The sequence below is a fragment of the Clostridium sp. AM27-31LB genome, from assembly GCF_003480745.1.
Taxonomy (GTDB): Bacteria; Bacillota; Clostridia; order Lachnospirales; family Lachnospiraceae; genus Butyribacter; species Butyribacter intestini.
This window is the reverse complement of record NZ_QUJS01000004.1, coordinates 230,687-288,357: the sequence shown is the minus strand read 5'-3', so window position 1 is coordinate 288,357 and position 57,671 is coordinate 230,687. Positions and strand designations below refer to the sequence as shown.

The following is a 57,671-nucleotide window of genomic DNA, read 5'->3' as shown; positions in this document are numbered from 1 at the left end:
AATATCTCTCGGTCTTAACTCATCGCAGAAACGCTTTTTATTTTTGTCAAGAAGTATTGCACCCTCTCCTCTGACCGACTCTGATATAAGAAATCTTCTTCCCGGTTTTTCAGAATATAATGTAGTCGGATGAATCTGTATATAATCTATATGCTCCATCTCAATACCATGTTTAAGTGCTATTGCGAGTGCGTCACCTGTTATATGCCTAAAGTTTGTCGAATGTTTGTAAAGACCGCCAAGACCACCACAGGCAAATACCGTATATTTTGCTTTGATAACATCAATATCACCATCCGCATTTTTCACTATAAGACCATAACATTCATTTGTCTTTTCATCACATATAATATCCATCATCTTTATATGTTCTTTTATCGTAATATTTTTTCTTTTTAATGCATTGTCTAAAAGAGTGCTTGTTATCTCTTTTCCCGTCACATCTTTATGGTAAAGTATCCTCGGTCTTCTATGTCCACCCTCTCTTGTAAATGCAAGCTTATCACCGTCATGTTCAAATTCAACACCATAACCGATAAGTTCCTTTGCAATCTTTTGCGATGAACGTATCATGACCTCAACAGAAGCCTTGTTATTCTCATAATGACCTGCTTTCATAGTATCTTCAAAAAATCCGTCAAAATCACCATCATCCCTGAGCATACACATACCGCCCTGTGCAAGAAATGAGTCGCTCTTATCTGCCTCATCCTTTGTAATAACCAGCACATTTGTATCCTCCGGAAAATGAAGTGCACAAAACAATCCTGCTGCTCCTGTTCCTACTACGACAACATCTGTCTCTTTTACCATTTTATCACCTGACATCTTTTTATAATGTCTATAACAGCATACGCTGCCATCCTTTCCTTATATAAATGAAAATTTTCTTTACATTGTATCGAGTATAGCATACAAGCCTGTTTTAAGCAAGTTTACAGCATAAAAACTGCTATTTTTTGATAACAGTTCAGGCTCTCATTTTTTACATTTATAAACCTGCCGGCAAGCTGTCAGTCGCCGCAATGCAGCTTTTGTTTATTTACGCGAAAGCAACGCTCAGATGGAACAAATAAATTTGTTTCATCTGAGCGTGCTCGTGAGGGCTTTGCCCTCATATCAGAAATGAAATGCCGGACTGTTACTATTTGCTTATAAATGACATATTTATAATTGATTTTTTATTCATTTTGTTATATAATATGTATAAATTTATTTATATTTTTGTTTTTTAATGTTATTTTTGTTCATTTTCTTTTGGATGATTTTAAAATACAGTTTATAAATACTATTATGAAAAAAATTTATAGATATGTTTATTTAACTAATATGCTAAATAAAGATTGGAGGCTTTATGAACATAAGAGATTTTATGGACTTACAAAAATTGCAGGACATTCAAGACAGCTTTTCAAATGCTACCGGTCTTGCAGCTATTGCGGTTGATAATAATGGTGAATATATTACGGAGGGGAGCAATTTCACCGATTTTTGTATGAAATACACAAGAGGCTCTGAACTTGGCAATAAACGCTGCATTAAATGCGACAATGAAAATCATGGTACATATTTCTGCCATTCAGGTCTTATGGATTTCTCTATAGATATTATGGTCGGTGATGAGAAAGTAGGTTCTGTTATAGGAGGACAGGTTCTTCCTTCTCCTCCTGATGAAGAAGAATTCAGAAAAAAAGCTGTAGAACTTGGCATAAATCCTGATTCATATATCACAGCTCTTCGCAAGGTTCCTATCAGAACTGAAGAACAGATTCACTCTTCTTGTGAACTTTTAAAACAAGTTGTAAACCATGTTGTAAATCTTGAATATTTCAAGAATACAAACGGCGGTAAACTGAGTACACTCAGCGAAGAGATTAAACACGCAACTGATGTTATTCAGAAGATTAATACTAATACTCGTTCGCTTAACTCTATTGCCAATAAGCAAAAGATGCTTTCACTAAACGCATCTATTGAAGCTGCAAGAAGCGGTGAAGCCGGTGTTGGTTTTGCAGTAGTTGCAAAGAGTATGGGAGATCTTTCTTCTCAATCCGCAACTATATATAGTGACATTGAAAAATCTGTTGTTGAAATTACTTCAACTATCGAAAAACTTGCTTCATTATTTGAAGAAGAATAATTATATTGCTTTTAACTCCTTTGGAGTTTGACATAATTTGTTTTTTTGTTTTTTATTTTTCATGTGTTTCCTTGTAAAATAAGAGGTATGGCATCTGCCACACCTCTTATTTTCATTTATCCAGTTTTCCCCAGATATCTGCATTTCTGATTTATCAAAATAATATGCTCTCAAATTCTGATATAAGCCAGACGAATATTGTCAATTTGCTTCACAACCCGCCAATAACACTAATTGCTTTCACATCATATTATAGAAAAATGCCTGATAGTTTTAAAATCTGAAATCTCTCTTACCATCATGTAATTCTTTGAGATATTCCATAGCTTTGTTTCTTACATTTTCGTTTGGAACTTTGAGTATCTCCTCGGCAATAAGTGCCTCACCCTTTTTCTTTGTATCTTCTGAAGCATAATCTTCAAGATATTCCTTGAGTGTCATAAGTGCATTTGGCTGACAACAGTTTACTATCTGACCGCTCTTTAACAGAGACATAAATCTGTCTCCTGTTCTTCCTGCCCTATAACAAGCCGTACAGAAACTTGGAATATAACCAAGTCCGATAAGCCAGTTTACTACCTCGTCAAGTGAACGGGTATCGCTTACATCAAACTGCGATGTTGTCTCATCTCTGACAGGTTCAACATATCCGCCTACGCTTGTGCGTGAACCACCGCTTATCTGTGAAATACCGAGGTGTAAAACTTTTTCTCTTGTTTTCTGTGACTCTCTTGTAGATACTATCATTCCCGTATAAGGAACTGCAATTCTTATAACGGAAACTATCTTTTCAAATATATCATCAGGAACAGCATTTGAAAAATCTGCCGTATCAATATCATCTGCAGGACATATTCTTGGGACGCTTATTGTATGCGGTCCTACACCATGAACAGCTTCGAGATGCTCTGCGTGCATGATTATTCCGACAAGTTCATAGAGATATGTCTCAAGACCAAACAATACTCCAAGACCTACATCATCAATTCCGCCCTCCATTGCTCTATCCATTGCTTCCGTATGATATGCATAATTGTGTTTTGGACCTGTAGGATGAAGTTCTTCATAAGCCTTTTTATTGTAAGTTTCCTGGAATAGTATATATGTTCCTATTCCTGCTTCTTTAAGTTTTGCGTAATCCTCAACCGTTGTGGCCGCAATATTTACATTTACACGGCGGATTGCACCATTCTTGTGCTTGATACTGTAAATCGTCTTGATACTTTCAAGGATATATTCCAGAGGATTGTTGACCGGATCTTCTCCTGCTTCAAGTGCAAGACGCTTATGTCCCATATCCTGCAATGCTATAACTTCTTTTCTTATTTCTTCCTGTGTAAGTTTCTTTCTCGCAATATGCTTATTTTTAGCATGATAAGGACAATATACACATCCGTTTACACAATAGTTTGAGAGATAAAGCGGTGCAAACATAACTATTCTTCTGCCATAAAACTTTTCTTTAATATCAATGGCTATCTGTTTCATCTGCTCATTACACTCAGGTATATCACACTCCATAAGGACTGCAGCCTCTTTGTGTGAAATTCCCTTTGCGAGTTTTGCCTTTTCAAGAATCGCATCTACAACTTCCCTATTGCTCTTGTTTTTCTTTGCATAGTCTATACATTCTAATATTTCCGCATCGTCTATAAATTCCTCTGCGTGCATTGATTTTGGATTGTAACTCATGTTTTTTTCTCCTTTTATTTTTTGGAATAAACCGCTTTGGCACTGACACCGTCTAACATTCCGAGTTTTCCTGAAACCGCACTTATCACATTGTTTGGTGCATCCATGACAATACTTATCACCGACACATTTTTTTCACGGTAAGGCATTCCCATCCTCCCGATAATATACTTATTGTACTCATGTAAAAGTTCGTTTACCTCAGAAACACTGTCCATATTTTCAACGATTATTCCAAGTATCGCTATCCTGGTTTCCATAAATAATACCACTCTTTCTAAATTTAAAAAAGCCATATCCCGTTAAGACATGACTTTTTATTTATAAACACAGTAAATTCAGCATCATATAACCATTCGACAATTATTTTCGATAAATATTTTCAATCTTAAATATACCGGTAATACCACAATAAGTCCAAACAGTGATGTATATGCCACTTTTACTTTACAATCTATAATTTGTTTTTCATGCCTTTGCGTCAGGACTAACCTTTCGTTTCAGAGCCTTGAATAGTATAACACCGTGATAAAAAATTATCAATAAGTTTTTATACTGACAACTGACGCCAAGAATATGTTTATAATTTTATGTTCAGGGACGCTTTCGCTCGGAGAACTGCATAGCGGTACATAAGCGGTCACAATACGACCGCTAAATACCGATGCATTTCTAACGCCCTTCAATCAGAATTATAAACATATTCTTGGCTGACTATTGTAAATATATCAATTTTTATTAATAATATTGTATTTTATAATATGTTATTTATATTTTTCTCTCATAACACCACCAGTTTCCATCATAGAGCGTGCTTTCTCCGACTTTTATAAAGTTTAGACTTTTGTAGGCGGCAAGTGCTCTTTTGTGATTTTTGTCTACGAGGTAATGAGCACCTTTTATCCCTCTGTCCGCTATTATTTTCAGGAGTTCTTTTAACATCTTCGGTGCTATCTTTTTATTCTGCCACTCTGTTTTTACTACAAGTCTGGCTATTTCTACTGACGGTTTTAATGTTTTACTCCAGCATTTTAGATTTTCTACTTCTTTGTCATCGTCTATTGATATAGCTCCGACTATTTCTCCCGTTTCTGTTTTCATGCAGAACAATGCATCTCTTTCTAAGTCTCCCCATGTTATCTCCGTATTTGGATAATGCTCATCCCATGTGCAGAACTTTGAGCCTTTTGCCTGCTCATAAAGACCTGTTATTTCTTCTATATCACTTGCTGCTGCCTGATATAATTTTACATTTTCAGTCAATTTTTCTCTCCTGTCTTTTATCTTTTTATTAGGTAATTGCGAAACTATCATAAATCTTGATTAAATTGCGCAGATATAACAAATAGTGTTAGTCGGCATTTTTGTCGTCGTCAGCACTTAATCAGCGTTTTTTGCTGATTTATGTACTGCTACGAACGACAACATAGCGAAAGCGTGCCGACGATATTATTTGTTATATCTGTGCAATTGACACAACATATAGTTAGTTTCGCAATTATCTAATCTTTTTATTTATAAGTCTGTAAATTAACAATAATAAAAATACCCTCATATCTCAACTTTGAAATATCAGGGACATATTATAAACTATATCTATTTTTATCTGCTCTTTCCAAAAACAAGTATATTTTAACTTTTATTTAGAAAATATTTCTCCCCCCGGCTTTTAACTTACTTTCACCCGGTCAATAGTCGGTGTGACAGGATTTGAACCTGCGACCTTTGCGTCCCGAACGCAACGCTCTACCAAGCTGAGCCACACACCGTCATAACTGTTTATCAATCTTACCTCACAAACAACAATAGATATTATACCACTCTTTTTGCTGTTTGTGAAGTACTTTTTTTCAAGCGGACATTCCCTTGATGTAACAGTTCAGCCTTTTATTTATTATATTCTGCTGCCTGCGTTCATATCATGATTAAACAATCTGTCCTCTGCAAGCTTCTCCCATTTTGTACCAGGCATTCCATAGTTACAATATGGGTCTATCGCAATTCCTCCACGCGGTGTAAATTCACCCATCACTTCGATATATTTTGGCTGCATAAGTTTTATTAAATCTTTCATAATGATATTCATACAATCCTCATGGAAATCCCCGTGATTTCTAAAACTGAAAAGATAAAGCTTAAGCGATTTGCTCTCAACCATTCTCTTGTCAGGTATATATGCAATCTTAATCTTTGCGAAATCAGGCTGTCCCGTAATCGGACAAAGACTTGTAAACTCCGAGCAGTTAAATTTAACATAATAATCATTTCCCGGATGCTTGTTTTCAAACGACTCTAGAACCTCCGGAGCATAATCATCCGGATATTTAGTTCCCTGATTTCCCAAAAGTGTAATACTTTCTTCCTGTTCTCTTGTACTCATTTCCAATCCTCCATTTTTTAATTTTCCAATGCCGGGTCTTTCACTCCGTTAAGCCTGAAAGCTTCTGCCCTGTCTATACAGGTTCCGCATATTCCGCAAGGCTTGTCTCCGCCCTCATAGCAGCTCCATGTATATTTGTATGGCACCTTAAGTTCGAGTCCTATCTTTACAACTTCCGCTTTTGTCAGCTTTACAAAGGGAGCTTCAACTCTAAGCTGGTTTCCGCTTCCTATATAAATAGCATCATTTATTGCATTATTAAAACTTTCTGAGCAGTCAGGATATGCGTTGCCTGCTGCATCATCAGCATGAGCACCATAATAAATAACTCCGCAATCCTTTGATAATGCGATACTTGCCGCCGTTGACAAAAATAGTCCGTTTCTAAAAGGCACATATGTTGACACCGGCTTTCCGTCCGTCTTTTCAAGCTGTTTTGCATACGACTCTTTTGGTATGTCCACATCTGAATGTGATAAAAGTGAGCAGTCACTATACTCAAATATCTTTTCAAGGTCGAGTGATATATGCTCAACTCCGTAATATTCCACAATCTTGTTTGATGCCTCAATCTCCTTTGTATGTTTCTGTCCATACGATATAGACAATGCAATAACATTATCCTTGCCATATTTGTCGATTGCCATTCCGAGACAGGTTGTTGAATCAACACCACCACTAAATAAAACTAATGCTTTCATTGAAATCCTCCTGTTGTAATATATTTTGCATCTAAAACTTACATATATAATTTTTCTGACATTCTCTTTTCTGAGCATTTTGTTACAAAATAACACTATATATACACTAAGTAATTGAAAAACTGGCGTGTATATCCTTTGCAATTTTCAAGTTTGAAAAACTTGCGCATATGGTTTTTTCAGACTATAATCTCATATTAAGACACACATCATCTTTAAATCTGCCGCTAAGATTATAAGTCTTTGTTGTTGCCTGATTTTTCTTTATTCCTCTTGCAGTCATACAGCTATGTGTTCCCTCTATTATAACTGCTACATCCTCAGTATCTAAGATTTCTTTTAAAATCTCAGCTATGTCTGAACCTATTCTCTCCTGAAGCTGCAATCTCTTTCCGACCATATCGGCAATCCTTGCAATCTTGCTAAGACCGATAACTTTTCCTTTAGGAAGATATGCAACCGTCACTTTCATATCATACATAAGTGCAAGATGATGTTCGCAATAACTGAATATATCTATATCTCTCACTATAACCATATCATCACTGCCCTTTGCCGTACCCGCATCTTCATTAAATGTTTTATTAAACATCTTGGCAATCTCATGATTTGTATAATTCATGCCCTCAAAGACTTCCTCATACATTCTTGCCACTCTGTCAGGTGTTTCCTTTAACCCCTCTCTGTCAGGGTCATCACCGAGAGCCACAAGAATCCCCCTGATATGCTCCTTAATCGCATCCGTGTCTATCATATTTCCTCCTTTCATACTCCCCTCTCTTCCGGGTCCCATATAAACTTATGCATCTGAAGCTGCATACGCACATCATTAAGTTTATTGTCTTTCAGAAAATCAACTATGTCCGTCAATTCTATCTTTCCGAAAACCGGACTGAATATTATATTTACTTTTCCTATCAGTTCATATTTCTCAATAATTTCTTTTGCTTTCTTTAAATCATTTACAGAAGATGCAACAAATTTTAAAGTATCTTTCTTTCTGAGAATTTTGAAATTATCTGTATTCATATATTTTTCCATGTCACTCTCAGGAAGTTTATAATCCATTGTAAAACTTACATTTTCAAATTTAAGAAACGGCTTTAAGTCAATACTTCCATTTGTCTCAATCTCAACTCTCATATCCTTTTCACTTGAAAATGCTTCAAGCAGTTTGTCCGCATCTTTCTGTAAAAGCGGCTCGCCGCCTGTCAATGTCACATTTTTTATGCCTGATTTTTTTACTCTGTCAACAATCTGCTCTGCTGTCATATCCTCAAATTCACAATCAGGCTTATTTGCCCACATCGTATCACAATAATTGCATGAGAGATTGCAGCCTTTCATACGCACAAATACTGCGAGTTCACCGGCTCTCATGCCCTCACCGTTTATACTCTCAAAAATCTCAACGACTTTAAAACTCATCGCTTGTCCTCCTGTTTCCATACTTATCTGTTTTTACTGTTCACATATGCGATATGAACGGTAAACCTTTGAATTTATTCCGAATATGCGGCACAATTATTTGGTGTCTCATACACGCACACTTTACTTACATTGTAACCTTTCTTTTTTACTTCCTCAAAAAAGAACTTTGAAAAGTTTTCGGCTGTCGGACGAAATTTTACAAAAATCAGCCTGAAATTTTCTTCGTTAAGTGCTTCAACTGTTTTTTCATTAAGAGTTCCCTCCTCAACAATAAATGCGTGGTCATAAAAATCTGTAATTTCTTTTACATCTTTCTTTAAATCACCAAAATCAACGCACATTCCTCTCTGCTGCCCCTCGGCAATAAGTTCCTCACTGGCAACATCTACGACTACTCTCCAGCGGTGTCCGTGCAGATTTGAACATTTGCCATCGTAGCCGTGTAAAAAATGTGCTGAGTCAAAACTGTTTTCTACTGTAAGATAATACATTTTTTCTCCTCTCGCAAAATAATATTTTTTATTATGAAAAAAGACAGACATAAAACTGTCTGTCTTTAATGATACTATATTTTCTGACCGCTTTTACAAATCGGTCTTTTGCACTCTAAGTCAAGGATATTCGCAATCCACTTCGCTACCCGCTCATATAAAATTTGTGCGAGCAATAGTCCAATAATATCTAATTAAATACAGCCCTAGTTTTATTTATAGACAGGATGGTACTAATGAACTGTCTGTTATACGAGAACTTACTATATCACATCTGAAAAATTAAGTCAATTATTTTGATTACATTACCATCTTAACTTCTGTTACATCTGTGAGCTTATCAGCAGGGATGTAGTTGTCATCCTGTTTCTCGCCGTTGATGTAGAACTCTTTAAATCCGCTCTGTGCTCCGTCCTTATTTTCTACCTTAATGATAACTTTCTTTCCGCGGAAGTTTTTCTCAAATGAGAATTCTTTCCAGTCTGACGGTACTGTAGGTGCTACGCGGAGTCCGTCAAGGTCAGGACGCATTCCGCAGATACCCTCTACGCATCCTACCATACAGGTTGATGCTGTTCCTGTAAGCCAGTGAACATGTGAACGGCCGTGGAATGGGCTTTCGTCACCTTCTGTGTACTGTCCGTGCACATATGGCTCAAGTTTACGGACTTCTGCCTTATCATTCTGTGATGATGGTGAGCTTTCCTCAAAATACTTGAACGCTTCATTACCATTTCCTAAAAGTGCTTCTGCAAGTATAAGCCATCCCTGTGTCTGAGAGAAGATACCACCGTTTTCTTTTGTTGATGGTGGAAAAAGTCCTGCAAGTGCACCGTCAAAGTAATGGTCTACATATGAAGGAGCCATTATCTTTGCACCGTAAGCTGTGTTGAGTTCTCTGTCAACTGATGCCATAGCCTTGTCAGCCTGCTCTCTTGTTGCAAGTCCTGAGATTACTGACCATGTCTGAGGATTTAACCACATACTTGCCTCTGGGTCTTTCTTTGAACCGATAAGCTCTCCTGTCTCTTTGAATCCACGGTTAAAACGGTCATCCTCCCACCAGAGTTTGTTAATTTTTTCTCCAATGTCTTTCTGTGTCTTGTCAAGATAAGCGATATACTCAGTATCATTCTTTTTCTCAGCAAATTTACGCATGATGGTGAATGCATAGTAAAGCTGCATTGCAACAAATGATGACTCTCCGTTCTTTCCGAGTCTTAAGCAGTCGTTCCAGTCTGCATGGAGTCCTGCCGGAAGTCCGTGAGGTCCGAGATGATTCATTGAGAAGTCTATAGCTCTCTTTAAGTGCTCATAAACACTTGCTTTCTCCTCAACATTTGACCATGTTATCTCCTCATCCATAAATGCAAGATTTCCCGTCTCTGATACATATTTGTAAACTGTAGGGAAAAGCCAGAGTGCATCGTCTGCACGATAAGCGGGATGTCCTGTCTCTCTTACATAATCCGGATCATCAGGAGTTCCCTCATGTCCTGCACGCTCATCATGATCGAAACGGACAAGTGGAAGTCCGCCACCATTGTTTACCTGAGCTGAAAGCATAAATCTAATCTTTTCAAGAGCCGCATCAGGATCTGTATGGATAACACCCTGAATATCCTGAACAGTATCACGATAACCATATCCGTTACGCTCTCCACAGTAAACGAATGATGCTGCTCTCGACCATGTAAATGTAAGGAAACACTGGTATGCATTCCATGTATTTACCATGCTGTTGAATGCCTGGCTTGGTGTGTTTACCTTGAAGTTTTCAAGTTTTGAATGCCAGTATTTCTTTAATTCTTCGATTTCTTTGTCGCATACTGATACATCTTCATATGAAGCGATTATCTCATCTGCAACTGACTCTTTATGTCTTCCTAAAATAAAGGCAAGTGTCTTTGTCTCGCCCGGTGCTATCTCAAGTGCAGTATGTAATGCACCACAGCTGTTTTCGTTGTAATTGCATACTCCGTCACATTTTCCTCTTTCAACGGCTATTGGATTGCCATAGTCATGATAAAGGCCGATAAACGCTTCTTTATCTCCGTTGTAAGATGTAACAGGCTGTCCTGCAAGACCGAAAAATCTCTCTTTTCCGTTGCTTCCGTCAGGACCTTTATACCAGTTAAGGTTTATCTGCTGATAAATCTTATTTTTTCTGAAACTTGTGTTTGTCGTACATAATGTGTACTGGAGATTTACCTGATCCTGATTGTAGTTATCATCATTTGAAAGCTCAGCATATCCGAATACCGAAATCTTTCTAGGCTTGTCTGAATTGTTTGTAACCTTTACACACCATACTTCATATACTTTATTAAGAGGTACATAATACATAGCTTCTGACTTGATACCTGCATACTCAGCGAACATCTTTGTATAAGCCGTTCCGTGGTGAACCTCACTCTTGTACTCATTGAGGTCTTTTCCAACCGGCTGCCATGAAGCAGACCAGTAATCACCGTTTTCATCATCCCTGAGATAGATATAACGACCCGGTGTATCGTCACTGTTAAAGTGATAACGAAGAATACGACCGTTTGCTCCACTCTTTACGAAGCTGTATCCTCCTGCATTGTTTGAAATGATTGCACCATATTCCGGCGAACCAAGATAGTTACACCACGGAGCCGGTGTATTTGGCTTTGTAATGACATATTCTCTGTTTTCTTCATCGAAGTAACCAAAATTCATTTAATAATTCCTCCTTAAAATAAACATAAATTTTCCGTATCAATTTTATAATCACTTTTCCATTGCCTTTCACATCTATGATGCGACTTGCAACTATTTCTTTTCTATTATATGTTAGTCCTCAAACGGGTGTCAACATATATTATTGCATTTTATAACACTATTTTGATGTTTACAAGTGTTGCACAAACACCATAAATGAAGATATTATACAGTTCTTTGGTACACTCCCACTCAAAGAACTGCATAGCGGTACATAAGCGGGTATTAATTTTTTTTAACACTTACAAAAAATTTCATTTTCTGTTAAAATATATGTATAAGCACTTAAACAAACAACTTAATATTTTCGTTGTTTTAGGATTGGAATTTGCACTGTGATTTCAATTCTATTTATTCCCACGAAGGTAAAGTGAGGATAGGACAAATAAATTTGTTCCATCCGAACACACCCGCGGGTTTAACACTCACAGTACAGAAATAGAGGTAAATTATGTTTGAAACCGGAAATGTTGTTCTCCATCCTTCTGAGGGAGTATGTGAGATTGATGATGTTCGCAGCGAACGGTTTGACGGCTCTAAAAAGCGTACATATTATGTTATGCATCCACTGTATGCAAAGATTAAATCTACTCTTTTTGTCCCAGTTGACAGTGACAAGATAGTTCTTCAGAAAATGCCGACTAAGGATGAGATTATAGAGCTTATAAAATCAGTGTCAGTCGAAAGCATAGAATGGATAGACAACTCAACACTTAGGAAAGATGCTTTTATGCATATTATTTATAATGGCGACACTAAAGATATAGTCGCACTTATAGCAAAGCTTCATATGAGAAAGAAAGAGGTCGAGACCGCCGGAAAGAAATTTTCTGCTACCGATTCCAAAATCTTAAAAGAGGCTGAAAAAAGAGTATATCAGGAGTTTTCTTATGTACTTAATACAGACGAAAAAAATATTCCTGAATTTATTCTTAAATATCTTAATGTATAACTTTTAAAAAGAAAGCCCCTCACTTCTATTGCTCTACGCAATAGAAGTGGAGGCTTTCTTTGATAGCTTTAAAGCAAAATTCTACTGAAAGAATTTCTTGTTTACGGCATTTACAAGTGCATGAATTGATGCCTTGATTATGTCTTCATCTGTTCCAACACCCCATGTGAGATTGTCGTTCTCATCTGTTATTCCGACATAACACATTGCCTGTGCGTTTGAATTTCTTGAAAGTGAGTGCTCCTCATATTCAGCGAGATGGTAAACTATGTCATAATGTTTACGGATTGCTTTACTTACGGCATTTAAACGACCGTTTCCAAGTGCCTCGACAATCTGTTTCTGACCGTTTTCTTCTATCGTAACTTCTGCCTTGATTCCACCCTCAACCTGTGTAAAGTGACACTCCGGTATATCAAATTTCTTGTCGATATTTTTATAATTCTTGCGGAATATCTCGAGCATATCATCAGGACTAAGCTCTGCGTGTGCATGGTCTGACACACCCTTCATAAGATAGCCGACTTCCTCACGCATCTTATCAGGAATCATAAGTCCAAAGTTCTGCTTGAGAACATATGCAACTCCACCCTTTCCTGACTGGCTGTTTATACGGATAACATCTGAATCGTAAGTTCTTCCAACATCTTTAGGGTCGATTGGAAGATATGGAACTGTCCAATACTTCTCATTTCTCTCCTCACGGTATGACATTCCCTTTGAGATAGCATCCTGATGTGAACCTGAAAATGCAGTAAATACAAGTTCTCCTGCATATGGCTGGCGCATTGATACTTCCATCTGTGTAAGTCTCTCGTATGTATCTTTTATTTCCTGCATATTGCTGAAATCAAGTTTTGAATCAACACCATGTGAATGAAGGTTCATAGCCATTGTAACTATATCCATATTTCCTGTTCTCTCACCGTTTCCAAAAAGCGTACCCTCGATACGGTCTGCACCTGCAAGCACACCGAGTTCGGCAGTAGCAACACCTGTTCCACGGTCATTGTGAGGGTGAAGTGATAAAACAACATTTTCTCTGTATTTGAGGTTTTTGCTGACATACTCTGCCTGACTTGCAAATACATGAGGCATTGCATTTTCTACCGTAGTAGGTATATTTATTATCGCTTTTGCATCTGCCTTTGGCTGCCATACATCAAGAACGGCATTGCAAACCTCAACCGCATACTCAACTTCTGTTCCGTGGAAACTCTCAGGACTGTACTCAAAACGGATATTTCCTTTTACATCCTTTGCAAGTTCTTTGAGAAGTTTTGCACCAGCAACAGCTATCTGCTTTATCTGCTCTTTTGACTTTTTAAATACCTGCTCTCTCTGTGCGACAGATGTAGAATTATATACATGAACAATTGCATTTGGTGCTCCGTCAATAGCTTCAAATGTCTTTTTTATGATATGCTCTCTCGCCTGTGTAAGTACCTGAACAGTAACATCATCAGGGATGAGTTTTCTCTCGATAAGCGTTCTAAGGAATTTATACTCTGTCTCCGATGCTGCCGGAAATCCTACCTCAATCTCCTTAAATCCGATTTTTACAAGCATCTTAAAAAATTCGACTTTCTGCTCAAGGCTCATAGGCTCGATAAGTGCCTGATTTCCATCACGGAGATCGACGCTGCACCAGATAGGTGCCTCCTCGATTGAATCTTTCTTCACCCAGTCATAACAGTCAACAGGTGGCATAAAATAACTTTTCTGATACTTTTCAAAACCTTTCATTTTGTTTCCTCACTTTCTCTATTTGAAATCTTAATTGTTTTTTGTGTGCCGGATATATCATTTACAAATCTCCACCGTAGTTAAAAAGAGCAAAACCAGCGTTTTGCTTATGGTGTCACACTACTTTACGAACATTTTCCTATACAATAAAAAAACTCGCCTCTATATATCTTATACATAGAGACGAGGATATATCAAAAATTATCCACGCGGTACCACTCTTATTCATGAAAAATCATGCTCTCACCAGGTACATCAAAAATCAATACCCTGCCCTTATAACGGTGGGTTTCCGTCCTAATCTACTTTGACAAATACAAATATATGATAAATCATATATCAATCGTATCTATCGGTTCAACCGGATGCTCAAAGGTGAGTTCACTGTGTCACTTCTACTGCTTCGCATCAACCAGCAGCTTTCTGTATTCCGTTTGACAGTTACTATTCCCCATCACTGCATTTCAGCTAATACTATAACACAGTTTTTTTTTCTTGTAAAGCTAAAAATTTTATTTTGCACTTTCTAAGTAACAGTTCATCCCCCAAAAAGATAAGTCAATAATACATGAGCTTGCTCAATGTATTATTGACTTGTTTTTTGGGGCGGAATAGCCTTTCATTTATGAAATGAAGTAAACACAAGCTGCATAGCAGCGACTGACAGCTTGCTGGCAGGTTTACGAATGTAATAAATGAGGGGCTGAACTGTTACCTGTCTAACTGTTCACAAACCTTAGTAAGTATGGCACATTCGAGTCGCTTTCTCATTATCTTGCATGAAAGCTCATATGCCTTGTGAATATCGCCGTTATAAATATAATTGTTTGCATTACATCCGCCGCTGCAATAGAATTTTGCCCAGCAGTCACGGCACGATGGCTTTGAATATACATGACATCCTGCAAACTCTTTCTTAATATCAGTATTAAATGTACCCTCTTCAAGATTTCCCATCTTGTATTCTTCATGTCCAACGAACTGATGGCAAGGGTAAATATCTCCATCAGGTGTAATCGCAACATACTCATTTCCACTGCCGCATCCACGAAGTCTTTTTATTACACAAGGTCCCTGGTCAAGGTCTATCATAAAGTGGAAGAAATTAATAAATCCACCGTTTTTCTTTATATTTGCAATCTTATCAACAAGCTTGTCATATTCTTCATAAATCTTGTCAAGGTCTTTTTCGGTAATCGCATACTCAACACTCTCATCTTCCATAACAGGCTCAACCGAAACCTGGTCAAAACCCTGTTTATAAAGATGTATTACATCCTCTGAAAAATCGAGATTGTAGTTTGTATATGTTCCACGGACATAATATTCCTTATCACCACGCTTCTCTACAAGCTTTTTATAATTCTTTACAATACGGTCATAACAGCCTGTTCCGTCAACCTTTACTCTCATTCTGTCATTTACTTCTTTTCTTCCATCGATAGAAAGAACTACATTTGACATTTCTTTATTGATATAATCAATCTTTTCATCATCGAGAAGCATACCGTTTGTCGTAATCGTAAAACGGAATTTCTTGCCATATTCTTCCTCTTTGCTTCTTGCATACTCTACGATCTGCTTTACAACATCCCAGTTCATCAAAGGTTCTCCGCCAAAGAAATCAAGTTCAAGATTTTCTCTGCCGACTGACTTTTCAAGAAGAAAATCTATCGCCTGTTTTCCTACACTGAAAGGCATAAGTTTTCTTCCCGTTCCAAAATCACCTGTCGATGCAAAGCAGTATTTGCAGCGGAGATTACAGTCATGTGCTATATGCAGACACATTGCCTTGATAGGTGATTCAACTTTTGTCTCTGCAAAATCACCATAAACATCATCCGAAAAGAGAAGTTTTTCATTGTAAAGCTCTACTATCTCTTTGTAAGTTTCTTCTATATCTTCTGCCGAGTATCTGTCTGAAAGCTTTGCTTTCACATCTTTTGGACATTCCGCATCAAAAGGCGGCTCAACATAATCAAGCATATCATATGTTATGTCATCTATAACATGAACTCCGCCACTGTTTACATCTAATAAAATATTTACATCTTTTGCTTTAAACTTATGAATCATTATTTACTCCGTTTCTCAAAGTGAATGGCTGCTACGAAATCCCGTAACAGCCATCATTATCTTTTATCACTCTCTAAATATCCATCTTCCCGACTTTCAGTCAGGAAATATCCAAGTCAGATAAATCTTTTCTTAACTAAAAAATCAAGAAACTTTCCTCGCCTTAAGCTCGGTCAATTATCTGTTATCCTCATTTGCACATTTCTGATTTCCTACTGTGCATGAAGTCTTGCAAGCTGACTGACAAGATGCCTGACATTTACCACATCCGCCTTTTTTTGCTGTTGCACTTAAGTTTGCCTTATTGATTGTCTGAATATGTTTCATTATAATCGTTCCTCCATTTTCTTATTGTCACCGTTTCGTATGGGCGGCAACTTTTTATTTGCATTTAAAATCTGCAAAAAATAGTTAGATACTTATATATTAACACATTTTGAGAAAAAAACAACCTTTTGACCAAAATCTACCAACATATTTTTATTTTCTACGGACATACTACTATCAAGATAAGAAATAAATCTTATCTGACACCCGAAAGGTATCAATTTCTGTTTGTGAAATAGAGGATAGAAAATCAAATCTTTCGGACACTATGTACTCCCGCAATCTTCTGAACTGAGAATTTCGAGAGTACATCACCTAAAAAAGGAGGAAAAAGATATGGCAAACAGTAATCAGAGTTCAAGAATGGAAGTACCACAGGCAAAGGAAAGCATGGACAAATTCAAGATGGAAGTTGCAAGCGAACTTGGTGTTCCATTAAAAAATGGTTATAACGGTAACTTAACTTCTGCCCAGGCAGGTTCAGTAGGTGGTGAGATGGTTCGCCAGATGATCAAAAAGCAGGAGCAGGCAATGTCAGGAAACTCAACAGAGAACAACTAATGTAGTGTATCAATAATACAATACACTAATACCTGCCGGAGGCACTGTCATGTTTCATAAAAAACAAAAACCTGTGCCGGAATCACTAATATATTTTTTACTTCACCTTAATCAGATGTTTTAAGATATAATGAAGTAAAATATTAGTAAAATTCCACTTTAATAAGACTGGCTGTCACTTAGTAGGAATCCTCCTAGGTGACAGCCATGTTTTTGTTTATAATGTTTTCCATCTCTTTTAACAGAATTTCATTCTCATTATGTTTCTTTATTGCAACACGGCAGTACCCGTGCATGATACCGTCAAAATTATCACAGTTCCTTATAAGTATATGTCTTTCAAGAAGTTTTTTATACATAGGAATGTCTGACTTAAAAAAGATAAAGTTTGCAGATGGCTCGTAGACCTTAAGTCCGAGTTTTTTCATCTCCTCATACATATACTCTCTTTCCCTAAAAACATATTCTCTCGACTCCTCGACATACTCCTCATGATGAACAACCTCCTTACCCGCAAGCTGTGCCACCGCTGAGACATTCCATGAAGGGAGCTGTGCATTGACTGCGTGTATCAGATCAGCATCACTTGTCATCGCATATCCTATCCTTATACCTGGAAATGCAAATAATTTTGTGAGTGCATTAAGTATGACAACATATGGATTGTACGGTATAAGACCTTTTCTGGTATGCTTTTGACAGTCTTTTACAAAATCCATAAAACACTCATCTATCACTACATATATCTGGTTCATTCTGCAATATGTAATAATATCAAGCATCAGGTCAGGATCTATTAGCTTTCCTGTAGGATTGTTTGGATTACACAAAAATACCATATCAATGTCCGGAGTCAGATATGACATTATATCCTCCGCTACTATAAAATCCCTCTCAGGTGCAAGATGATAATATACCATCTGTGTATCTTCTGCCCTGAGTGCCCTTATATATTCCGAAAAGCTTGGCACAACAACAAGTGCTTTTTGGGGTCTTATCGCTCTTACAAGTCCATAAATAAGCTCAGAAGCACCATTTCCACATATAATCTGATGTTCACTTATGTTTTCTTTAAGTGAAATGGATTTTCTGAGTTCATAGCAGGTTTCTTCCGGATATACCTCACATATATCTCCAAGATTTTCTTTTAATTTTTCTTTTACATCTTCCGGCATCCCTAATGGATTAGTATTTACGGAGAAATCATAATTTATCGCTTCATCGTAAATATTTCCGCCGTGTCCTTTTGAATACATTTTAGTCCTCATTTCTGAGCAATCTGCTGCTCCATAAAAGCTATTTGTTTTTACTCATAAACAAATAGCCAGCCTTTATTATTTTAAGTATATTATACTATTTTTTAACCCTAAAATCCATAAAACTCACAATAATTTTCTAAATATTATAGAAATTATTGTGAGTTTTTTTCTAAAAGCTGTCCTGTTCTCTTATTTCTTTTTATTTAAAACAATTCATATCACTTCATTTTCGGCTTAAATATAAGTGATGCGGCATATCCAAATATAAGTGCCGCTGATACCCCGACGGAACATGCGGTAAAACCGCCTTTAAACAGCCCGATAAAGCCCTCTTTGTCTATTGCTTCTTTCATGCCTTTCCAAAGTGTATTGCCAAATCCAAGAAGCGGTACTGTTGCTCCTGCCCCCGCCCATTTTGAAAAAGGCTCATAAATGCCGACTGCCCCAAGTACGGCTCCCAGACATACAAGTATTACCATTATCCTGCCCGGCAGAAGTTTTGTATTGTCCATAAGAATCTGAACTGCCACACAGATAAGTCCGCCAACAACAAATGCAAGTATATAGTTCATTTTTATACCTCCGTTTCACCGCATTCAAGCACTACTGCATGGGCTATTCCCGGCACACTATCACCCTCATTAAAACTTACCGGTGACAACAATGCACCTGTCGGTACAAACAAAACCCTGTGCCATTTTCCACTTTCAAGCATTTTCAAAATATAACCTGCAAGCATCGTCGCACTGCATCCGCAGCCGCTTCCTCCCGCCTGAATATTCTGCTCTCTTGAATATATCTCTATTCCACAGTCCATATATCTGTCTGCTATATCATACCCCTTACTCCTCATTATATCTAAGAGAATATCCTTGCCGACAAGTCCGAGATCACCGGTTATTATTTTGTCATACCATTCCGGTTTTCTTCCGTTATCAATAAGGTTGCGGATAATGACATTTCCCGCCGCCGGTGCCATGCACGCTCCCATGTTCATACTGTCCTTGACACCGAGGTCTACTATCTTTCCAGTAGTGATGCCTGTTATATGAACTTTATTTTTGTCGGACATATTGACCTTTTCAGCCATTTTCTTTGAAGCAATAACTACCGCACCGCTTCCCGTCACCGTCCATGTCGCCGCCCTCTTTCTCTGGTTTCCATATCCGAGTGGAAATCTGAACTGCTTTTCCGCACTTGCAAAATGACTTGATGTTATTGCAAGTATGTTGTCTGCAAATCCGCCGTCAACAAGCATTGAAGCGATGGAAATCGACTCGCCCATTGTAGAACACGCACCGTACACACCAAACATTGGTATCTCCAGTTTTATAAGTCCAAATGACGAAGCCATAAGCTGACCGAGAAGATCTCCGGCTACAATATATCTTATATCCTTATTTTCCATACCTGCCTTTGACAATGCCTTGTTTGCAGCCATCTCCTGAATTTTTCCCTCAGCTTCTTCCCAGCTCTCACATCCTGCTTTGTCATCACCCAATATCTCATCAAAAAATTTCGCATAAGGTCCTTCCCCTTCTTTCTGACCTACTATCGCTGCCGATGAGACAATATATGGCGGATTTTCAAACCTTACGCTCTGTTTTCCAATCTGTTTTTCCAAAATGGCACCTCCATATTTTAAAACAAATCAAATTCCCCACAGGCGTGTTCCGGTAGACATTTTTATTTGTTCCAACCGAACTTTGCCTTTGCGAGAATAACTATTTGCGAAACTTTCATAATTATTATGAATTATTCGTTGTGCTGTTTTTATTCATCTTAAAAATATGATGTACCATTTTTATATTTTATATTCGTTTTTGTATGCTTTTATTTATAAAAAATATTCTCAGATTGTTTTTTATATTAATCTTCATTTTTTAATTTTTATTGCAAAGTCTAAAATGCTTACTTTAAAACTTGCCGCAAATACAAATATTGTTAATACAATTTTTTACTCTGCATATTGTCAAAAAATTAGCGGAGTTGCACTCCTCATAAATTCCTCGTACTTTACTTTATTTTCAAATACGCCCATCATCTCTCTTGTAAGGCTTATGCCGTCATTATGTGCAGGCATTTCTTCCCTTGCAAACCACTGTGCTTTTGAGAGTTCTTCCGTATCCATTGTGATGCTTTCGTCTCCATCAAGTTCCGCAAAATATCCCATCAGCACATTACTGTCATATCCCCACGGCTGACTCTTATAATAACGCAGATTTTTCACTTTAAGACCTACTTCCTCCATCACTTCTCTTTCAACTGTCTCCTCCACAGTTTCTCCTATCTCCACAAATCCGGCAATAAGTGCATATTTTTTATAATCTCTTGTTGCCGCATACTTTGTAAGAAGTATCTTGTTGCCATGCGTCAGAGCCACGATAACTGCCGGAGCAATTTTGGGAAATATCATATTTCCGCACTTCGGACAGCGAACCATTCTTTCTTTTATGTCGTGAAGTGTTTTTGCTCCACAGCGCCCGCAATATCTGTTGTCCCTGTACCAGACATTAAGATGCCATGCAGTCATTACCGCAAAACATAACTCTTTTGATGTAAGCTGTCTTAAATTTTGTATATTTTCAAACTTAAATCCCTCAAGATGTTTTTCATATCTTCTTATATAATGTTCAACCTCTCCCTCTCTTTCAGCATATTCCCAGCCTTTAAAAAGAAAATATCTCGTATCATCAACAGAAAATACATACTGATAATCCCCCTCAATATCACTACATCCAGGCATATGCAAAGTGTCATCCTCATCCCTTTTTACAAGAAAATTCTTTCCATCAAACACTATTGCCTTATCGTTTGCATCCGGTTTCAGATTTTTAAACTCGTTGTGAAATATGTGTGGCTTTATATCCTGTATCATTTGTTTCATTCCTTTCAAAGCATAATTTTAATAGGCGTTTGCGAAACTATCATAATCTGCGGTTAAATTGTGCAGATATAACAAAATAGTGTTAGTCGGCATTTTTGTCGTCGTCAGCACTTAATCAGCGTTTTTTGCTGATTTATGTACTGCTACGAACGACAACATAGCGAAAGCGTGCCGACGATATTATTTGTTATATCTGTGTAATTAACACAACATATAATTAGTTTCGCAATTAACTACATAATTTTAAGTCTAACAGGTGTTTTTACACTTCAAGCTCTTTGTAATGTATCTTTATGCTGTTTTTTTCTACAACTATCTCTGCTTTTGCTCCCGAAACGATCGGCATCATCGGTGCTGTATGTCCTATGTCGAGATCCATTATTATCGGTACATTGTATTTTTCAAGAAGTGGATATACCGCATTGTATCTGTCCACACCCAATATCTCCTCATCAAGACACAGCGGTCTTCCTATAAGAAAACCTTTGACATATTTAAACCAGCCTGCATGGTCAAGCTGCCATATTGCCCGTCTTATTGCCATCGGATTTAAGTCGCATGACTCCATAAACCATATGCTACCATCCTCTTTATACTTTTCGTTAAAATCCGATACCTTATCAAACTTTGTACCTGCAAGGTTTGACAGACAGTCAAGACAGCCACCGATAAGTCTGCCTGAAATTTCTGTTTTTGCATCATCTTTACCGGCACCAAACTTTTTAATCTCAGTTTTTTTTGTTACATTGTATGGCACAAGTGGATTTTCTTCATTTTTTAACGACTCTTTCTCCCACTTATCGTAACCATGTGCCATATTTGACTTTCCGGTAAGCAGTTCAAAAGTATCTTTAAGCGACGGATGCCACGGCTCCATTCCATATGCAGGTGCACATGGCGAATAGATAGCTGTTATATCGCATATAGTCGGCAATAGAAATGTAAGATTAGTGTTGTCCGAATAACCTAAGAACCACACAGGTTTTGATTTTTTTATCTTATCAAAATCCACATCATCCAATATCTCACACATAAGTTCCCCTCCGCCGCATGAAAAAAGAGCAGAAATCTCCTCATTGTACTCTCCGCACAAAAAAGAATTTATCTCCTTTGCACACTTTAAAGGTGTATTGCTTATACCAATACCATCCCCGGCATAACAATTCTGCCCCAACTTTGTTTTATAACCCATTTTTTCAAATGTCTTAAGTGCATTATTAAAAGCCGTTTTGTATGGCTCAATATTGCATCCAAACGAAGGAGCGGCAAAACCAATCGTACCGCCCAATTTTAAACTCTCAGGTATCTTCATTCTCTATCCCCCTGTTAAAAAATCTGCTACATCCTCTGCATACGATTTTCAAATTGTGTGTAAAAATCTTCATTATTATATGGTTCTTCAAAAAATATCTTCAATATATAAAGATTGATTTTTTTCGCCATCTCCTCATTATTCTGTTCTTCAAGAAAGGCTTTCATATTCTTAAGGAAATAATGCCATGTATTTATATAACTTTCATACTGGCTGAGATTGGGTATTGAGAGCCACTTTTTTATCTTTACTTTTGTCCTATTTTGCTTTGCACATTCGTTTACCTGCAAAAAATAGCTAAAACTTTCATCCTCATAAATCCTGCCAAGCGGAAAAAGCCTGCATATCCCCGGTCTGAATGAATGTATGCTGCATCTGCCATTCTCATCAAGGAAAAGGCAGCCTTCATCGGCTGCTTTTAAGTTAAGATGTGGTAATACAATCATGTCGGCGACTGACAGACTAAGTTTATCTTTGATAAGTTCACTAAATGTCGTTTCTAAATTTGTGGTAAGGCTGTATATGTCATAGGGATCAAGTATTATCGACTCACCCATACCGTGACAGCATTTGCTGCATCCTGCACAATCTCCGCATCCAAGTTTTGCAAGGTCATTTGATGTATATTTTTTTCCGTCAGAAATTTGAGCCATGTCTACATTTCTTTCCATCACTCACCCATCCATTCCTTAAACATTGCTATCTCTGCCGCATAACCCTCATCGTCATTTGGTGTCTCAAGTATAAACGGCTTGCCCTTTAATACAGGGTGAAGTGCTACACGCTTCATGGCTTCTGCCCCTATATTTCCCTGCCCTATCTTCTGATGTCTGTCTTTGTGTGAACCGCAGACATTCATACTGTCATTGAAATGAACCGCCTTTAATCTATCAAGACCTATGACTTTGTCAAACTCCTCTAATACTCCGTCAAGGTTATCTGCTATGTCGTAGCCTGCATCCCATACATGGCAGGTATCAAAGCATACACCGAGTTTATCATCAAGTTCCACTTTGTCTATTATCGTTCTTATTTCCTCAAAATTTCTTCCTATCTCACTTCCTTTGCCCGCCATTGTCTCAAGAAGTATCGTTGTTGACTGCTCAGGTGTAATTATCTCATTTAATGTCTGTGCGATATATTCTATTCCCGTCTCCACGCCCTGTCCCGTATGTGAACCCGGATGAAAATTATAATAATTGCCCGGAATATATTCCATCCGCTTCATGTCATCCGCTATCATTTCTTTTGAGAATTTTCGTATATCCTCTTTTGCCGAGCAGAGATTCATCGTATATGGAGCATGTGCAACTATCTTTCCAAATTCATGCTCTTTTGCAAAGGCAAGAAATTTTTCAATATCTTTTTCGTCTATTGCTTTTGCTTTTCCGCCACGGGGATTTCTCGTGAAAAATGCAAAAGTGTTGCCACCAAGTTTCACGGCTGCCCTGCCCATTGCTGCAAAGCCTTTTGATGCTGATAAATGATTTCCTATATAATACATGGATTTCCTCCTTGTGAGTATTATGTGCTCTCAGTATCTTCTCAAAACGAAGAATTCCGAGCATACATTATTCTTATCTGATATTTTAAAACTTATTATCAATCCTTAAATTCATAACAAAGCAATTCACAGTTCTTTATCCCATACGATGCAAACTCCTCATTTGTCATATCGTAAAAATAAGAATTTACAATTCTTGCTATGCCGTTGTGAGCTACGATAAGATAAGTCTTATCCTTGTCCTTTTTCATCTCATCCAATATATTATAAACTCTTGCCGCAACTTTTAACATGGACTCTCCACCGTCAAAGTTGTCAACGAAATGATTTTTCGCTGTCGTAAATTCTTCGCTGCGTCTGCCGCCGCCCTCATATTTCCCAAAATTCTGCTCAATGACACGCATATCCGTGTGCATAGGAATTCCTGTTATCCCAGAGATATGTTCGGCTGTATTTTTTGCCCTTACGAGCGGTGATGCCACTATCTCATCTATTTTTATGTCCTTATCTGCTTTTATATGCTCACCAAGTTCTTTTGCCTGCTCGTGCCCAAGCTCAGTAAGCTCAATATCCGTTGCTCCACAGACTTTGCCCTCAACATTCCATATTGTCTGTCCGTGTCTTGTAAAATATAATTTTGACATAATTTTACACTATCTCCATTCTTGCGTTGTCTTTTGCACAAATCTTGCGTCTGAAAATTGAAAATTTTCAGACTATCTCCTTAACCAATTCATTATAATCCTGCATGGTCGTGCAGTTTGGAGCGTAATCTATAAGAAGCTTGTTTGCTGTCTGTGCTTCTTTTGTTTTCACGCACTCTCTTATCTTTGTCTCAAATAGTTTTGTCCCCATGCTCTCTGCCGTTTTCTTAAGCTCCTCAAGCATATTTTTCTCAAGATTTGAGCGTCCTGAATATTTTACAAGCAAAAGCCCCTCTATCTTTAATGACGGATTTTGTCTTTTCTGTACGGCTTTTATCGTACTGTAAAGCTGGTTTATTCCCTGTAATGAATATGCATCCGCCGTAATCGGAATGATAACTCTGTCTGCCGCTATAAGACTGTTGTATAATACAACGCCGAGAGCCGGAGCCGTATCAATTATGATATAATCATAGCTTTCAACTTCCTCGATAGCATCTTTTAATCTGTAAAGTCCTTCAACATCACCGTCAAGCAGTTTCTCCGCTTTTATGAGCAATGGGTCCGATGCCACTATATCTCCGTTGTCAAGATGCTGTACTGCCTCCTCTAAAGGTATGCGGTCTGAATCGACCATTACATCATAAAGTGTTGCCTGGTCTTTTATCTTTGCCTGATATGTAGCACTGCTGTTGCCCTGCGGGTCAGCATCTATAAGAAGTGTCTTATATTTCTTTCCGAGTATTCCTGCGATCGTAGTCGCTGTTGTTGTCTTTCCTATTCCACCTTTTTGATTTGCCACAACAAATGTGATTGCCATTTTAATCCCCCCTTAAAATTCAATCTGTCCCTGAACTTTATTGTTTATAACATAATATACTGCATTTTCTTCAGGTTTGATATACACATTTACTTCTGTTATATCATCATCTGTTATCCCGTGGTTCTCTATTGCATCACGCCTTATAAGGCTGAGCAGGTTGTCTACTGAGCGTTCACGCTCATTATACTGTACTGTTATGTGCTTCTTTGCCGTTGCAAATCCACCTAATTTTTCTTCTGCACGCATGGCACTGATTTTTCTAGCCATTTTCTTCCCCTCCTTATTTAATCACCTTTTGTTACAGTTTAGCATAATAGTGATATGTATTTCAACCTTGCCCGCCGTAAGATACCTCACAATTTTTCCTATAAAACGCTATTCCACAATCTCCCTGACAACTACTGTTTATCATAACTCTCCAAAAAGCTGTGTTTTACACCGTCCTTTTTGTAAGCAACTATTGTTTTCAGATTTACATTCTCGACACTTTTAAAAATGTTGCTCTCAATAAACGGATTTGTCTTTTTTAATTCTGCTATGAGATTTTTTATCTCCATTCTCTTTGAAACCGTGCTGCCATCTGTCCTACAGGTAGTACAAGTATCCGTAAATCTGCACGCACACTGTATAAAATGAAGATTATTGTAGTCTCTCCAATGCTTTATATCATCCTCCCTTATAAGATACATCGGTCTTATAAGTTCCATGCCCTCAAAGTTCTGGCTGTGAAGTTTCGGCATCATTGTCTGTACCTGACCGCCGTATAACATTCCCATAAGGATTGTTTCAATAACATCATCATAGTGATGACCGAGTGCTATCTTATTGCAGCCGAGTTCTTTTGCCTTATTGTAAAGATAACCTCTCCTCATTCTTGCACAGAGATAGCATGGAGATTTTTCAACTTCATACACCGCATCAAATATTGTTGACTCAAATACAGTTATCGGAATATCCATAAGTTTTGCATTGTTTTCTATTACTTTTCTGTTTGCCTCACTGTAACCCGGATCCATTACAAGAAATACAAGTTCAAACTCAAATTTATTATGCCTTTTGAGTTCCTGAAAAAGTTTTGCCATAAGCATTGAATCTTTTCCACCTGATATGCAGACCGCTATCTTATCATGCTCTTTTACAAGTTCATAAGTATTTATTGCTTTTGCAAATTTTGAAAAAAGCTGCTTATGAAATTTCTTTCGTATGCTTTTTTCTATATCATCTTTCCTGCTGCCATCCTCCTCTTTTTCTTCTTCAAGCCTGATATTTTCAAGTATCCATCCTGTATATCCGCCCTCAAGACTGTAGGCTTCAATATTTTTCTGTTCTCTGAGTTTCCCCGCACATTCGGCACTAAACACTCCTCTTGTGCAATATATAACAACTTTTTTTCCTTCTGATACATCATCTATCTTTTCGTCTATTTTTTCCTCCGGTATATGAATCGCTCCCGGTATCATTCCATATCCGATTGATGAATCGTCACGCATATCGACAAGCACATATGACTCTTTGTCCCATGTTTTTAATTCATTGTATTTTACATTTATATCATCCATCGTTTTTAATTCCTCATTTCTAACATATGATTTTTTAATGTTATATTAACAATAATTACATATTGCCGCTTTTATTTCAACATTTTTATTCATTCACCCTATATTCCTCTCTCGAAAATTCTATTCTTATCATAACAATAGCTACGACTGCTGCAAGTCCGTCCGCTATCGGTCCTGCATACATTATTCCGTCTATTCCCATGATAAGCGGCAGCACAATAACTAATGGAAGTAAAAAGATTATCTGTCTTGTAAGAGATAAAAACATACCGCCCTTTGGTTTTCCGATTGCCGTAAGGAATGTTGATGTTATCGGCTGCAAGCAGTTTACGCAGGTGCAGTCCAAAAACAAATATAGCATCCAGCACCGTGTTTATTACCGCACCTATAAGATTACATATCATTGCCATATTAGGATTTCCATCGGCTCTTATGAGATGACCGCCGCCAGCCGTAAGAATGACAAGCGGAAATCCTATCGCTGTTATCCTTGTATATGTCATTGCATAAGGAAGTACATTATCTGATGAACCAAAAAATAACAGCATTGGTTTTAAAAACATCTCGCTCACTATACATAAAACAAGTCCGCATAAAAATAACATTGCCGCAGCATTTCCGATATAGTAAGCCGCCGTTTTTTTGTCTCCAGCTCCCATTGAAAGATTGAATGCTGACGCACCGCCTATTCCAAACAACAATGCTATGGCGATACAGGTTATCGACAACGGAAATGAAATGCTGGTTGCTGCATTGCCAAGTGAACCTACAGCCTGTCCGATAAAAAACTGGTCTACAATATTATACAGTGCCGTCACCAGCATGGCAATTATGCTCGGTACTGAAAATTTTACCAGCAGTTTGTTTATCGGAAGCATCTCCAACGGATTTTCTTTTTTTATCTCACTCATTTTATCCCTCATTTCTCTCTTTATGTTTATTTTTTTTATCAAGTGCACAAAGGCACCAATTTTGTATTTTTTGCTAGTCAAGCGGATATTTGCAATTTACTCTGCTACTTGCTTATAAAATTATTAACAGCTTTTACAAACATATCAGAAATGACATACCTTATATCAACGGAAAAATATGCGTAAATCCTTAAATTTAACTCGGATTTACGCATATCGCTACTCAGTTATTTTACTTTTATCTATCAAATTTCCCCAGTATGCATAGACACCAGTTATTTTTCAAGCTGTCCTCTTTACTCCAAATATCATTCCAAATATTCCTGATAATGCTCCTTGCTCGACAGCTACCATAACAAACGCTATCGCAACTGCCACAAGTCCAAACCATGAAGACTTTATCCCGAATACCTGATTTACAAAAAACTCACAGGCAACTCCAAAATGGTATGTTATAAGTACGCTTCCGTAAAATTTGGCTTTATGACTAAATTTTTTGTCATGGCTGCAAATATATTCAACTCCTGCCATAGTAAACTGCTTGAGGTTGTTTGTTGAAAATATCGTCGAACAGTTATATCCGTAAACTCCCGAAAATGAAGTCCACTGGACTGCCGCCGCAAAAAATATCGGATACAGTGATACAATTATGTCCATATCTTTAGGAAAAAATCCAAGCATTATAAATGCAAGTGCATCGACTACGACAGCAAGGTAGTGAACGTTTATCTTTGTAATCTTTTGCCATATAACAACAAGTGTCACACCTGCCATATATAGAAACACACCGCCAAGCCTTATAAAGAGGTCTAAAAAATCTGTCCCTACTATACTCATAGCTACATGGATAAGATTTGATGTCTGTGCGTTGCCAAATACATCTGCCCTGTTTAAAAGTGCATATGCTCCGATATAACCTCCTATAAAAGCCATTGTACAATGTAATTTTTTACGAAAATCGTCTGATACTTCACTCTCACTGTTCATCTCTCTGCCTCGATTCTATACTCCTGATGCCTGGTTAAAGCGTTCATTTGTGCAGGCACAATCACATTTTGGACTTTTAACACTTACATCATATATTGATTTTTTGTTTAATTTGAACAAAAAATATATTAAAATTAAGTATTTATTTGCTTTCACTTCATAAAATTAAGCGAATATATTATAGCAGAGCATTTTTTTAATGTCAAACCAATGCACACACTTTGAAATTTTCCCGTAACAGTTCAGCCCCTCATTCAAAAACTTTCATCTGTTTTTCTTTTTTCTCTCACGCAGTTCCTTAAAAAAATTTTTCATCATAATCTGGCACTCCTCCTGTAAAACACCATCAACAGAGTCTACCTGATGATTAAATTCTTTTATCTGAAACATATTTAAGATACTGCCTGCACATCCTGCTTTTGGATTCATGGCTCCTATCACTACTTTTGGAATCCTCGCCTGCACGATAGCTCCTGCACACATTGGACACGGCTCTAATGTCACATACATCGTGCACTCCTCAAGCCTCCAGTCTCCCAAAGCCTTACTTGCTTTTTTGATTGCGGAAATCTCCGCATGACCCAGAGTGCTGTGAAGCTTATTTCGTTTATTATAACCTCTGGCAATTATCTTATCATCATGTACGATAACGCAGCCAATCGGAACTTCATCTATCAACGCAGCTTTTTTTGCCTGCTTCAGAGCCTCTTTCATATATTTTTCATCATTACTCACTTTTCTTTATTCCCTATCCTGCCTATTATTCTATAACGGTTTTATCAAAAATAACTATTACTTCTTTTTTACTAAACTTGATTTAACAGCCTATTTCCTGTCTCTCTTGTAGAAAAACGCATATTGCTGGTAAACTCCTGCATATCTGTCACTCATCCACGCAGGCTTCACTCCGTCGTACTCCTCGTCTATTATCTTTTTCATCCACACATCTATAGGACACGCATCAAGGTGATGAAGTCCGAAAAGACTTATGCAGTTTGCAACTTTCTTTCCTATTCCTTTATGTTCCATAAGCATTTTCATACTATGCTCATAATCACACTTTCGCAATCGTTCAAAAAAGTCCGTATTTTCATGCTCATACTGACACATACGCCATATATATTCATCACGATAGCCAAGACCAAGCTCACTAAGACTCTCCCTGCCACCGTTTTTCTCAATGTCAGCAAGATGCGGAAATCCGTATATCACATTTTCATTCTGCTTTATATCATTTGTCGTTTTATCGGCACATAATTCTTTTTTACTTTGTCCTGCCTCTTCCTTGATATTTTTACTCACATTATTTTTAATACTTTTATCTGCATTTTCCCTCATCGACTGACACTCTGTTTCTTTGCACACTACTGCCTTGTATCTGTCGCAGACTGCTTCTATGCCCTTTTTGATGCGTGGGATATTATTATTTTGTGAAATTATGTAAGAAATTATCATCTCCCACAATTCCTGATTTAATATCCTGATACCACTTCCATAAGCCGCCGCTTCTTTTAAAAATGTATCATTGTCGTCTATGGCATCGATTATCCTGCCATAGTCAACTTTCATATCAAAATAATGTTCCCATATTTTTTTATATTCTTCCCCGGTGCATGAAAATTCAAATTTCTCCCCGGATTGTGCCACCGTCACCTGATGGTCATAGGCAGGGATAAGATATTTTCCCTCATCGAGTTTTCTCCATCTGAAACACTGTCCTGAGTCTGCTATCTGCTCCAGATTAAAATTTTTAATATTTATTATCATAAGAATCTTCCAGCCTTATATCTGTATTGTAGTCATTCTTTATATTTTTAATAGCCGCATCCGGCATAACAGAATTTATCATAGAACTACTGCTTCTGTATCCATATGCATTATTTCCCATTGAGAAATCCGAACCGCCGTTTCCATCTTTTAACTTGAACCTTGAAAGTGCAATTTCAAGTCCTCTTGCCTGACCCGACAATTCTTCACTTGCAGATGCACATTCCTCACTTGTAGCTGAATTTGTCTGTACCACCTGGGATACCTGTGTAAGTGCATCGTCTATCTGTGATGTAGCTGATGCCTGTTCATTTGATGCATCTGAAATATTAGCACTAAGTCCGTTTATCTTGTCTATCATTTCTGATATGACACCAAGTGCTTTTGCCGTATCCTCAACAAGTCCTGAACCATGTTTTACTTTTGCTATTGAATCCTCTATCATTTCTGCCGTCTGTTTAGATGCTGCGGCGGAACGACCTGCAAGATTTCTAACCTCCTCCGCCACTACTGCAAAACCTTTTCCCTGTTCACCTGCTCGTGCAGCTTCAACAGTCGCATTTAAGGCAAGAATATTTGTGTTAAATGCAATATCATCTATTACTTTGATAATCTTCTGTATGTTTTCTGATGATTCATTTATCTCGTTCATAGCCTGAATCATCTCACGCATACATCTGTTACTCTCATCCGCATCACTCTTGGCATGGACGACAATATCATTTACTTCTGCCGCTTTCTGTGCATTGTCCTTTGTCTTATTTGCAATATCTGTTATAGAGGCAGAAATTTCCTGTATGGCACTTGCCTGTTCTGATGAGCCTTGTGCAAGCGTCTGACTCGCCGCAGCTATCTGTTCTGAACCTGTCGTTATCTGATTTGCCGCATTTCTTATCTTTGAAAATGCCATATTGTTGTCGGCAATAAGTTTTACTATCGCATTTCCGACTATATCATTTTCTGATTTTGGCTGATATGATACCGTCATATCTCCATCTGATATAAGTTTTAAAGTATCAGCCTGATTTTTCAGATTATCAACCATAGCCTGAAATCCGTCAACAAGGGCTCCAACTTCATTATCAATCTTAGAAGGTGTTATATCAACATCTACTTCACCTGCCGATACTTTCTTTGCAACACCGGCAAGTTCAACAAGCGGATTGCGTATTGTAGTCATTATAAACCAAAATGCAACAAACGCATTAGCAAGTGCAATAATCATTATAAATGCAACAAAATAATCACCTTTTTTATTCTGTGCTATGACATAATCCTGCTTTTTCTGTGCATATTTATCTATTTCATTTATAAGCTTTTTAATATTTTCCTCCGCCTTATCTGCACTCTTGACTCCATTGTCTTTCAAGTAATTCCTTGCATCCTGTATTTTTCCGGCATCAAAATATTCAAGACACTTATCTACATCTGAAAAATAATCATCTATATTAGTTTTTACTTTTTCATACAAAGTCTTTGTAGCAGAATCCTGAAGGTCGCCCTTTACCTCATCCATATAGTCATTTACGGTATTTTTGGCTTCACTGATATTACTTTTTGATGCTTCTATATTTTCATTATCACCAACATACATATACATTACATTTCTAAGCTGGACTTTGACTTTCTGAAACTGTGCAAATCCAATTGCCGCTTCACCCTGTGTCTTTCCATAATTCTCATAGAGTTCTGTCTCCGTCTCAACTGAATTGTTTCTCATAAGATAGCCACACGCTCCGACAATAAACATACTTAACATCATAAGTCCAAGTGTCATGATAAGCTGTGCTCCAACCGTCATCTTGCTCTTTTTCTTCATAATTTAGTATTCCTCCAATTCTTTTGTTACCGTTCATATAACAGGTGACTGCAACATCATATTCCCCTTGCAATACACTAATAAACTAACAATAGTCAATAAAACTCCATTGTGCATCAAAAACATACACATAAGTATGATAACACAAAACAAATCAGCCGTACATTTTTTCTTCTGATATATAGCATTTAATTTCACCTTTTGCTACTATATATTAAATGTGTGTGAAACTATCATTATATGATGCAAGGAACAAAAGCATATAGCAATGAAGCAATCCGTGACATTAGTTAGGGCAAAATACCTTTTGACCCAAACATCATATTATTGAATCAGACAACATAAAAATAGTTTCATACAAATAAACTTTTAAGAGGAAAACCATGAAAATACTTATATACCGCTGGAACTCATACAATCAGAATGATATTGAAAGTGCATTTAAAGATGCCGGCTGCGTTTGTGATATTTTTAATGAAAAAATCTCAAACTATGAAAACGACCCGTCATTCTGTGAAAAACTTTATACCATACTTAAAAATGGAAAATATGATTTCTGCTTTTCCATTAATTTTTTCCCGCTTATATCAGGAGCATGTCATGATACTGACACCCTCTATGTAAGCTGGAACTGTGATGCACCTTTACTTGCAATGTATCACCGAAATGTATTTTTTGATACAAATATCATTTTTGAATTTGACTATAACAATTTAATTGAATTTAAAAATATGGGTGTTACAAATATATATTATCTTCCACTTGCGGCAAATGTAAAGAGATATGACCAACTACTGACTAAAAATAATCCATTTACCGAACCACCATTACCAAAATCCACTGATACTCTACATGAATATACAGAGACTGACTCTGCCGCTTACCCTGTGCAGAATTTTTCTAAACCGGCACAACCTTTAACTGGATATGACATATCTTTTGTAGGAAGTCTGTATGAAAAAAATTCGTATGATAAAATTCAGTCAGACCTCCCCGATTATCTTACGGGCTATCTTGACGGAGCTATTTTTGCACAGACTCAGGTTTCAGGTGGAAATATCTTAGAAAATCTCCTGACACCTGAAATTTGTTCCATGATAGAAGAAATCACAGATTACAAAAAAAGTGATGACTCATTCGTGACAACAAAAAAACTGTTTTCAACAACGGTTCTTGGCTTTAAGGCGGCATCTGTCACCAGAACAAACAACCTTAACAAACTTTCCAAAAATTTTATACATAAAGTGCACCTTTTCACCGACAGCGACACTTCCACACTCCCGCTTATAACCGCACATCCGAGAGTAGATTACCTGACTGAAATGCCATTTATATTTAACAAAAGCAAAATAAATATAAATATGACAATCCCTAATATCTCATCAGGACTGTCATTGCGTGTATGGGATATAATCGGCTGTCACGGACTTTTAATGACCGACTTCAGACCCGAACTTTTAAATTTCTTCAAACCGGACGAAGATATAGTGATATATGAGGACAGCAACGAGCTTATCGACAAAACTTCGTTTTACCTGAAACACGATGAATTGAGAAACAAAGTCACTGACAATGCATATAAAAAAGTATCTGTCCTGCACACGACCGAAATCAGGATAAGCGAAATCATAAAAACAGTTAAACACACACGGTAAAATCTCATTCTCGTAAATGAAAACTTGTATATCTTTACAAAATGGGCTATCATATCTCTAACAGTTATTTTTTATAGAATATACTGGAATAAAGTGCAAAAAAACTATATATACAGTTTTTTTCACACATGATTTATGCTTTGCACAAACTTGCTATGCACAAAAAACTGTGCAGGAAATGAGGGATATAGTATGACAGAAAATAAAATTATTTTAGAAGAAAACAAGAATTATTATGAGCGTTTCAGCCTTGCTGTTGAACGAATCCGCATGATACACACTGAACTTTGGGACCAAAGTGTCACTCTTGCCGATAAACATCTAAACAGTTATTTTATAAAAACATCTTATTTTGCATTACAATTAAGCGAAATATACAACCTTTCAAAAAACAATATATTAAAAACACTTACTGAGTCTGAATTGTTTCATCTCAATCAGGGGCTCTATGAAGATATTGACCCTGCAAAGTATGAGACAAGTTACACCAACCCCGCATATGCGGTTAAACGCTTTGGTGCCGAGACCGGCCTGTATCTCAGTGCTCTCTATGCAGAGCTTCACAGCAATATTCCTAATGCTATCGAAGAACGGCTTTTTAATCTTACAACTATATTTGAGCTTTTTATTGAGATATACAATCTTTTTGAGGACTCTGACTGCAAACCGGAACAGATAAGGTCTGCACTTTATTATTATTTCTTTGATTATAGTGATGTTACCATCAAGGCAGGTCTTAACGATATGCTCAACCCTGAAATGTCTTTTATCAAAGATATAATAATGAATGAAAATCTTGAGGACCTGAGATACCTCTATTTTTCAGGTGAATATGTCACTGACAATGAGGTAAAGACCGCAAAATATTTAAACAGCCTGCCTCAGGAAAAAATCGACTCTATAGCTCATACTTTTACACAGGGTATCATCAAAGGCTACAAAGTCTACAATATGGATATGTCAGGCAAGAAAACAGTCAATATCAGATACCCGCTCGGCTTTGAGCGTATCATAAAGTCTGCTGTTTTACAGTTTAGGGAAAATGGTCTTGAACCGGTTATCTACAGGGCTTCATTTGCGATAGGTTCACGCACCTCAATGTATAAAGTCGGTTTTCACGGTGCATCGGCAAACAAACAGTTTGAGTACGACCACCGCAACGACCTCGCACTTATATTTGATAAAGGTTATGCCGACAGACAGCTCTCTGAATATAAACTTGCCTATGAGTCAATGAAAGATGCAGCCGCAGAATTTGCCGGTCCTGCACTTATCGAAAGTTTTGGTGAGAAACCTTTTGCACCTGTTGAAAAAGACTGCCTGCCAAAATACAGTGATAAGCACCAAAAGCAGCTTATCGCTTTCCGTTCTGAAAAAGGCATGCTCACAAACAATTATATACCACAGGATAAGATAAGCTTTACTATCGTTGCTTTCCCTGTTCCTGACATAGGCAGAAAGTTTGAAAAAATCTTTGAGGAAACAGTAAAGGTAAATACTCTAGACTCAGATAAATACGAAAAGATACAAACAAATATAATCAATGCTCTTGATAAAGGGGATTATGTTACTGTTACAGGCCGTGGCAATAACCACACTGACATGAAGATAAATCTCATAAAGAAAACTGCTCCAGAAAAACAGACTGTTTTTGAGAACTGTCTTGATGATGTAAATATCCCTCTCGGTGAAGTCTTTACTTCCCCGGAATTAAAGGGTACTGAGGGTGTTCTCCATGTGACTGAAGTTTACCTTGACAATCTGAAATATAAGGACCTTGAACTTAAATTTAAAGACGGCTGTGTTACTGATTATGCCTGCAAAAACTTTGAAAATGAGGAAGAAAACAAAAAATATATACATGAGAATGTTCTCTACAGACATGATACACTTCCTATCGGCGAATTTGCAATCGGCACAAACACAACTGCATATATGATGGGATTAAAATATAACATCTCAGGTCTGCTCCCTATCCTTATCGCAGAAAAGACCGGTCCTCACTTTGCAGTCGGTGACACCTGTTTTTCCCATGAAGAAGACCTTGTGACTTACAATCCTGACGGTAAGCAAATGGTCGCTAAGGAAAATGACTTTTCTAAACTTAGAAACAGTGAACCGGAAAAAGCTTACTTTAACTGCCACACTGATATAACTATTCCTTATTCTGAACTGGGGGATATTGTGGTGCATACTGAAAATGATGAAGAAATCACTATAATCAAAGACGGAAGATTTGTGCTTGCGGGAACTGAGGCACTCAATGAGGTTTTTGAGGATTAACCAACGGACGCAGGAAAGGCATTGTTATCAGACCTCATGGACGCTCCCACTCCATTCAGCCACGATAATAATTCCCTTTCCTGCTGTGTTTTGGATGTCGTTACAATGTGAAAAAAGCAGGATTGAAATTCAATCCCGCCTTTTTGTTATCTTACTGATTATGATTTGTAATTATTTTACTTTCACATTTTTTACTACACTGTATGCTCCTGTTGTCTTTCCTGATACAGCCTGCACTCTTACATAATATTTCTTATTTGATTTAAGTTTCTTGATTGTAAGGCTTGTGCTCTTTGTTGTTTTTGTTGTTACTTTTTTCTTGAATTTCTTATCTGTTGATACCTGTACTTTGTATGATTTTGCATTTTTTACTTTTGCAAACTTTACAGCGAGCTGTTTTTTGCCTGCTGTGAGTTTTGTTATTTTTGCTTTGGCAAGTTTTGCTGCTGTTGTTTTATTTTCTTTTGGGAGTGTATATTTTGCGTCTTCTGATGCTGTGTATGCCACTTTTTCTACCGGAAGCATAAGTTCACTTTTTTCTGATGCTCTTACTGCTGCATTAAGTCCTCTGAGAAGCTGTTCCGGCTGGAATGACATAAGTTTCTCATCTACAGTATTGTTGTCTGTATCTACAAATCCGAGTGCATCATCGTAAAGTGTCACACCGTTTTTGATGAGGTCTGTTCCGTTTTCTTCTGCTGCCACATCAATGTTAAATAATCCTGCTGTTATCATTATCTGAGCAGTTGTCCACGCATTGCTTGCTGAATATGAATCTCCATACTTGCCGTCTGCTCCCTGCATATTGAAGATAAGACTAAGTACCTTATCGCAGGCTTTCTTTACTGCCTCTTTATCTACACCTGCCTCGTCTTTTGTCTCATATGCATAGAGTGGCTGAATCTGCATTACCGCACTGTCAAGGCTGTTCCACTCAAGTGATGTTTTAATCTGGCTGTCAACATCAGATACGGTCTTGTTTACAAGTTCTGCTCTTGTAAAATATTTGTCTCCTGTCTTTAACTCATAGTTATTTGAGTCAATTGCCATAAGTATCATTGTCTCTCTGCTGTAGATGCTTGATGCTTCGTAAATGCTCTTATCGGCAAGTTTTTCTATAAGATTAAATCCGTTTACATCTGATGCGTCTTTTCCAAGTGCTGTTACGCAGAGTGCAATCTTAGCATATGTCTGGCTTGCTGCACCGTCTTTTAATATGCTTCCCTGTGATACATATTTTTTGTTTGTATCATCATAGAATTTACCTGTTGATGTTTTTATTGCTCCAAGCTGTGTTTTAACTTTTGCATAAACTGCATCGTAAAATTTATCTGCCTTAAAACCTGCTCTTGCAAGTGAGAATACTGTATAAAGTCCTGATGAATCTTCTACACCCGGTACATATTTTCCACTCTTAAATGTAGTATCATAAATCTTCTGTGCAAGTACATCCTGGGCTTTTTTCGCTTTTTCTGAATATACCGAATATCCAGCAGGATTTTTTGAAGCATCATCATTGAAGCATGATGCACTTGTATTGTAGTTGTTATAGCTGTAGATAAGACTTATCTTGTCATTATTGTTTACTTTCTGGCTGCTGATTCCAAGATTTGCATACTGTCCGTTTACAAAAAAGCCCCAATAATACCAATCGTTTCCTACATTATACATATCAAGGTCTGCTATTGAATCAAGGCTGTCACCCCATGATGAAGATGAAATCTTATAGTTATCCTTGTATGCTGATTTGTCAAGTGCTGTTTTAATAGCATCTTCTGCTACCGCACCCTCATCAAGCTGAATAGCTGTTTTGCTTACTGCTACTGCTGAGCCTGATGCATTCTTTCCTTCTGCTGCCACATAGACAACAATCTTTTCCTTTTCGTCTGCATTTGCTTTTACGCTTGTCATTCCAAACGCCGTTGTAAATGCCATTACTGCTGATAATGCAATGCTTATCGCTTTTTTGTTCCTCATCTTTTTACCTCCATAAATATGTTTTTTACATACGGTATATCCCGTATTTTATCTGAACCCTTTCTATTTTTTTAAGGAATGGTTCTCCTATTAAAAATACACATAATGCCGCTGTTGCCGCGTGCATTATATCATATGGCACTCCCGTTATATAAAGTGCCTTCAATGCGGCAAGGCTTATCCCTGTACCTTTTGTATATGAACTTTGCATTATAAGTGCCGCAAAATTCATTATGCCTCCATATATTATAAATATCACTAAAAATGTAAATACTGCCATAACTATACTGTCTGTTTTTAGTCTTTTCCGCAGCAAAAGACCGCCTGTTATAAGTCCTGCAAGACCAAATATATAAAGCATTATGCCTTTTGTGTCTGCCATATCCCTGCCGGTAAACACTACAAAGAGATACCCCGTCACTTCAAACAATATTACACTCGCGATTAATGTTATAAACGAGCTGTTGTTTTTTAAATCTTTCTTTTCTCTTAAGTCATATCTCACAAATACAACTCCGCTTATAAAACCTATCAGACCCCATGATACCATCTGCCACGGTGTCCACGGCCCATGGCCGTCAAAAAAATTGCATATAAATCTCCCAAGTGCACCCGTCAGAAATCCGGCTTCAGGTCCTAACGCTATCCCCGATAAAACTACCACCGCACTTCCACCATGCAGTGGAATTGTATGTGCACATAAGAGATTAAATGACACACAGAAAGATACCATCATCGCAAAAAGAACTATCTCCCTTGCCCTTATTGCCTTGTATTCAAAACTTACAAAGAACGGCAGCATAACTGCTACAAGCATAAACATACTTATAAACAGATAATGTTTCTGTCTTAATACATAACTGGATATATAAAGCAAAGTCGGTATCAGGATTATTATTACAAGCCATACGGATATTTTTCTTTTTAATATGTTCTTTTTTATCTTTTCCTCATCATAATTTCTGCGACTTACATATTTATTTCTCAAATAATTCCACCGCCTGTCTGTAATTTACCGGTAAACATATCCGTTTACTCTCCATCTGCTGCACATCTGTTTTTTTGTAAATCTTATTTCGGTTTATATCTGACTTTCTGTCATCCGTCACAAATCCATACAAATCTGCCTGCTCATCATAAATATCTGAAAATATCCTGCATATGTCTGTCGTATAAAAATAATTCTGCCTGAAAAATTCTTCAGCCGTCTGCATTTTTGTAAGTTCCCCATCAAATAAAAGCCCACATTCATCTGCATTTTCCGCACAGAAATCAATATCATGCGACACAATCACAACGGCAATCCCTGCTCTTTTCATTTCATCAAACATCACGGCAAGCTTTTTCTTAAACTCCCCGTCAATTCCCTTTGTCGGCTCATCAAGCATCAAAACATCAGGTTTTAGCAGCAATACTTTTCCTATTGCAAGTCTCTGCTGCTGTCCAACACTTAAATCAAACGGATGCGAGTCTTTTTTTTGTGACAATTCCATTTTTTCAAGCATTCCTTTTATATTATTGTCAACAAACTGTGCTCCCTCATATAAATCCCTGTGGCTTTTAAATACCTCAAGCAGTTCATCATAAACAGTTATCTCAGTAAATACGGTCTGCGGATTTTGCGGCAGATATACACTTCTTAAATCTTTTAGCTTTTTAATCCTGCCGCCTTTCTTTTTGTAAATGCCTGCAAGTATTTTTAATGCTGTTGTCTTTCCAGAGCCGTTTCCGCCCATAACCGCATAAATTTTTCCACCTGTTATGTCTATCGAAAAATCCTTTAAAACCTCATTTTTTCCGTATGAAAAACTTAAATTTTCTGCTGATATTAATATATCTTTTATTTTTCTGTCATTTTCAGACTTTTTATGCGGTCTGATACCGTCCTGTTCAGATTTGTTTTTTACCACCGCCTCAGCTTTAGTTTTCACCGCAGTATTATTCATACATTCCCTATCGTCTGTCATTTCTTTTTCAGATATTTTATTGTGAGCATTTATTTTAACAGATATATCGTTTTTTATGTCCTCTATCCACAATTTTGCTTCTCTTATCGTCAATGGCAGTTTTCCCATTTTACCATACTCACTCCAAAGTTTCATATAACCCGGAAGTGCTTCATAGACCTTGCTGGATTTTTCTTTCATTTGATGCACTATCGTTCTCACATCATCAAATCCGATAACTCTTGTGTCTTTCATTAGCATGACACGGTCTGCCATGTGAATAACTTCATGTACTCTCTGCTCACATATGAGTATCGTCACACCAAAATCCCTGTTCAATCTGAATATGTTCTGCAAAAATCTCTCACTTGCAACGGGATCAAGCTGCGATGTAGGTTCATCGAGTATCAGTATTTTGGGATGCATTACCATAACGGACGCAAGATTTAATATCTGTTTCTGGCCTCCCGACAATTCATCAGTCTTTTTTTCATACCAGCCGCTTATCCCAAGATACTCTGACATTTCAGCAATCCGTCTGTACATTGTTTCCCTGTCAAATGAAAGACTCTCAAGTCCAAAGGCAAGCTCATGCCAGACCTTGTCCGTCACTATCTGTCCGTCAGGGCTTTGCCCGACATATCCTATCAATGCGGCACTCTCCCGGTCGTCCATAAACTCTATGTCTTTCCCGTCAAAATACATTTTTCCGCTGCCATGCCCTGTCGGTATCTGATTTTTCTTTGCGTGCCTTAACAGCGTAGTCTTGCCACAGCCTGAGTCCCCGCAGAGCAAAACAAACTCGCCTTTTTTTATCTCGAAAGAGATATCTGTTATTGCATTTTGGGACTGATTGGGGTATCTGAATGAGACATTATCAAATTTAAGCATTGTGACCTCCTTTCCTAGTTTATAAACTCTAGGCAATTGCGAAACTCATTACATATTATTAAATTTTGTGCAGCATATATGTTGCGATAGTTTCACAAGCATATATTTTTTACTTTAAAATTTACATTCATTTTATATCATATAAGTGCTGCACACATATATATACACTGGAATATGACCGCCGATACTGCCACCGCATCTGCTTTTTTTATTTCAATTTCCGGAAAGTAGTATGTTTCAAATCTTCCCGTGCACAATGTGTATATTATCAATACAGATATGGCTATAAATGCAATCATGAATATTATATCCCTCTTTTTTATCCTAAATCTGTGGTAACTGCTTCTTCTGCCTGTTCCGTATCCTCTTGATTCCATTGATACAGATGTGTCTATGGAGTTTTCAAGACTCCACGATATGAGAATTGACAATTCTTTTGTGAATTGCTTTGCTTTGGGTATCATCCCCGTATTTTGTGTACATAACATTCCTATCTGTGCTTCATGTATCTCCCGCCATCTTTTTATCATCATCGGTATGAAACGCAGCACCATTGAGATTACAAGTGAAATTTTAGGTGATATTTTTCCTGTTATATATAGTATTTTTTCTGAGTCTGTCATGCATCCTGCCGTTACAAACCACAGTGACACCGCCATGAGCATTATTGTCATAAACAATCCATATATGATATTTTCTAATGTTACTGCCATATCGTTTACATAAAACAGAGGCGTTACTCCGTTGTGGTTAAAAATTGGAAGTATTATCACTGAAAATAACATTATCGGAACAAATAACATTGCTGTCATTTTTAGTGCTCCTGTTCCTTTATGCCTTAATACTCCAAACAATGCCATCACAAATGACACTGTTATTATCACGGGATTTAGTGTAAACATTGTCATTATAAGCAGCATGATAAAATAAAACATACTTACTGCCGGGTGCAATTCTCTTAACAATCCTTTTTTCACCATACTAATCCTCATTTCTGCATATGTTTTTTATAAAATTTGTGTCAAGTGTGCACATATACAAATCTTAAATGTAAAAAATCTATATATTATCAACTTCCCGCCCTGCCGCTGCAGGTGTAAGTCCATTCTATATGCTCTCCACCTTTCAGTTTATAAGCCGATGACCCTACATTTGGCGTAACTCCATCAACAAGATAAAGCCAGCCGCTCATATCACCTGCCATCTTTTCATATAGATAACCAATCCCCTTTACATATGAAGTTTTGTAAATTGGTGAGTATTCAGCATCATATGCAATCTTTTTTAGCTTGCATACCGCTGTCAGCACATCATATGCCGAAGAACCTTTTTTTATTTTAATACTTGTTTTATCAAGCAGCTTTCCGCTGTCGGGCACATATTTTCTCGCATTTTTATTTAGTTTATCCATATTTGAAAGAAGAATAGTACAATCAATCGTCACATCACATTTGATATAATTTTTATCATCTTTTTCATCGGTTGAATTTTTATCTGATACAGAAGTATTATCTTTTTTTGTATTCTTATCAGATGTGTTTTTCTTTGCAGCATCCTTATTTGTCTTATTTTTCCTTGTTGTGTTCTTTTTATTTGTATTTTTTTCTGATACATTACTCTTTTTTTCCGTATTTTTATTTGCGGAAATACTTTTGTCATTCCTGGTATTACTTTTATTTTTTAAACCGCTTTCTTTTTTAGATTTCTTACTCTCACCTGAACTTCCATTTTTTAGGGCATCTTTTTTAGAAGTATTTTTCTTTTTTAAATTCTTCCCCTCTTCTTTTTCATCACTTGCAATATCGCCACTATCTGTCTTATCCCCACTTCGCCCTATATCATTTTTATCATCCTGCTGCAAGCTGTTCTCATCCTCTTTAATCTCAGACGAGGTATCATTGTCAGATGATTTATCGCTTTCTTCGGCAACAATATTGTCATCTGCCATATCATGATTTTTAACCGACTGTATATCAAGCCTTGAAACACCAAGCACTAACAAAACCACTAAAACTATAGGAATGAGAAATTTTCTATAATTCTTCATATAAATCTCCATTCTTGTTTGCTTACTAATCCATATTCATGTACTGTTTTTTCCTGACAAACACACATATGATAAATATTTGCAAAACTTCCTATAACATTAAAAAAAGACAAAATAAAAAATCCCCAATCGGAGATTTCTTTTTGTCTTTGCATAACAAAAAAACACTATCCGCTCTGATACTTCCCACCGAAGTAGACCTGATAAGCAAGGTAGCTAAAATCTCCTTGTCAGCAGGTCTCCTGGCTCGAACTCAACTGATTTTTTACCTTCCCATGAATTTGTCTGGCTATAGTCTTTTCACAGTGGCTTTAAACAAAGCATAAAACTCTTCATAACATATCATGCTACCTGCTCATAGCACTACTTGTATATTGATAAAGTCTTTATACCATGCACAAAAAATCATCCTTCTTACAGTAGCGGGGGCTGCTGCAGCATCTCACTGCATTCCCTTTTAAGTCTGTCTCTTTAACCTGCCTGCGGCGGCCGGCAAAGTACAGCTCACTGACAATATCAAAAAAAGTATATCACACATAATAAAAATTTTATATATGCCTTTTTAACAATAATTATTCATATAAAGAACAATCATTATGCAAAACTCCCTATCATCATACTCCATCTCGACTTCCCCATTATATTTTTGTACAACCTCCTGTACGCTGTTTAATCCGATTCCATGCTCTATCTTATTGCTTTTTATTGTCTTTAAAACACCATTCTTAGCATTTATTCTGCCATCATAACTATTTTTCAAAGTTATAAACATTGCTCCCGACTTATATTTAATATCAAGTTTTATATATCTGTCTTTATCAGGAATCTGTGCAGCTTCTATGGCATTATCAAGTATATTTCCAAGTACAGTCACCATATCTCCCATGTCAGCCTCAATTATTTCAGGCAGTTTTGTAATTAATTCAATGTTTATATCTTTCTCTGCTGCTTCACTCAATTTGTAATTTACAATACTGTCTAGCTGCACATTCCCACTATCACAATACATTTTCGCCTGGTTAATCTTACCTATCATCTGTTCAATATACTTTTTTGCCTCAACATTTTCGCCATCTTCATCAATCAATGATTCAAGCACATAGAGATGATTATTCATATCGTGCCTGATTTTTCTAATACTATCACTATTCTTCCGTAAAACCTCAGCCTGTTTTGCAGAATATATATTTTCACGCTCCATCATTTTTGTATGGATACTCTTTATATAACTTCCGGACATCAAATCATACATATACATTATAAGCATAAGTATAAACAATGACAAAAATACTGATATTATTTTTATATTTTGGCTTACATCTTTGCTCATATAAATCATTAATTCCATGCAATATATCAGTAAAATCACTAAGATTATAGATATATTAAATCCTATTGGAAGCTGCAATTTTGAATTAACATTTTTAAAGCTGGTCACAACACAACATAATAATATCTGCATTATACTAAGACAAATAAGCTGGTATGTTTCCCCAAAATATCCATTTTGAGTCATATTTCTGTTGCCTCCATCTGTTATGAGTCCAAGTACCAATTCACACATAAGTGGAAACATAAAAACCAGCACTATTGTTGACATTATTCTGTTTAACTTTTTCTCATAACATTCCGCAATAAAATATAATATAATAAACGATGTAATTCCGTTAACCAGCGGAATCGGAAATAAAATATACTGCAAACTGCCTATAATGTAACATAAAATATATGTAATCCTTGCTCTGTTTTTTTGCACTTTCAGTTTTCCTAGAAAAAAATCCATATACTTTGCCGTAACACCCAAATCCAGTGCATTTACAATTAAGTAAGTTAGTATATACCATATCTTATCCATTATCTTCCCTCTATCTTCATGAATTCTTTTCTTATCTGCTCTCTTTTTGCCTGACTTATCGGTATCTGTGTACCATCAACCAAAACAACATGATCATATGACATTATCTTTACAAAACGATAATTAATAAGATATGATTTATGAATCAATAAAAAATCATACTGTTTCAGATTTTCATATATTAGTTCGAGAGAATCATAATAATCATATTCTTCATTTTGCAAATGAACATAAATTTTCCTTCCCTTTCGTTCAAAATATAAAATTTTGCTTATCGGAATTTTATAAAAATCACGGCCTTTTTTAAATCTGAATAAATAATTATCCTTTTCGTTTATTTCCTCAAACTGTTCTACGACATTTAATATGGCACTCTCATCTATGGGTTTTATAAGAAAATTAAGCGGTCTGAAATCAAAAAGTTCCATAGCATACTCTCTCTGCGAAGAAACATAAACTATCTGAACTATTTGATTTTTAAGCTGCTGCCTTATATATCTTCCAATATCGACACCGTTCATATTGGGAAGTTGAATATCAAGAAACAGCATATCATAGCAATATGGCAGCTCACCTGTTTCTATTTTTTCACAAAGTTCTACCCCAGAATAAAAAACATCAATATCATATTCTATACATTTTTTATCTAATATTTTAATAAGTGTCCGCTCTAAATCGGAACAAAACTGTGGTTCATCGTCACATATAGCAATCTTTATCACATTGTACTCCATTTCTATTACCGTTTGTCAAAAATATGTCAAAAAAAGTATAACATCATATATAAACTAAGTCAAAATGATTTATATCTGATATCCACATATTTTGTGCAACCTGAAACATTCTGATTTATTTCATATAACTCAAACTTCGCACTTGAATAAGTGCCTATGCACCTTGAAAATTCAATAATAACTGGCATAAAAATAGCATGAAACCATCTGGTTTTGGTATAATTGAGTTGCTAAAAACAATAATACTTCCGGAGGCTCATGCTATGAATAAAAGTATAACACAAGCAACTCAAAATGATAAGCAGATTTCAAAATCTATCAAAAGATTTTTTACAAGATTTCATGTTTCCTCAGTTTTGAAGGCATCCAATGCCTATAAAAAGAAAGGCTTTTCCGTAATGGAGATTTTCCAGTATCTGTTCCTACTGATATTTTCTAACAGAAGCATGTATATGAACCTGATCATCGGACGCAACACTCCTGATTTTGCAAAGGATACTGTATATCGCTTTATGAAAATGATTCAGATTAACTGGATCCGCTTCACGACGATTCTTTCAGCCCGAATCATCAAGGATGCCATTCTTCCTTTAGATTCTGAGGAGCGTGCAAAGGTTCTCATCATTGATGATTCCTTTTTTGAGCGTAACCGTTCAAAAAAGGTTGAACTCCTTGCCAAAGTCTATGACCACGCAAAGCATAAATACCTCTTTGGATTTCGTATGCTTACATTAGGATGGTCAGATGGAAGTACATTCCTGCCGGTCAACAGCGTTCTTCTTTCCACAGAAAACAGGAAAAACCGTATCAATGAAGCAACAGAAGTAGACAAAAGGACTGTCGGCTACAAACGAAGAAAGCTGTCCATGGAAAAAGGAACCCATGCAATGCTTACGCTTCTGGATATTGCTAAAAAAGCTGCAATTCCTGCAAAATATGTTCTTTTCGACAGTTGGTTTTCATCACCGAGCACGCTTCATGCAGTAAAAAATATGGGCTACGATGTAATCGGTATGGTCAAGAAAACACCAAAGATGTTCTTTCACTACAATGGCAAAGATATGTCTCTGACTTCTATCTACAACAAGAATAAAAAGAGACGTGGAAGATCAAGATATCTGCTTTCTGTAATGGTTGATGTTGTAAAATATGGTGAAACCATTCCGGCAAAAGTAGTTTATGTCTGCAATCGCAACAAACGCAAGGAATATCTCTGCCTCATTTCCACAGATGTAAATCTGGATGAGAATGAAATCATCCGAATTTATGGGAAACGCTGGGATATAGAGGTATTTTTCAAGGTATGCAAAAGCTACCTTAACTTGAGCAGAGAATGCAATTCTCTTTCCTATGATACAATCACTGCGCATACCGCAGTTGTTTTCACACGATATATGATGTTGTCACTGGAAAGCAGGGAATGCAACGATAACCGCTCACTAGGTGAACTCTTTCTATATTTTTCAGATGAAATGTCTGATATCACATGGATACAGGCTTTTCAAATGCTGCTTCAAATGTTCAGAACAATGCTGACAGATAACACCGAGCTTTCAGATGAATAAATCACTGAATTAGTGGATGCATTTATGAGTACACTTCCAGTCATGCTGAAAACGCAACTGCAAGCTGCGTAAAATCTGAAGAACATTGACAACTGAATAACTGCCAGGTATTGAATTTTCAAGGTGCATAGCTAAAATTTATGTGCACAGTTTGAAATTATTATTTAAATGACTCTGTGATGAAAACGAAAGCTGATTACTTATATCAGCCAGGCTCATATCCGTATTTGCAAGCAGATACGACGCTTCTTTTAATTTAAGCTGCATAATATATTTTGCAACTGACATACCATAATACTCTCCAAAATGTCTTTCTAATGACCTCGCACATATTCCACAATACCCAGCCAGATCGGTTACTAAAATTTTTGCTGGCATGATTACTCAAGATTCCGAAAGAACATTGTTGGTTTATAATTCAATTCCATTATACCAAAAAGAATAGATTTATGCCTTTTTTATTGCTTGTAATATTAATTTTTCAAGTTTTAACACAATTTATTGGCATGAAAAGTCTTAGTCATTATATAAAAAATCTGGTATTCTCTCATGAGTAGTAATAAGATACCATTTTCCTTCAAATTCTATATAATGGTTATTGTTACCGATATCAATATAAGTGAAATTCAATTGCGCATCGTTGGAAATACGAAAGTTATAAGCATCTCCACCATTAGAATCCCCAGGTGATTCACCTTTTTCAAAATTTTGATGTTTAAATTGCAAAGATAATACCCACTCCCTAAATTGTGGAATATCCTTTTTATCCATATTCCAACTTTTTTGACCACCACCGTTACTATGTAATACTTTAACTACAGAAACATCATTTGAAAAATACAAAAGTGAATTTTCCTTTTTAGTTGAAGAATTTGGTACATGAGAACTAGATACCAAAACCTCCTTTGAGTTTTCCTGTATCAAATTATTACTTGAATCTACATTCTCTTTACCCAAATTACCACAACCTTGAAACAAAAAAAATGAAAAAAAGACTAAAACGAATACTATTCCTTTAGTAACACTTTTCCTAATTTTCATATTCCAATTCCACCTCTTCCCTTTTTAAAATATTAACTCCAATCAATGAGGAGAAAAGAACTATAATAGCTAAAACAAACCCATATATATGAGTTTTACTATAATTATCTGTTTTATATGGCACACCCCCGTTTTCTTTAAGATTTTCCATTACATATTCTTCATTATATATATTACTCATATGCTCAAAAAAATCACTCACTTTATATAATGTTCCATTTTTTATATTGTTAATTTCCTGTGACATAAATGGTATCAAATACTCATTTTGTTCTGTTATAACAAATACTAATGTCATAAAATATCTATTAGAATATGTGTATTTAACTTCTTTTACATTTTCTTTTGTTGCATTATTTATTATTTCTTCAACTTTTTTAGGAGAAACAAAGACATGTTTTGCATCGTTTAAAATGATTTCTTCCTGTAATTCATAATCTTCATCGGAGCCTTTTTCTAATACAGCAACTCCTTTTTGATTATCATTTGTTATATATGGTACTTTAACTCTACAATCTTTTGACAAAAGATCCTTATATGATTTACATTCTGCATATTTTGTAATCGGCAAATCAGATAAAATATACTCCGTATATGCTTCTTCGTCATTATAATTTTTAATTCTAAAGTCAACTTCTACAATTTGCTCTTGACTCTTTACACTTTCTTGATCATCAATAACTTCCTCCATGTTTTCTTTTACACCTTCATAAGAAATATTTTCTTTTTTATTTTCATCTTGAATATCATATTGATACTCATCATTTTTTGCCGATACATACTCAACATTTAAACACATATTTACAAGAAAAAATAAAATACAAAAAATAACAAAAGATCTATTAGCTATATTATTCATTACCATCACTCCTCAAATTATTCCTGATTCCAAACAGTACCATCATACTGCCTATTGCCAAAACCTGATTTAAAATTACTATATGTACATTTATTTATTGTCCCATCCCATGGATCATAAATCTGCAGATAATTTTTTCCACCAGTTATATCATATCCAATCATCGTAACAGCATGACCACCGGTTCTCGTAGAACCATTGTAATAGCCTGCTACTAATATTGTTACATTTCCGCTACTTACCTCCTTTTTAAGAAAATCAAACGATTTTACACTGGAGCGAGACAATGATGAATTAAAATAAGATTCTGTATTTCGACTAATATATACAGCAGCTTTTTTAATATCTGATAATGTCCCTCCCACATTGGGATAAGCATCTCTTGTTGTTCCCTTTATTTTATTTACCGCACTCTTTTGCGTTCTCGGATTTTTCATTTCGTATCTAACAGAATTTTCTGCCGATGCAGCCCAACACCAATTTGTTTTTTGTTGCTTTACCATATCGTAACTGAGTTTAATACCTTTTGCCTCTGCTATCAAACCTACCATATACGCAATAGATACAAACATTGCAACAAAAAATAAACTTTTCAGATACTTCCCTTTTTTTGAATTCAATCTTTCTTTCATAATTTAATATATAATGTATCTTGATACATTATTTCTCCTTTCTTGTATTAGTACCTCAAACTTCGCACATAAATTTTAGCTATGCACCTTGAAAATTCAATATCTGGTAGTTATTCAATTGTCAATGTTCAAACTTTATGCAGCTTGCAGTTTTGTTTTCAAAATGACCGGAAGTGCATTTATAAATGCATCCACCAATTCGCTGATTTTCTCTTCTGACAATTCGGTATTTTCCGTAAGCATTGTTCTGAACATTTGAAGCAGCATTTGAAATGCCTGTATCCATGTGATATCGGACATTTCATCTGAAAAGTATAAAAAAGCTCGCCCAGAGAACGATTATCATTGGATTCCCTGCTTTCCAGCGACAACATCATGTATCGTGTAAAAACAACCGCAGTATGTGTGGTCATTGCATCATAGGAAAGAGAGTTGCATTCTCTGCTGAGATTAAGGTAACTTTTGCACACCTTGAAGAATACCTCTATGTCCCAACGTTTTCCATAGATCCGGACGATTTCGTTCTCATCCAGATTTACGTCCGACCAGCCTAATGTAAGCATTCGAAAACCAAAGCGATATTTATGTTTTGCATGGTCATAGACTTTGGCAAGGAGTTCAACCTTTTTTGAGCGGTTACGCTCAAACATGGAATATTCAATGATAAGAACATTTGCACATTCCTCAGAATCTAAAGGAAGAATGGCATCCCTGATGATCCGGGCTGAAAGTGTTGTTGTGAAACGGATCCAGTTAATCTGAATCATTTTCATAAAACGATATACAGTATCCTTCGCAAAATCAGGCGTATTTCGTCCTATAATCAGGTTCATGTACATGCTTCTGTTAGGAAAAATCAGCAGAAACAAATACTGGAAAATTTCCATTACTGGAACCCCTTTCTTTTTGTAGGCATTGGATGCTTTCAAAGCAGAAGAAACATGAAATCTCGCAAAAAATCTTTATATAGATTTTGAAATCTGCTTATCATTTTGAGTTGCTTGTGTTATACTTTTATTCATAGCATGAGCCTCCGGAAGTATTATTGTTTTTAGCAACTCAATTATATTAAAACCAGACGGTTTCATGCTATATTTTTGCCAATTATTATCGAATTTTCAAGGTGTATAGGCACTTATTCAAGTGCGAAGTTTGAGTCATATAAAATATTATACTTTTATAATTTATGATGCATGATACAAAACATCTTTTGCACAAGACATCGTAATTTATTTATATCAACCTTAACCCTTTTCTCCTATCTTCACGAACCAAAAATTATTATCATCCATACCAAATACTACACCATGTATGAAATTTTTGCCGTCAACAATACATAGTGTAAACATTCAATCGGATATCCTAAATCCACTCTGCTACCTTCTCACAACACTTTCAGACACAAAACAATAATCACAACTATGATGATAAATACAATGATAAAATTTCTCAAATATATTATCGTCTTTTTGATTCTCCGCTGATACTCTTCAATCTCGCCCAACTCAGCCGTTTTTTTTCTTATAAGACGATTTGTAAGTCTCTCGGAAATTTCATCACTGTCAAACATCCTGCATTTTTCCTCCTTTCTGCCGCAATTTATATCATTACCGTTTATCACATCTGCAATACTACGGTAATCTTATAACTAACTACTCCCGGCAAAAATACACCTATTTACAATGAAAATAATAACATATTTCATTGCATTTTTATGCAGGATGTAAAAAAACAAAGCGTTTTTGTAAGAATTTAAAGATGTAAGGCTTTTTATTTCTGCTCACACTTACATTATCCGGCAACACTCATTTTCAGGTAAATCAGATATTAGCTTTTCTCTATCTGCGTTTAAAACCCTGCCAGTTCTCTTAAATCGTTAATAACCTCTCTATCCATCTCATAACATTTTCCATTATAAAATACTTTTGACCCGGCAATCCCAATCTGCCATTTTTTGTCTTTACTTTTTATATAAAGTACACTGACCCCCTCAATCAATTCACTTTTTACTTTTTTATAGCCGGCATTATTAAGGTATGAAATAAACTTTTCTTTGTCCTTATCTGCCATGACTTTATTTCTTACAGAACCAATCTCCATTTCTATCGTCATTTTCTCAGGCTTTGCAAAACCAAAAAGTTTTACTCCCTTTACCTTTCTGTTACTATAGACTGCAAAAATTAAGATAAGGCAAACCACAATGCATATTGCAAAAATTTTTCCTTTTTTCATGAAATCCTTCCACTCCTTACTTTTTAGACAATGATGAAACCCATGTAAATACTGGTCCATTTACAGATGACTTAAAAGTTGTTTTTTCTCCTCGCCGTTTCACACTTTTTTAATTATACATTATCTTTCAATGTAATAACTATTAAACATTTACTTTCTATATTTAATATAGCATATGATTTGTTTTTTTTATTTAATGTAAAAAAACAAAGCGTTTTTGTAAAATTTTAAAGTTTTTCTCTAAAAAAAAGCATAAATATCTGATTAAATCTCATTTTTTATATATTTTGCAAATCATATCAGTAAATTTACCTAAATATCATAAACCGAATTTCTCACCTCACCGTTAAGGAATGACTCAATATTCTTATAAACTTCCTTCACACAGCGTTTTCTCGCTTCTACTGCTGCCCATGCGATATGCGGTGTTATATAAACATTGCTTCTGTCAAGAATTCTGTTTAAAGGATTGTCGTGCTTTATTGGTTCTCCGTTTAAAACATCAAGTCCTACAGCTCCTATCTCGTCATTCTCTATAGCCTCTGCCAATGCTTCATCGTCTATAATACCACCTCTGCCGAGATTTAAAAGTACCGCATCTTTTTTCATCTTCTTAAATGCACTCTCATTCATAAGTTTACTTGTCACATCATTTAGCGGTGCATGAATTGACACTATATCAGATCTTAAAAGCAGTTCATCAAACGAAACCTGTCTGTAATCGCTGTTACTGTTTTTTCCCGAAGTTGAATAATATATAACTTCACACCCAAATGCTTTTGCAATGTCAGCAACACGCCTGCCAATCCTGCCAAGACCGATAATGCCCCATGTCTTACCTGCAAGCTCATGAAACTTCTCTGGAAAACAGCCGAAGCCGACCTGTCTCTCGTACTCACCTCTCTTTACATAATCATCATAAAATCTCGACTTTTCCCACAGATAAAAAAGCAGCGAAAAGGTATGCTGCACCACTGCCTCCGTAGAATAGCCGACAACATTAGAAGCCGCAATTCCACGCTTCTTTATATAAGGAACATCAATTGGGTCAGTTCCTGTAGCCGTGATACAGATAAGTTTAAGATTTTTTGCATCCTTTAAAATAGACTCATCCATCTTAATCTTATTCATAACCGCAATATCCGCGTCCTTGATACGGACTGCATTTTCAGCCGGAGTATCTACATCATATACAGTAACATCACCGAGCTTATCAAAAGCAGACAGATCCATGTCATCACCAAGTGACTGTGCCTCCATAAAAACGATCTTTGGTCTTTTATCTTTATTCATTTTAACCTCATTTCTTTATATGCTTTTACACCATGTGAAAAACATCTGCAATTAACCATTTTCCAATCCCACAATACATCTTCTATTTAATATGAAGTATCTCCTTTGCCCTCTCCACCTGCTCTTTTGTAGGCGGCTCGACATCCTCAAGGCTGTACTTGTAACCGAGTTCTTTCCATTTAAATACACCAAGCGTATGATAAGGAAGTATCTCAACTTTTTTGACTGTCTTTAATTTTGAGATAAATTCATAAAGTCTTTTTAAGTATTTCTCATCATCATTTATCCCTGGAACAAGAACATGTCTTATCCACATATCTTTTCCCTGCTCCGAAAGATACTCAGCCATATCAAGTATATTTTTATTTGTAAATCCCGTAAGTTTTTTATGCTCCTCATCATCTATATGTTTTATGTCGAGCATAAATAAATCTGTGTATTTTAAAAGTTCATTGAACTTGTCGAAAAACTCCGGCTCTCTTGTAAACGGATTTCCGGCGGTATCGAGTGTTGTATGAATTTTGTCCTGCTTTGCAAGCTTAAAAAATTCGATAAGAAAATCTATCTGTAAAAGTGCTTCGCCGCCGCTTACCGTGATACCGCCGGTCTTTCCCCAATAACTTTTGTATCTTTTAGCCTGTTTTAAAAGTTCCTCCGGCGTCTTTAAATTATCATAGTCATCCCCCGGAAGTTTCCATGTATCAGGGTTATGGCAATATTTACAACGCATATTGCAACCCTGTAAAAAGACAAGAAATCTTACTCCTGGTCCGTCTGCCGAGCCAAAACTTTCTATTGAATGAACTCTTGCATATATCTGTTTATTTTCTAACATAATAATCTCCATTTCTGCACACATTTTTATATCAAGTTTGTGCCGAGTGTGCACAGCCACAAACTCCCCGCCAACGCCTTCTCGGCGGAAACGGGGAGTTATTATCTATTATCTGATTATTAATTTCGCTGCTTCTTACATATGGTCATGGCAGGTTCTTGCGATTACATCGAGCTGCTGCTCTCTTGTAAGGTCAATGAACTTAACTGCATATCCTGATACACGTATTGTGAAGTTTGCATACTCCTCTTTCTCAGGATGCTCCATAGCGTCGATAAGCTTTTCTTTACCGAATACATTGACATTGAGGTGATGTGCTCCCTGGTCGAAGTAACCATCCATTACCTGAACAAGGTTTGTCACACGCTCGCCATCCTCGTTTCCGAGTGCTCCCGGATTGATTGTCTGTGTATTTGAAATTCCATCAAGTGCCCACTCATATGGAAGTTTTGTGAGTGAGTTAAGCGAAGCTAAAAGTCCACTCTTTTCTGCACCGTAGCTTGGGTTTGCTCCAGGTGATAAAGGCTCTCCGGCTTTTCTTCCGTCAGGCATTGAACCTGTTGCTTTTCCGTAAACTACATTTGATGTGATTGTAAGAATTGATGTTGTAGGCTCTGAGCGTCTGTATGTGTGATGCTTCTTAATCTTATCCATGAATGTCCCAAGAAGCCATACACCAATCTCATCTGCTCTGTCATCATCATTTCCGTATCTAGGGAAATCTCCCTCTATCTCATAATCTTTTGCAAGTCCGTTCTCATCACGGATAACCTTAACCTTTGCATATTTGATAGCTGAAAGCGAGTCAATTACATGAGAAAATCCTGCGATACCTGTTGCAAATGTTCTCTTTAAGTCTGTATCCATAAGTGCAAGCTCTGCTGCCTCATAATAATATTTATCATGCATATACTGAATAAGGTTAAGCGTATTTACATAAAGGTCTGCAAGCCAGTCCATCATATCATCATATCTTTCCATTACCTCATCATAGTCAAGGTACTCAGATGTGATAGGTCTGTACTTAGGTCCTACCTGGTCGCCTGTCTTTTCATCAATACCGCCGTTGATAGCATAAAGGAGACACTTAGCAAGGTTTGCTCTTGCCCCAAAGAACTGCATTTCCTTACCTGTCTGTGTTGCTGATACACAGCAGCAGATAGCGTAATCATCGCCCCATACAGGCTTCATTGCATCATCGTTCTCATACTGGATAGAGCTTGTTGTGATGGAAATCTTAGCTGCATATCTCTTAAAGTTGTCAGGAAGTTTTGATGAATAAAATACCGTAAGGTTTGGCTCAGGAGCAGGTCCCATATTCTCAAGTGTATGAAGAAAACGGTAATCAGTCTTTGTTACCATTGAGCGTCCGTCAACACCGGTTCCCGCAACATCAAGTGTAGCCCATACAGGATCACCTGAGAAAAGTTCATTATATGATGGGATTCTTGCAAATTTAACCATTCTGAACTTCATTGTCATATGATCGATAAGCTCCTGTGCTTCTTTCTCTGTAAGGATGCCTTTCTTCATATCTCTCTCAATATAAATATCAATGAATGTTGACACACGGCCTACTGACATTGCTGCACCGTTCTGTGTCTTGATCGCTGCAAGGTATCCGAAGTAAATCCACTGGATTGCTTCTTTTGCGTTCTTTGCCGGCTCAGAAATATCAAATCCGTAAATCTCAGCCATTTTCTTCATGTTTTCAAGGGCACGAATCTGTTCTGCGATTTCTTCTCTAAGACGGATAACTTCGCCTTTCATGCTTCCGCTTCCACATTTGAGCTTGTCTTTCTTCTTCTCTTCAATAAGGAAGTCGATACCATAAAGCGCAACTCGTCTGTAATCACCTACGATACGACCACGACCGTATGTATCAGGAAGTCCTGTCATTATCTTATTGTGACGCGCCTTAAGCATTTCAGGTGTATATGCATCAAATACAGCAGTATTATGAGTTTTGTGATATACCGTGAAAATCTTTTTAATCTCAGGGTCTACTTCATATCCGTATGTCTCGCAAGCCTGAACTGCCATCTTGATACCGCCATAAGGCATAAATGCACGCTTGAGAGGTTTATCTGTCTGAAGTCCTACTACTTTCTCTAAGTCCTTTAACGACTCATCTATATATCCCGCATCATGTGAAGTAATCGAAGATACGATTTTTGTATCCATATCAAGCACTCCGCCTTTTGCTCTCTCTTCTTTCTGAAGTTTCTGAAGTGCTCCCCAAAGCTTATCTGTAGCCTCAGTAGGTCCCTCAAGGAATGATTCATCACCTTCATATGGTGTATAGTTGTCCTGAATAAACTGTCTGACATTGATTTCCTCTTTCCAGAGTCTTCCTTCAAAGCCATCCCATTCTTTCATCTCTACCACGATAATTTCCTCCTGTATATTGATAAAATGTATAAATTATATTTGTTATGGTATAAAAATAACTTTATACCTGCAACAACTAATTTTTATCATGTATTTAACCTATAGTCAAGTGTTTCTAATTAACAAATTTTCTCATATTATCTTTTTTATTGACAAAAAAAGTTTTTATGTCATTTTTATCAGCAACAAAACACCCGTAAAATAAGCATTACGGGTGTTTTGAGGAATTTTCTTTATTTACTTAATGAATAAATTATTTCAAATATTATATATTTATGATTAGTGTACGGTCAATCAATATTTACTATAACCATTATCTTCTAATGATATAATATTCTCATTTTCACTGTAGCTGCTCTGTCCTGCAAACTCTGAAGCATCAGGTATGCGGTGTGCACTGTTGTTAAATCCTGCACTATTTGAAACTCCAAATGAATCTATTTTTTTTGCCATACCTGTGTTTGTACCTATATTTCCTGACTGACTGCCATAATCTGTGCCTGTCATTCCCGGATTATTTTTAAGTTTATAATTTCCAAGAAGCACCTTAAGGTTCTGAGCCTGATTTGACAACTGTTCACTTGCGGCTGCACACTGTTCGCTTGTAGCAGAATTATTCTGAATGACAGATGAGACCTGTCCGATAGCCTCGTCTATCTGACTGAGTGCTGTTGCCTGCTCAGTTGAGGACTCTGCGATATTGGCAACTATCCTGACTATC

53 protein-coding genes, 1 tRNA gene, 1 riboswitch and 1 other annotated feature (2 of these 56 running past the window's edge) are annotated in these 57,671 nt (G+C 36.6%); of the genes, 6 read left to right on the top strand and 48 right to left on the bottom strand.

The window, feature by feature from the left end:
• Nucleotides 1-813 carry the 5' portion of an L-aspartate oxidase gene (locus DW721_RS08365; RefSeq protein WP_118745476.1) on the bottom strand. Its footprint begins 507 nt before the window's first position, so the window shows 813 of its 1,320 coding nt (coding positions 1-813); it begins with the start codon at nt 811-813; its stop codon lies off the left edge, out of view.
• 541 nt (nt 814-1,354) lie between these two features.
• On the opposite strand from DW721_RS08365, the gene DW721_RS08360 reads away from it, so the two are divergent.
• Entirely contained in the window at nt 1,355-2,140 is a 786-nt protein-coding gene (locus DW721_RS08360; RefSeq protein WP_118745462.1) for a PocR ligand-binding domain-containing protein, read from the top strand.
• A 273-nt stretch (nt 2,141-2,413) separates the two neighbouring features.
• Here the strand turns inward: DW721_RS08360 and hydG are convergent, their stop codons facing one another.
• From hydG to DW721_RS08310, 10 genes are all read right to left on the bottom strand, one after another.
• A complete protein-coding gene (hydG, locus tag DW721_RS08355; protein ID WP_055941104.1) occupies nt 2,414-3,832 on the bottom strand; it encodes a [FeFe] hydrogenase H-cluster radical SAM maturase HydG in 1,419 nt (472 codons plus the stop codon).
• 14 nt (nt 3,833-3,846) lie between these two features.
• Entirely contained in the window at nt 3,847-4,092 is a 246-nt protein-coding gene (locus DW721_RS08350) for a TM1266 family iron-only hydrogenase system putative regulator (protein WP_022013503.1), read from the bottom strand.
• Nucleotides 4,093-4,600: 508 nt separating this feature from the next.
• A complete protein-coding gene (locus DW721_RS08345) occupies nt 4,601-5,095 on the bottom strand; it encodes a GNAT family N-acetyltransferase (protein WP_182436272.1) in 495 nt (164 codons plus the stop codon).
• A 432-nt stretch (nt 5,096-5,527) separates the two neighbouring features.
• Nucleotides 5,528-5,601 (bottom strand) — tRNA-Pro (locus DW721_RS08340).
• A gap of 125 nt (nt 5,602-5,726) precedes the next feature.
• Nucleotides 5,727-6,212: a preQ(1) synthase gene (gene queF, locus DW721_RS08335; protein ID WP_022013075.1), complete on the bottom strand. Its 486-nt coding sequence runs from the start codon at nt 6,210-6,212 to the stop codon at nt 5,727-5,729.
• 17 nt (nt 6,213-6,229) lie between these two features.
• Complete coding sequence (queC, locus tag DW721_RS08330) at nt 6,230-6,913, bottom strand: 7-cyano-7-deazaguanine synthase QueC (RefSeq protein WP_118745460.1); 684 nt, start codon at nt 6,911-6,913, stop codon at nt 6,230-6,232.
• Nucleotides 6,914-7,097: 184 nt separating this feature from the next.
• On the bottom strand, nt 7,098-7,667 hold the full coding sequence (gene folE, locus DW721_RS08325) for a GTP cyclohydrolase I FolE (protein ID WP_022013073.1): 570 nt from the start codon (nt 7,665-7,667) through the stop codon (nt 7,098-7,100).
• A gap of 11 nt (nt 7,668-7,678) precedes the next feature.
• Nucleotides 7,679-8,341: a putative 7-carboxy-7-deazaguanine synthase QueE gene (gene queE / locus DW721_RS08320; RefSeq protein ID WP_118745459.1), complete on the bottom strand. Its 663-nt coding sequence runs from the start codon at nt 8,339-8,341 to the stop codon at nt 7,679-7,681.
• 74 nt (nt 8,342-8,415) lie between these two features.
• Nucleotides 8,416-8,835, bottom strand: a complete 420-nt coding sequence (gene queD / locus DW721_RS08315; protein WP_118745458.1) for a 6-carboxytetrahydropterin synthase QueD — start codon at nt 8,833-8,835, stop codon at nt 8,416-8,418.
• 300 nt (nt 8,836-9,135) lie between these two features.
• Nucleotides 9,136-11,538: a glycosyl hydrolase family 65 protein gene (locus DW721_RS08310; RefSeq protein ID WP_022014697.1), complete on the bottom strand. Its 2,403-nt coding sequence runs from the start codon at nt 11,536-11,538 to the stop codon at nt 9,136-9,138.
• 493 nt (nt 11,539-12,031) lie between these two features.
• On the opposite strand from DW721_RS08310, the gene DW721_RS08305 reads away from it, so the two are divergent.
• Nucleotides 12,032-12,532: a CarD family transcriptional regulator gene (locus DW721_RS08305; protein WP_055941092.1), complete on the top strand. Its 501-nt coding sequence runs from the start codon at nt 12,032-12,034 to the stop codon at nt 12,530-12,532.
• An 81-nt stretch (nt 12,533-12,613) separates the two neighbouring features.
• Here DW721_RS08305 and DW721_RS08300 read toward each other — a convergent pair whose 3' ends face one another.
• The 3 genes from DW721_RS08300 to scfA all read right to left on the bottom strand — a co-directional run bounded on the left by DW721_RS08300 (nt 12,614) and on the right by scfA (nt 16,681).
• Complete coding sequence (locus tag DW721_RS08300; RefSeq protein ID WP_022014699.1) at nt 12,614-14,278, bottom strand: 2-isopropylmalate synthase; 1,665 nt, start codon at nt 14,276-14,278, stop codon at nt 12,614-12,616.
• A 176-nt stretch (nt 14,279-14,454) separates the two neighbouring features.
• Nucleotides 14,455-14,745: a binding site (T-box leader), on the bottom strand.
• 244 nt (nt 14,746-14,989) lie between these two features.
• On the bottom strand, nt 14,990-16,354 hold the full coding sequence (scfB, locus tag DW721_RS08295; RefSeq protein WP_118745457.1) for a thioether cross-link-forming SCIFF peptide maturase: 1,365 nt from the start codon (nt 16,352-16,354) through the stop codon (nt 14,990-14,992).
• A gap of 177 nt (nt 16,355-16,531) precedes the next feature.
• Nucleotides 16,532-16,681 (bottom strand): six-cysteine ranthipeptide SCIFF, encoded by a 150-nt coding sequence (scfA, locus tag DW721_RS08290; RefSeq protein WP_022014701.1) that lies wholly within the window; start codon nt 16,679-16,681, stop codon nt 16,532-16,534.
• A 336-nt stretch (nt 16,682-17,017) separates the two neighbouring features.
• Between scfA and DW721_RS08285 the strand changes: the two genes are divergently transcribed.
• Nucleotides 17,018-17,242: an alpha/beta-type small acid-soluble spore protein gene (locus DW721_RS08285; RefSeq protein ID WP_022014702.1), complete on the top strand. Its 225-nt coding sequence runs from the start codon at nt 17,018-17,020 to the stop codon at nt 17,240-17,242.
• Nucleotides 17,243-17,436: 194 nt separating this feature from the next.
• Here DW721_RS08285 and DW721_RS08280 read toward each other — a convergent pair whose 3' ends face one another.
• The 16 genes from DW721_RS08280 to DW721_RS08205 all read right to left on the bottom strand — a co-directional run bounded on the left by DW721_RS08280 (nt 17,437) and on the right by DW721_RS08205 (nt 32,714).
• The gene (locus tag DW721_RS08280) at nt 17,437-18,498 is read right to left on the bottom strand and encodes a histidinol-phosphate transaminase (RefSeq protein ID WP_182436271.1); all 1,062 of its coding nucleotides are present in this window, start codon (nt 18,496-18,498) and stop codon (nt 17,437-17,439) included.
• A 221-nt stretch (nt 18,499-18,719) separates the two neighbouring features.
• Complete coding sequence (spoVAE, locus tag DW721_RS08275; protein ID WP_055941087.1) at nt 18,720-19,073, bottom strand: stage V sporulation protein AE; 354 nt, start codon at nt 19,071-19,073, stop codon at nt 18,720-18,722.
• 2 nt (nt 19,074-19,075) lie between these two features.
• Nucleotides 19,076-20,125, bottom strand: coding sequence for a stage V sporulation protein AD (gene spoVAD / locus DW721_RS08270; protein ID WP_118745455.1), 1,050 nt, complete (start codon nt 20,123-20,125; stop codon nt 19,076-19,078).
• A gap of 348 nt (nt 20,126-20,473) precedes the next feature.
• A complete protein-coding gene (gene nudC, locus DW721_RS08265; protein ID WP_118745454.1) occupies nt 20,474-21,379 on the bottom strand; it encodes an NAD(+) diphosphatase in 906 nt (301 codons plus the stop codon).
• Nucleotides 21,380-21,650: 271 nt separating this feature from the next.
• Entirely contained in the window at nt 21,651-22,700 is a 1,050-nt protein-coding gene (locus DW721_RS08260; protein WP_118745453.1) for a S66 peptidase family protein, read from the bottom strand.
• Nucleotides 22,701-22,726: 26 nt separating this feature from the next.
• Entirely contained in the window at nt 22,727-23,371 is a 645-nt protein-coding gene (locus DW721_RS08255; protein WP_118745452.1) for a YkgJ family cysteine cluster protein, read from the bottom strand.
• On the bottom strand, nt 23,371-24,204 hold the full coding sequence (locus DW721_RS08250; RefSeq protein WP_118745451.1) for a deoxyribonuclease IV: 834 nt from the start codon (nt 24,202-24,204) through the stop codon (nt 23,371-23,373). Before DW721_RS08250 ends, DW721_RS08255 begins: the two co-directional genes overlap by 1 nt.
• Nucleotides 24,205-24,302: 98 nt before the next feature.
• Entirely contained in the window at nt 24,303-24,848 is a 546-nt protein-coding gene (locus tag DW721_RS08245) for a histidine phosphatase family protein (RefSeq protein WP_118745450.1), read from the bottom strand.
• A 67-nt stretch (nt 24,849-24,915) separates the two neighbouring features.
• A complete protein-coding gene (locus DW721_RS08240; RefSeq protein WP_022013407.1) occupies nt 24,916-25,668 on the bottom strand; it encodes a ParA family protein in 753 nt (250 codons plus the stop codon).
• Nucleotides 25,669-25,680: 12 nt separating this feature from the next.
• Complete coding sequence (locus DW721_RS08235; RefSeq protein ID WP_022013408.1) at nt 25,681-25,938, bottom strand: DUF6465 family protein; 258 nt, start codon at nt 25,936-25,938, stop codon at nt 25,681-25,683.
• 131 nt (nt 25,939-26,069) lie between these two features.
• Nucleotides 26,070-27,230, bottom strand: a complete 1,161-nt coding sequence (locus DW721_RS08230; RefSeq protein ID WP_118745449.1) for an ATP-binding protein — start codon at nt 27,228-27,230, stop codon at nt 26,070-26,072.
• 98 nt (nt 27,231-27,328) lie between these two features.
• A complete protein-coding gene (locus DW721_RS08225; protein ID WP_347560363.1) occupies nt 27,329-28,141 on the bottom strand; it encodes an MATE family efflux transporter in 813 nt (270 codons plus the stop codon).
• 282 nt (nt 28,142-28,423) lie between these two features.
• Complete coding sequence (locus DW721_RS08220) at nt 28,424-29,128, bottom strand: YoaK family protein (protein ID WP_118499300.1); 705 nt, start codon at nt 29,126-29,128, stop codon at nt 28,424-28,426.
• Between the two features lie 264 nt (nt 29,129-29,392).
• Nucleotides 29,393-29,863: a tRNA adenosine(34) deaminase TadA gene (gene tadA, locus DW721_RS08215; RefSeq protein ID WP_055941067.1), complete on the bottom strand. Its 471-nt coding sequence runs from the start codon at nt 29,861-29,863 to the stop codon at nt 29,393-29,395.
• 90 nt (nt 29,864-29,953) lie between these two features.
• Entirely contained in the window at nt 29,954-30,895 is a 942-nt protein-coding gene (locus DW721_RS08210; protein WP_118745448.1) for a DNA glycosylase, read from the bottom strand.
• Nucleotides 30,879-32,714 carry a methyl-accepting chemotaxis protein gene (locus DW721_RS08205; RefSeq protein WP_118745447.1) on the bottom strand — a complete coding sequence of 612 codons (1,836 nt, stop codon included), beginning with the start codon at nt 32,712-32,714 and terminating at the stop codon, nt 30,879-30,881. Before DW721_RS08205 ends, DW721_RS08210 begins: the two co-directional genes overlap by 17 nt.
• 383 nt (nt 32,715-33,097) lie before the next feature.
• Here DW721_RS08205 and DW721_RS08200 point away from each other — a divergent pair, with 383 nt between their 5' ends.
• Together DW721_RS08200 and DW721_RS08195 are read left to right on the top strand one after the other, a co-directional pair.
• Nucleotides 33,098-34,369 carry a DUF3880 domain-containing protein gene (locus DW721_RS08200; RefSeq protein WP_118745446.1) on the top strand — a complete coding sequence of 424 codons (1,272 nt, stop codon included), beginning with the start codon at nt 33,098-33,100 and terminating at the stop codon, nt 34,367-34,369.
• Nucleotides 34,370-34,561: 192 nt separating this feature from the next.
• Nucleotides 34,562-36,652 carry an aminopeptidase gene (locus tag DW721_RS08195; RefSeq protein ID WP_118745445.1) on the top strand — a complete coding sequence of 697 codons (2,091 nt, stop codon included), beginning with the start codon at nt 34,562-34,564 and terminating at the stop codon, nt 36,650-36,652.
• Between the two features lie 171 nt (nt 36,653-36,823).
• Here DW721_RS08195 and DW721_RS08190 read toward each other — a convergent pair whose 3' ends face one another.
• From DW721_RS08190 to DW721_RS08160, 7 genes are all read right to left on the bottom strand, one after another.
• Nucleotides 36,824-38,629 carry a fibronectin type III domain-containing protein gene (locus tag DW721_RS08190; protein ID WP_118745444.1) on the bottom strand — a complete coding sequence of 602 codons (1,806 nt, stop codon included), beginning with the start codon at nt 38,627-38,629 and terminating at the stop codon, nt 36,824-36,826.
• A 25-nt stretch (nt 38,630-38,654) separates the two neighbouring features.
• Nucleotides 38,655-39,617, bottom strand: a complete 963-nt coding sequence (locus tag DW721_RS08185) for an ECF transporter S component (protein ID WP_118745443.1) — start codon at nt 39,615-39,617, stop codon at nt 38,655-38,657.
• Complete coding sequence (locus tag DW721_RS08180; protein WP_118745442.1) at nt 39,607-41,466, bottom strand: ABC transporter ATP-binding protein; 1,860 nt, start codon at nt 41,464-41,466, stop codon at nt 39,607-39,609. The genes DW721_RS08185 and DW721_RS08180 overlap by 11 nt, the downstream gene beginning before the upstream one ends.
• Before the next feature lie 137 nt (nt 41,467-41,603).
• Entirely contained in the window at nt 41,604-42,446 is an 843-nt protein-coding gene (locus DW721_RS08175) for an energy-coupling factor transporter transmembrane component T (RefSeq protein ID WP_182436270.1), read from the bottom strand.
• 89 nt (nt 42,447-42,535) lie between these two features.
• Nucleotides 42,536-43,513, bottom strand: coding sequence for a DUF4430 domain-containing protein (locus tag DW721_RS08170; RefSeq protein WP_182436269.1), 978 nt, complete (start codon nt 43,511-43,513; stop codon nt 42,536-42,538).
• Between the two features lie 214 nt (nt 43,514-43,727).
• Nucleotides 43,728-44,022, bottom strand: a riboswitch (cobalamin riboswitch).
• Between the two features lie 53 nt (nt 44,023-44,075).
• Entirely contained in the window at nt 44,076-45,368 is a 1,293-nt protein-coding gene (locus tag DW721_RS08165; protein ID WP_118745439.1) for a sensor histidine kinase, read from the bottom strand.
• Entirely contained in the window at nt 45,368-46,090 is a 723-nt protein-coding gene (locus tag DW721_RS08160) for a LytTR family DNA-binding domain-containing protein (protein ID WP_022013423.1), read from the bottom strand. Before DW721_RS08160 ends, DW721_RS08165 begins: the two co-directional genes overlap by 1 nt.
• A 275-nt stretch (nt 46,091-46,365) precedes the next feature.
• Here DW721_RS08160 and DW721_RS08155 point away from each other — a divergent pair, with 275 nt between their 5' ends.
• On the top strand, nt 46,366-47,667 hold the full coding sequence (locus DW721_RS08155; protein WP_243035973.1) for a transposase: 1,302 nt from the start codon (nt 46,366-46,368) through the stop codon (nt 47,665-47,667).
• A 138-nt stretch (nt 47,668-47,805) separates the two neighbouring features.
• Here DW721_RS08155 and DW721_RS08150 read toward each other — a convergent pair whose 3' ends face one another.
• The 11 genes from DW721_RS08150 to DW721_RS08100 all read right to left on the bottom strand — a co-directional run.
• Nucleotides 47,806-48,045 (bottom strand): helix-turn-helix transcriptional regulator, encoded by a 240-nt coding sequence (locus DW721_RS08150; RefSeq protein ID WP_118745438.1) that lies wholly within the window; start codon nt 48,043-48,045, stop codon nt 47,806-47,808.
• 138 nt (nt 48,046-48,183) lie between these two features.
• The gene (locus DW721_RS08145; protein ID WP_118745437.1) at nt 48,184-48,708 is read right to left on the bottom strand and encodes a hypothetical protein; all 525 of its coding nucleotides are present in this window, start codon (nt 48,706-48,708) and stop codon (nt 48,184-48,186) included.
• Nucleotides 48,698-49,567 (bottom strand): hypothetical protein, encoded by an 870-nt coding sequence (locus DW721_RS08140; RefSeq protein ID WP_118745436.1) that lies wholly within the window; start codon nt 49,565-49,567, stop codon nt 48,698-48,700. Before DW721_RS08140 ends, DW721_RS08145 begins: the two co-directional genes overlap by 11 nt.
• A 17-nt stretch (nt 49,568-49,584) precedes the next feature.
• Entirely contained in the window at nt 49,585-50,187 is a 603-nt protein-coding gene (locus tag DW721_RS08135) for a C39 family peptidase (RefSeq protein WP_182436268.1), read from the bottom strand.
• A gap of 191 nt (nt 50,188-50,378) precedes the next feature.
• Nucleotides 50,379-51,032 (bottom strand): hypothetical protein, encoded by a 654-nt coding sequence (locus DW721_RS08130; RefSeq protein WP_207665615.1) that lies wholly within the window; start codon nt 51,030-51,032, stop codon nt 50,379-50,381.
• 551 nt (nt 51,033-51,583) lie between these two features.
• Nucleotides 51,584-51,769, bottom strand: coding sequence for a hypothetical protein (locus DW721_RS08125; RefSeq protein ID WP_118745435.1), 186 nt, complete (start codon nt 51,767-51,769; stop codon nt 51,584-51,586).
• Nucleotides 51,770-52,047: 278 nt separating this feature from the next.
• A complete protein-coding gene (locus DW721_RS08120; RefSeq protein ID WP_118745434.1) occupies nt 52,048-52,431 on the bottom strand; it encodes a hypothetical protein in 384 nt (127 codons plus the stop codon).
• Between the two features lie 312 nt (nt 52,432-52,743).
• Nucleotides 52,744-53,724 carry a D-2-hydroxyacid dehydrogenase gene (locus DW721_RS08115; RefSeq protein WP_118745433.1) on the bottom strand — a complete coding sequence of 327 codons (981 nt, stop codon included), beginning with the start codon at nt 53,722-53,724 and terminating at the stop codon, nt 52,744-52,746.
• A gap of 82 nt (nt 53,725-53,806) precedes the next feature.
• Nucleotides 53,807-54,559: a pyruvate formate-lyase-activating protein gene (gene pflA, locus DW721_RS08110; RefSeq protein WP_118745475.1), complete on the bottom strand. Its 753-nt coding sequence runs from the start codon at nt 54,557-54,559 to the stop codon at nt 53,807-53,809.
• Between the two features lie 135 nt (nt 54,560-54,694).
• Nucleotides 54,695-56,947 (bottom strand): formate C-acetyltransferase, encoded by a 2,253-nt coding sequence (gene pflB / locus DW721_RS08105; RefSeq protein ID WP_118745432.1) that lies wholly within the window; start codon nt 56,945-56,947, stop codon nt 54,695-54,697.
• Nucleotides 56,948-57,244: 297 nt separating this feature from the next.
• Nucleotides 57,245-57,671 carry the 3' portion of a methyl-accepting chemotaxis protein gene (locus DW721_RS08100; RefSeq protein ID WP_118745431.1) on the bottom strand. The gene runs 1,469 nt beyond the window's last position, so 427 of the gene's 1,896 nt are visible here — the last part of the coding sequence; its start codon lies beyond the right edge, outside the window; the stop codon is at nt 57,245-57,247.

Excerpts from the sequence above, each read along its gene's own strand:
- DW721_RS08360 (WP_118745462.1), top strand. The coding sequence starts at position 1,355 with ATGAACATAAGAGATTTTATGGACTTACAAAAATTGCAGGACATTCAA.
- hydG (WP_055941104.1), bottom strand. The coding sequence starts at position 3,832 with ATGAGTTACAATCCAAAATCAATGCACGCAGAGGAATTTATAGACGAT.
- DW721_RS08350 (WP_022013503.1), bottom strand. The coding sequence starts at position 4,092 with ATGGAAACCAGGATAGCGATACTTGGAATAATCGTTGAAAATATGGAC.
- queF (WP_022013075.1), bottom strand. The coding sequence starts at position 6,212 with ATGAGTACAAGAGAACAGGAAGAAAGTATTACACTTTTGGGAAATCAG.
- queC (WP_118745460.1), bottom strand. The coding sequence starts at position 6,913 with ATGAAAGCATTAGTTTTATTTAGTGGTGGTGTTGATTCAACAACCTGT.
- folE (WP_022013073.1), bottom strand. The coding sequence starts at position 7,667 with ATGATAGACACGGATGCGATTAAGGAGCATATCAGGGGGATTCTTGTG.
- queE (WP_118745459.1), bottom strand. The coding sequence starts at position 8,341 with ATGAGTTTTAAAGTCGTTGAGATTTTTGAGAGTATAAACGGTGAGGGC.
- queD (WP_118745458.1), bottom strand. The coding sequence starts at position 8,835 with ATGTATTATCTTACAGTAGAAAACAGTTTTGACTCAGCACATTTTTTA.
- DW721_RS08310 (WP_022014697.1), bottom strand. The coding sequence starts at position 11,538 with ATGAATTTTGGTTACTTCGATGAAGAAAACAGAGAATATGTCATTACA.
- DW721_RS08305 (WP_055941092.1), top strand. The coding sequence starts at position 12,032 with ATGTTTGAAACCGGAAATGTTGTTCTCCATCCTTCTGAGGGAGTATGT.
- DW721_RS08300 (WP_022014699.1), bottom strand. The coding sequence starts at position 14,278 with ATGAAAGGTTTTGAAAAGTATCAGAAAAGTTATTTTATGCCACCTGTT.
- scfB (WP_118745457.1), bottom strand. The coding sequence starts at position 16,354 with ATGATTCATAAGTTTAAAGCAAAAGATGTAAATATTTTATTAGATGTA.
- scfA (WP_022014701.1), bottom strand. The coding sequence starts at position 16,681 with ATGAAACATATTCAGACAATCAATAAGGCAAACTTAAGTGCAACAGCA.
- DW721_RS08285 (WP_022014702.1), top strand. The coding sequence starts at position 17,018 with ATGGCAAACAGTAATCAGAGTTCAAGAATGGAAGTACCACAGGCAAAG.
- DW721_RS08280 (WP_182436271.1), bottom strand. The coding sequence starts at position 18,498 with ATGTATTCAAAAGGACACGGCGGAAATATTTACGATGAAGCGATAAAT.
- spoVAE (WP_055941087.1), bottom strand. The coding sequence starts at position 19,073 with ATGAACTATATACTTGCATTTGTTGTTGGCGGACTTATCTGTGTGGCA.
- nudC (WP_118745454.1), bottom strand. The coding sequence starts at position 21,379 with ATGATACAGGATATAAAGCCACACATATTTCACAACGAGTTTAAAAAT.
- DW721_RS08260 (WP_118745453.1), bottom strand. The coding sequence starts at position 22,700 with ATGAAGATACCTGAGAGTTTAAAATTGGGCGGTACGATTGGTTTTGCC.
- DW721_RS08255 (WP_118745452.1), bottom strand. The coding sequence starts at position 23,371 with ATGGAAAGAAATGTAGACATGGCTCAAATTTCTGACGGAAAAAAATAT.
- DW721_RS08250 (WP_118745451.1), bottom strand. The coding sequence starts at position 24,204 with ATGTATTATATAGGAAATCATTTATCAGCATCAAAAGGCTTTGCAGCA.
- DW721_RS08245 (WP_118745450.1), bottom strand. The coding sequence starts at position 24,848 with ATGTCAAAATTATATTTTACAAGACACGGACAGACAATATGGAATGTT.
- DW721_RS08240 (WP_022013407.1), bottom strand. The coding sequence starts at position 25,668 with ATGGCAATCACATTTGTTGTGGCAAATCAAAAAGGTGGAATAGGAAAG.
- DW721_RS08235 (WP_022013408.1), bottom strand. The coding sequence starts at position 25,938 with ATGGCTAGAAAAATCAGTGCCATGCGTGCAGAAGAAAAATTAGGTGGA.
- DW721_RS08230 (WP_118745449.1), bottom strand. The coding sequence starts at position 27,230 with ATGGATGATATAAATGTAAAATACAATGAATTAAAAACATGGGACAAA.
- DW721_RS08225 (WP_347560363.1), bottom strand. The coding sequence starts at position 28,141 with ATGAGTGAGATAAAAAAAGAAAATCCGTTGGAGATGCTTCCGATAAAC.
- DW721_RS08220 (WP_118499300.1), bottom strand. The coding sequence starts at position 29,128 with ATGAACAGTGAGAGTGAAGTATCAGACGATTTTCGTAAAAAATTACAT.
- DW721_RS08210 (WP_118745448.1), bottom strand. The coding sequence starts at position 30,895 with ATGATAATAAATATTAAAAATTTTAATCTGGAGCAGATAGCAGACTCA.
- DW721_RS08205 (WP_118745447.1), bottom strand. The coding sequence starts at position 32,714 with ATGAAGAAAAAGAGCAAGATGACGGTTGGAGCACAGCTTATCATGACA.
- DW721_RS08200 (WP_118745446.1), top strand. The coding sequence starts at position 33,098 with ATGAAAATACTTATATACCGCTGGAACTCATACAATCAGAATGATATT.
- DW721_RS08195 (WP_118745445.1), top strand. The coding sequence starts at position 34,562 with ATGACAGAAAATAAAATTATTTTAGAAGAAAACAAGAATTATTATGAG.
- DW721_RS08190 (WP_118745444.1), bottom strand. The coding sequence starts at position 38,629 with ATGAGGAACAAAAAAGCGATAAGCATTGCATTATCAGCAGTAATGGCA.
- DW721_RS08180 (WP_118745442.1), bottom strand. The coding sequence starts at position 41,466 with ATGCTTAAATTTGATAATGTCTCATTCAGATACCCCAATCAGTCCCAA.
- DW721_RS08175 (WP_182436270.1), bottom strand. The coding sequence starts at position 42,446 with ATGGTGAAAAAAGGATTGTTAAGAGAATTGCACCCGGCAGTAAGTATG.
- DW721_RS08170 (WP_182436269.1), bottom strand. The coding sequence starts at position 43,513 with ATGAAGAATTATAGAAAATTTCTCATTCCTATAGTTTTAGTGGTTTTG.
- DW721_RS08165 (WP_118745439.1), bottom strand. The coding sequence starts at position 45,368 with ATGGATAAGATATGGTATATACTAACTTACTTAATTGTAAATGCACTG.
- DW721_RS08155 (WP_243035973.1), top strand. The coding sequence starts at position 46,366 with ATGAATAAAAGTATAACACAAGCAACTCAAAATGATAAGCAGATTTCA.
- DW721_RS08150 (WP_118745438.1), bottom strand. The coding sequence starts at position 48,045 with ATGCCAGCAAAAATTTTAGTAACCGATCTGGCTGGGTATTGTGGAATA.
- DW721_RS08145 (WP_118745437.1), bottom strand. The coding sequence starts at position 48,708 with ATGAAAATTAGGAAAAGTGTTACTAAAGGAATAGTATTCGTTTTAGTC.
- DW721_RS08140 (WP_118745436.1), bottom strand. The coding sequence starts at position 49,567 with ATGAATAATATAGCTAATAGATCTTTTGTTATTTTTTGTATTTTATTT.
- DW721_RS08130 (WP_207665615.1), bottom strand. The coding sequence starts at position 51,032 with ATGAACCTGATTATAGGACGAAATACGCCTGATTTTGCGAAGGATACT.
- DW721_RS08125 (WP_118745435.1), bottom strand. The coding sequence starts at position 51,769 with ATGTTTGACAGTGATGAAATTTCCGAGAGACTTACAAATCGTCTTATA.
- DW721_RS08120 (WP_118745434.1), bottom strand. The coding sequence starts at position 52,431 with ATGAAAAAAGGAAAAATTTTTGCAATATGCATTGTGGTTTGCCTTATC.
- DW721_RS08115 (WP_118745433.1), bottom strand. The coding sequence starts at position 53,724 with ATGAATAAAGATAAAAGACCAAAGATCGTTTTTATGGAGGCACAGTCA.
- pflA (WP_118745475.1), bottom strand. The coding sequence starts at position 54,559 with ATGTTAGAAAATAAACAGATATATGCAAGAGTTCATTCAATAGAAAGT.